We start from the raw sequence: 54,498 nt of genomic DNA on the forward strand, positions 1-54,498 counted from the left end.
GCCGGACTCGAGTTGACGGCCGAGCGTAACGAGGGGCGCCGGGGCAGCAGGCTCGCGACCGTGCTCGTGAGGCGTGCCACCATAGACCGTGATGAACAGGGGCACCGTTGAGTGAGACATCCGCTACGCCGTTCAAGGCCGGCTTCGTCAGCTTCGTCGGCCGGCCCAACGTGGGAAAGTCGACGCTGACCAACGCGCTCGTCGGCGAGAAGGTCGCGATCACGTCGTCGAAGCCGCAGACGACGCGGCGCGCCATCCGCGGCATCGTGAACCGCCCTGACGCGCAGCTCATCGTCGTCGACACGCCGGGTGTGCACCGCCCGCGCACGCTGCTCGGCGAGCGGCTCAACGCGCTCGTCGAAGAGACGCTCGGCTCCGTCGACGTGATCGGCATGTGCGTGCCCGCCGACGAGAAGATCGGGCCGGGCGACCGCTTCATCAACGAGCGGCTCGACGGCGCCCCGCGCGCGAAGAAGGTCGCGATCGTGACGAAGACGGATGTCGCAGGCAAGGCGGCTGTCGCAGAACAGCTCCTCGCCATCAGCCGCCTGCGCGACTGGGACGCCATCGTGCCGATCTCGGCGACCACCGGCCGCCAGCTCGACGACCTCCTCGGTGAGCTCGTCGGCCTGCTGCCCGACTCGCCGCCGCTGTATCCACAGGACCAGCTCACCGACGAGGAGACCGTCGACCGCATCGCCGAGTTCGTGCGAGAGGCCGTTCTCGAGGGTGCACGCGAAGAGCTGCCGCATTCCCTCGCTGTGACGATCGACGACATGATCGAGCGCGACGACAAGGACATCGTCGAGATCTACGCGAACCTGTTCGTCGAGCGCGACAGCCAGAAAGCGATCGTCATCGGCCGGGCCGGCACGCGCCTCAAGGAGATCGGTCAGACCGCCCGCGCACAGATCGAGGGGCTGCTCGGGCGGAAGGTGTTCCTCTCGATCCACGTCAAAGTGGCGAAGGACTGGCAGCAGGACCCCAAGCAGCTCGGCCGCTTGGGCTTTTAGGCCTGACGCGCCTTAGTGGTAATCTGACAGCAATGTTCCGCCAGCTCCTCCTTAGCTGCCGCGCCGAGTCCTCGATCTAGAGGCCAGACTCGTCGCGGGGTTTCCTGTCGGCTTCTTTCAGACCCAGTGCGTCTCAGACGACAGCGCAAGCGAAAGAGTTGAAGCGATGAAGAACAACCAGCAGCCCAGCACCATGCCGATCCATCGGTACCGGCCGTTCCACGAGCAGATCGCCGTCGACCTGCCCGACCGTACCTGGCCCACGAAGCGCATCACCGAGGCACCGCGCTGGTGCGCCGTCGATCTGCGCGACGGCAACCAGGCGCTCATCGACCCGATGAGCCCCGAGCGCAAGCGCATCATGTTCGATCTGCTCGTGAAGCTCGGCTACAAGGAGATCGAGGTCGGCTTCCCGAGCGCGAGCCAGACCGACTTCGACTTCGTGCGCAGCCTGATCGACGAAGGCGCGATCCCCGACGACGTCACGATCCAGGTGCTGACGCAGAGCCGCGAGCACCTGATCGAACGCACCTACGCGGCGATCAGGGGTGCGAAGCAGGCCATCGTGCACCTGTACAACTCGACGAGCATCCTGCAGCGCGACGTCGTGTTCCGCACCGACGTACAGGGTGTCATCGACATCGCACTCGAGGGCGCCCGGCTCTGCCGGAAGTTCGAGAAGACGATTCCCGAGACGGCCGTCTACTACGAGTACTCGCCCGAGAGCTACACGGGCACCGAGCTCGAGGTGGCGGCGCGCATCTGCAACGAGGTGCTCGAGGTGTTCGAGCCCACGCCCGAGCGCAAGGTGATCCTGAACCTGCCGGCCACGGTCGAGATGGCGACGCCGAACGTCTACGCCGACTCGATCGAGTGGATGTCCCGCCACCTGAACCACCGCGAGAACGTGATCCTCTCGCTCCACCCCCACAACGACCGCGGCACCGCGGTGGCCGCCGCCGAGCTGGGCTACCTGGCCGGCGCAGATCGCATCGAGGGCTGCCTGTTCGGCAACGGCGAGCGCACGGGCAACGTCGACCTGGTCACGCTCGGCGTCAACCTGTTCACGCAGGGCATCGACCCGCAGATCGACTTCAGCGACATCGACGACATCAAGCGCACCGTCGAGTTCTGCAATCAGCTGCCGGTCGGCGAGCGCGTGCCGTGGGGCGGCGATCTGGTCTTCACGGCCTTCTCGGGGTCGCATCAGGATGCGATCAAGAAGGGCTTCGAGCGCATGGCGGCGGATGCGTCGGCAGCCGGCATCGAGATCGACCAGCTCGAATGGGCGGTGCCCTACCTGCCCGTCGACCCGCGCGACCTGGGGCGTACCTACGAGGCGGTCATCCGGGTCAACTCGCAGTCCGGCAAGGGCGGCGTCGCCTACCTGCTCAAGACCGACCACGCGCTCGACCTGCCGCGCAAGCTGCAGATCGAGTTCAGCGCTGTCGTGCAGGCGAAGACGGACTCCGAGGGCGGTGAGGTCACGAGCGACGAGCTCTGGGCCGTTTTCCAGGACGAGTACCTGCCCGCTGAAGCCGATGAGGCCAAGTGGGGTCGCTTCGAGTTGCTCGGCACCAAGATCGACAGCGAGGCCACGGGGGAGTGCTTCTTCACCGCGCGTCTCCGCGACGGCGACGAGGCGGAGATCGCGAGCGGCGAGGGCAATGGGCCGATCGACGCGTTCATCAAGGTGCTGGAGCAGCGCGGCATCCGCGTCTCGCTCTACGACTACGTCGAGCACACCATGAGCGCGAGCGGTGACGCGAAGGCCGCGTCGTACGTCGACCTCGACGTGAACGGCACGCGCCTGTGGGGCGTCGGCGTCGACGCGAACACGTCGATCGCGAGCCTCAAGGCCATCGTCTCGGCGGTCAACCGCGCAATCCGCGCGACCGAGTCGGAGAACGAGTCCGAACTCGTCACCGCATAGCAGACGGGCCCGAGGTCACTCCGTCGGCTTGCCGCGGCCCACGTGCAGCACGTGCGCGGCGTCATTGTGGGGTGAGGCGTACAGATTGATCTCGGGGTGGGTGCCATCGGGGGCGGTCCACGTGGCGACGTAGCCGCTCACCCGATGCCACCCGCGTGACTCGTACAGACGCATCGCCTCGCTGTTGTGGCTCACGACCTCGAGGAACAGATCTTGCGCGAGGATCTTCGAGTACGTCTCGACGGTGGTGAGGAGCGTGCTCGCCACGCCGTGACCGCGGGCACCGGGGCGCACGAAGAGGCGGTGCACGCTGAGCGCGTTCGGGTCTTCCTCGGCCTCGGCGACGGCGATGTGGCCCACGACCTCGCCCTCGTGCTCGGCGACCCAGGCCATGCCGTCGTCGCCCTCGAGCAGCCATTCGCTCGTCACGTGGGTGGGCAGCACCGGGTACTTGTCGACCTCGTGAGTGGCCGCGAGCGCGAGCAGGAGCGCCGGCAAGTCGGCATCCGTTCGCACCCTGATCTCCACGTGATCAGCCTATTCGCTACGTGTGTCGCGTTCGTTACATACGTCGGCGACGATCTCTGCGGCCGTCCGGTCGAACGGGTACGTGGCCATCATGACCCGTTCGAGCGCCTCGTTCGCCGCACGGCGTGCGCGCACGACCAGCTCCTCCGGGTAGTCCTGCGCGAGCTGGTTCCACTCGAAGTCCTCCTCGCCGGTGAGGCGCACGACGCCCTCGGTGACCTCGACGCCGAGATCGAGCACGATGAGCTCGACCACCTCGCTCGAGATGTGCACCGGCTTCACGACCTGGGCGAAGGCTTCGAGACCGTCGGCGTCGCCCTCGTAGAAGCGCACGCACCAGTCGGCGTTCCAGGGCACGAACAGCACGGATGCTTCATCGATGCTGAACCACGCTCCGCGCTGGTCGGCGCCGCGCGGTTCGCACCGCACCGTCTCGAGCGTCGTGTGGTCGTACTCCTCGAAGCGGACGATCATGCGCTCGACGCATCCGCCTCAGTCGTCGCGTGCGGGGTGTCGACGGCCCCGCCGAACCGCCGGCTGCGGCTCGCATAGATCTCGATCGCGCGCCACAGCTCGGTGCGCGAGAAGTCGGGCCAGAGCGTATCGAGGAACACCATCTCGGCGTACGCCGACTGCCACAGCAGAAAGTTCGAGGTGCGCTGCTCGCCACTCGATCGGACGAAGAGGTCGACGTCGGGCAGATCAGGCAGGTACAGGCGCCGCTGAATGAGCTTCTCGTTCACGGCGCTCGGGCGCAGGCGCCCGGCGGCGACGTCGTCGGCGATGCCGCGCACGGCGTCGGCGATCTCGGTGCGACCGCCGTAGTTCACGCACATCGTGAGCGTCATCGCGGTGTTGTCCTTGGTGAGCTCTTCCGCGAACTGCAGCTCTTTGATCACGGAGCCCCACAGCCGCGGCTTGCGGCCCGCCCAGCGCACCCGCACGCCCCACTCATTGAGCTGGTCGCGGCGGCGGTGCAGCACGTCACGGTTGAAGCCCATCAGGAAGCGCACCTCGTCGGGCGAGCGCACCCAGTTCTCGGTCGAGAACGCATAGACGCTCAAATGCTTGACACCGATCTGCAGAGCACCCGCAACCACATCGAGCAGCACGGCCTCGCCCGCGCGGTGCCCCTCGATGCGCGGCAGCCCGCGCCGGTTCGCCCACCGGCCGTTGCCGTCCATGACGACAGCCACATGGTCGGGCACCGCCGCGGGCGGCAGCCGGGGCGGGTAGAGACCGGTCCAGTCGACGGGGCGGTACGCGACGGCGTCCTTGTGGGTGAACGGCTTCGGGCTCACAGCGGGGGAGGGACCTCTCGGGACACGTGGCTGAGCGAGCGCAGACCGCGCTCCAGATGCCACTGCAGGTAGGCGGCGACGATACCGCTCGCGCGGGCGCGAGTGTCCACGGCGGATGCCTCGGCGGCCGGCCAATCGCCCGCGAGCAGCGCCCCGAGCAGACCGAGCGTCGCACCGTCGAGGTGCGCCGTTCCGGGGGGCGCGCAGTCACTGCACACAACGCCGCCGAGCTGCGGCACCACACGGTCGTGGGGCCCGGGTTTCCCGCAGCGTGCGCAGGCGCCGAACGAGGGCGCCCAGCCGGCGACGGAGAGCGATCGCAGCAGGTACGAGTCGAGCGTGAGCCCCGGCGTGTGCTCTGAGCGGCTCAGCGATCTCAGAGCGCCGACGAGCAACAGGTACTGCTGCAGCGAACCCTCAGCGTCGGTGAGTCGGTCGGCGGTCTCGACCATTGCGCTCGCGGCGGTGTAGCTCGCGTAGTCGCCCGCGATCTCGGCCCCGTAGGCGCCGAGCGTCTCGGCCTGCTGGATCACGTCGAGGCTGCGCCCCTCGTACAGCTGTACGTCGGCGACCATGAACGGCTCGAGCCGCGCACCGAACTTGGACGCGGTGCGCCGCACCCCCTTTGCGACCGCACGGATCTTCCCGTGTCGCCGCGACAGCATCGTCACGATACGGTCGGCTTCGCCCAGCTTGTGGGTGCGGAGGATCACCGCCTCGTCACGATATACAGGCACACGGCGATTATCCCAGCGTGCGCATTCAGGCGCGCGCGGCCCACCGTGCCAGGATGAGACCTCGTGAACGGCGCGACATTCTCGATTCCGCACTGGGCAGAGTTCGCGGCGGTCGCGGTGGGCAGCGTGCAGGGCGCGGCATACGCGAGCGGATTCCGGGAGCGGCGGATCGACCTGTTCGGCGTCGCCTTCATCGGCGTGGCGACGGGCCTCGGCGGCGGATTCCTGCGCGACGTGTCCCTCGGGCAGCCCCTCGTCGCCCTGTCCAACAACTGGTACATCCCGGTGGCGATCGCCGCCGCCCTCGTCGGCATGCTGCTCGCGGCCCTGTTCACCCGTATCGACCCGGTCATCACGGCGCTCGACGCACTGACCCTCGGCCTGTTCGGCGCCATCGGCACGACGAAGGCCATCGCCCTCGGCCTGCCCGAGATCCCGGCCGCCTTCGTCGGCATGCTCGCGGCGGTGGGCGGGGGAATGCTGCGAGACATCCTGCTCAACATGCCGATCGCCGTCATGCACGTCGGCTCGCTCTATGCCGTTGCGGCCGCCGCCGGAACGCTCGCGCAGGTGGGGCTCCACGACGCCCACGTCTCCGTCTTCTGGTGCGCGGCGATCTCGACGGCCGTCACCTTCGCCGTGCGGCTCATCGCCGTCGCGTTCGGGTGGAGCCTGCCCGAGCAGCGCACCCTCACCCTGAACCGCGTCTCGGTCGGCTTCGGGCTGCTGCGACGACGCCAGAGGGCGCCGCGCGAGTACACGACCGCGACGGGAGCCATCCCCACCTACAAGGTCGTGCCGAGATCGGAGAAGAGCGACGGATGACGGAAACCAGCTACCTTGCGGCGAACCGCGCCAACTGGGACGAGCGCGTCGAAGGCCATCTGACCGGCTACGACACCGAGGGTTTCGTGGCTGACGGCTCGCGCATCTCGACCGTCGTGCGCGACGACCTGCGGCTCATGTCGCCGCATCTGCCCGGCGGTTCGGTCGCCGGGCTCTCGCTCGCCCACCTCCAGTGCCACATCGGCACGGACACGCTGAGCTTCGCGCGGCTCGGCGCGCACGTCACCGGTGTCGACTTCTCGGCGGAGGCGATCGGCGCCGCACGCACGCTCGCCGAGCGCGCGGGGCTCGAGGCGCGTTTCGTCGAGTCGACCGTCGACGAGGCATCCATCGCAGTCCGCGACACCTTCGACGTCGTCTACACGAGCATCGGCGCGCTGTGCTGGCTCCCGGATCTCGCTGCGTGGGCGCGAAGCATCCGCACGCTGCTGAAGCCCGGCGGTGTCTTCTACGTGCGCGACACGCACCCGATGCTGTACGCGCTCGACGACGAGCGCGACGATGAGGCGCTGGTCGTGCGCTACCCGTACTTCGCCGTCGAGTCGCCGCTGCGCTTCGACAGCGAGCTGAGCTACGCGGGTACCGCGAAGCTCGCGAACTCGACGAACTACGAGTGGACGCATCCGCTTTCGGAGATCATCGGCGTGCTGCTCGCCGAAGGGCTCATGATCGAGGCGTTCGGCGAACAGAACACGCTGCCGTGGAAGGGCCTCGCGCAGATGGTCGAAGCGGAAGCAGGCAGCCCCTTCGACGGCAACTGGATGCTGCCCGAAGGCCGGGAGCGGGTGCCGCTCACGTTCTCGCTCGCCGCCCGCGGGTAGTCAGCAGTCGCAGGTGATCGAGTCGAGCGGAGCCGTCAACGGGTCCTTCGCGCGCTTGATGCGCCCGTGGTCGTCTTCGACCGGGTAGCCCTCGCGGGCCCAGTACTCGAAGCCGCCGATCATTTCCTTGACCCGGTAGCCGAGCTTGGCGAACTCCAACGCGGCGCGGGTCGAGCCGTTGCACCCCGGCCCCCAGCAATAGGTCACGACGGGCGTCTCGAGCGGAATCTCGTGCGGCGCTCGAACGGCGATCTCCGCCGTCGGAAGGTGAAGCGCGCCGACGATGCGGCCCTGCTGCCATGCACTGTCGCCACGCGAGTCGACGAGCACGAATCGCACCCCGTTCTCCTGGTCGGCGTGGACGTCGGAGGAGTCGGTCTCGAACTCGAGCTTGCCGGCGAAGTGGGCCACGAGCCGATCGCTCGCAGTGGCTGCAGAAGTCATGGCCGAAAGCTAACCGAGCGGCGCCTGGCCACCAAATAGCCACTCGCCGCCAACTGGCCCGCCTGCTCGCGGGCCGCCGTGGGAATAGCGCGAGCGAGCGGTCGTTGACATTGACGTGACTGACTCAGCCCAGCCGATCAAAGTCGACATCTGGTCCGATATCGCGTGCCCGTGGTGCTACATCGGGAAGCGTAAGTTCGAGGCGGGCAGTGGCCTGTTCGCCGGCGCGGGCGAGCAGCGCGGCGTCGAGATCGAGTATCACTCGTTCGAGCTGAGCCCTGACACGCCCGTCGACTTCGAGGGCAACGAGGCGGACTTCCTCGCAACCCACAAGGGAATTCCGGCCGAGCAGGCGCAGCAGCTGCTCGACCGCGTGACCGGTATCGCGGCATCCGTCGGCCTGAACTACGACTACGACCACCTGAAGCACACGAACACGGTGCTGGCGCATGAGGCCGTGCATTTCGCGAAGTCGCAGGGCAAGCAGCTCGAGATGACGGAGCGGCTGCTCTCGGCGTATTTCCTCGAAGGCCGGTACGTGGGCGACGTCGCCGAGCTTGCGGCGCTCGGCGCTGAGATCGGGCTCGATTCGGATGCCTTGACCACGGCGCTCGAGACCCACGAGTTCCTCGCTGCCGTCCGTGAAGATCAGCAGACCGCCGTCGAGTACGGCATCAACGGCGTGCCGTTCTTCGTGATCGATGGCAAATACGGGGTGTCGGGTGCGCAAGAGGCGCAGACCTTCGCCCAGGTGCTCGAGCAGGTCTGGCGCGAGCGCGGTTCAGTTCCTGAGGCGGTCGACGCGTGAAGCTCGTTCCCCTCGGCGACGCGCAGGCGGCGGCATGCGTCGACGGCGTGTGCGAGCTGCCGGCCGCTTCTTCCGTCTATTCCGGGTCAGTGATGTCGGCCACCGTCGCGCCGAACGCCGAGACGAGCGCGTCGGCGGAGACGAACGCCGAGTAGCCGTGCTCGCCGGCCCCGAGCGCGATCTCGCGGCCGACGATCGTCTCGTCGGCGTAGACGGGCCACTCGCGTGCTGAGCCGAGCGGAGTGATAGTGCCGCGCTCATAGCCGGTCGCTCCGAGAGCGACCTCTGGCGCAGGCAGCTGCAGCTTGTTCACGCCGACGAGTGCGCGCAGCTTCGGCCAGGAGATCTTTCGGCCACCGGGCACCAGGGCGAAAAGGAAGTCACCATCGTGACGCTTGACGACCAGAGTCTTCACGATGCCCGCCGGCTCGAGCCCGAGCAGAGCGGCGGCCTCGGCCAGCGAGCCGGCCGCAGGTCTGGTGACGATGCGTACGTCGAGGCCACGGGCTGAGGCATCCGCTGCCACACGCTCGGTACCGGCGAGCCCCGGAAATCGGTCATCCACGTCGCCGCACGCCCTTTCAGCATCCATCTGAGAAACTTGGAGAGATGTCTACCGCCACCCTAAACGCCGCGCCCCTGCGTCTCGGCGATCACCAGATCGACGTGCCCGTCGTGCTGGCGCCGATGGCCGGCATCACGAACACGGCATTTCGCCGGCTGTGCCGAGAGTTCGGTGCGGGGCTCTACGTGAGCGAGATGATCACGAGCCGCGCGCTGGTCGAGCGCAACGCTGAGACCATGCGCCTGATCGGGCACCACCCGTCCGAGACGTTCCGCTCGGTGCAGCTCTACACGACTGACCCGGTGACCGTCGGCGATGCCGTCCGCATCATCGTGGCCGAGGGCCTCGCCGACCACATCGACCTGAACTTCGGCTGCCCCGTGCCCAAGGTGACCCGCAAGGGCGGCGGCAGCGCGCTCCCGTGGAAGCTCGGCCTGTTCCGCGAGATCGTCGCCAGCGCCAAGGCGGCGGCCGAGCACCTGCCGCTCACCGTGAAGATGCGTAAAGGCATCGATGATGACCACCTCACCTACCTCGACGCCGGGCGTGCCGCGCAAGACGCCGGCGTCTCGTACGTCGCCCTGCACGGACGCACTGCGGCCGACATGTACTCCGGGCACGCGGACTGGCAGGCGATCGCGAATCTCAAGGAAGCGCTCGACATTCCCGTCCTTGGCAACGGCGACGTGTGGTCCGCCGACGACGCCCTGCGGATGATGCGCGAGACGGGCGCTGACGGGGTGGTTGTCGGGCGCGGATGCCTCGGGCGCCCGTGGCTGTTCGGCGATCTCGCTGCGGCCATGCGCGGGCAGTGGCATGAGGGCGCCGGCTTCCACCCCGGGCTCGGCACCGTCGCCGCCGCGTTCCGCCGGCACGCCGAGCTGCTCGTGGAGTTCTTCGAGGACGAGGGGCGCGGCTGCCGAGACATCCGCAAGCACGTCGCCTGGTACTTCAAGGGCTACCCGGTCGGCGGCGAGCTGCGGGCCAGGCTGGCCACCTCGTCGAGCCTCGCCGAGATCGACGAACTGCTCGCCACGCTCGACTGGGCGGCACCGTATCCGGGTGAGGGCGCCGAGGGCGCCCGAGGGCGCCAGGGGAGCCCGCGAGTTCCGTCGCTGCCCGAGCACTGGCTCGACTCGCGCGATGTCGACGGTGCGATGCGTGCCGACATGTCGGCGAACGAGGTCCACAACAGTGGCGGTTGAGCCGCGCTCCGGCGAACTGCGCTCGTACGGCGAGTTCGACCGCGAACGCTGGCTGCCGGAGCAGCACTCGGGTCGCCGTAGCGACTTCGCACGCGATCGGGCCCGGCTCTTCCACTCGAGTGCGCTGCGGCGCCTCGCGGCGAAGACACAGGTCCTGAGCCCCACTGTCGGTCTCGACTTCGCGCGCAATCGCCTCACGCACTCGCTCGAGGTGGCGCAGATCGGGCGCGAGCTGGCGACGAACCTCGGACTCAACCCCGACGTGGTCGACACGGCGTGCCTGGCGCACGATCTCGGTCATCCGCCCTTCGGTCACAACGGCGAGCGTGCGCTCTCCGAGTGGAGCGCCGACATCGGCGGCTTCGAGGGGAACGCGCAGACGCTCCGTCTACTCACGCGCCTTGAGCCGAAGGTGTTCGGGCCCGACGGGCATCCGTACGGTCTCAACCTCACGCGCGCGAGCCTCGACGCGAGCTGCAAGTACCCCTGGCCGATTCAGAGCTCCGTCGCCGACGCATCCGGTCGGGAGAAGTTCGGCTTCTATGCCGACGACACGGCCGTCTTCGAGTGGCTGCGCGAGGGCGCGCCCGACCGAGTGCGGTGCATCGAAGCGCAGGTGATGGATCTGTCCGACGACATCGCGTACTCGGTGCACGACTTCGAGGACGCGATCGTGAACGGGTACATCGACGTCGACGTGCTCGGCTCGCCTGCGGCTCACGACGGTCTGATGGCGAAGGTGAAGGACTGGGTCGGCGACGAGTTCACGACAGACGAGCTCGAGGCCGCTCACCAGCGCCTCACCGCCATGGAGCAGTGGCTGCACTCCTGGAACGGCTCCCGCCTCGACCAGGCACGGCTCAAGAACCTGACGAGCCAGCTGATCGGGCGCTTCGCGCGGAACGCGACGCTGGCGACGCGCGCCGCCTACCCGCGACCCAGCCTGACCCGCTACAGCGCCCAGGTGGTCGTGCCGCCCGACGAGGCCGCGGAAATCGGCGTCATGAAAGGCCTCACCGCCGCCTTCATCATGAGCAACAACGACCGCCAGCCGGTCTATCGGCGTCAGCGGGAACTGCTCGTGGGCCTTGCTGACGCGCTGCTCGCCACCGGCCCCGCTGACCTGGACCTCGGCTTCGCCGAGGACTGGCGCGCGGCCAGCGACGACGCGGCACGCAAGCGCGTCGTCGTCGATCAGGTCGCCAGCCTCACCGATCAGGCGGCGATCTCGTGGTTCGAGCGCCTCGTGCAGCAGTGACGCGCCGCTGACGCGGCCGCACGGAACCTAGGATCGAATCATGCCCGGCCTCATTCGTCACAGCGACATCGACGAGGTCAAGGCGCGCACGAACATCGCCGATGTGATCGGCGAATACGTGTCACTCAAACCCGCCGGCGTCGGGTCGCTGAAGGGCCTCTGCCCCTTCCATGACGAGCGCACGCCGAGCTTCCATGTGCGCCCGCAAGTCGGCTTTTACCACTGTTTCGGCTGCAGCGAGTCCGGCGACGTGTTCACGTTCCTGCAGAAGATGGACCATCTGCCGTTCGCCGAGGCGGTCGAGCGCCTCGCCGCGCGCATCGGGTACGCGCTGACGTATGAGGACGGCGGCCAGGCGAGCGAAGATCGCGGCACGCGGGCGCGGATCCTTGCCGCCAACAAGGCGGCGGAAGAGTTCTTCATCGCGCGCCTAATGGCCCCAGACGCGGAACCCGCCCGCAAGTTCCTCGGTGAACGCGGCTTCGACGCTGCGGCGGCCGCACGCTTCGGCGTCGGCTATGCGCCGAAGAGCTGGGACGAGTTGACGAAGCACCTCGGCGCGAAGGGCTTCGGCACCGACGAGCTCGCGGCCGCCGGCCTCGTGTCACAGAACGAGCGCGGGGGAGCGTACGACCGATTCCGGGGCCGGGTCGTCTGGCCGATCCGCGACGTGACCGGAACCACGCTCGGCTTTGGCGCGCGGAGGCTGTTCGACGACGACAATGGCCCGAAATATCTGAACACGCCCGAGACCGCGGTCTTCCACAAGGCGCAGGTGCTCTACGGCCTCGACCTCGCCAAGCGAGACGTGAGCCGTGGCAAGCAGGTGGTCGTCGTCGAGGGCTACACCGACGTGATGGCGTGCCACCTTGCGGGCATCACCACTGCGGTCGCGACCTGCGGTACGGCGTTCGGCACCGAGCACATCAAGCTGATCCGTCGCATTCTCGGCGACGACGGCACCGGGGGCCAGGTCGTATTCACGTTCGACCCTGATGCCGCCGGGCAGAAGGCCGCGACGCGGGCGTTCGCCGAAGAGGGCCGCTTCACCGCGCAGACGTACGTCGCGGTCGGCCCTGAAGGGCTCGACCCGTGCGACCTGCGGCTCGCCCAGGGCGACGCCGCCGTGCGGCGCATGATCGACGAGAAGACGCCGATGTTCCAGTTCATGCTGCGCCAAGTGGTGAACCGATTCGACCTCGACACCGTCGAGGGGCGGGTCGCGGCGCTGCGCGCGGGCGCGCCGATCGTCGCGGGCATCCGCGATTCGGCGCTGCGTCCGGGTTACACGCGCGAGCTCGCCCGTATGGCGGGAGCCGAGCTGATCGAGGCGCAGGGCGCGGTCCGCCAGGCGGCCAGCCGGGCGAGAGCGCAGTCGGATGCTCCGCCGCCCGAGCCGTGGGCAGACGCATCCCCTCCCGCGGGTGCAGGCATCCGTCCTGTCACGCTCGCCGACCTCGGTCGCGACCCGGTGACGCAGACCGAGCGGCAGGCGCTCATGGCCGTGCTGCAGCTCCCCGAGGCGATCGGCGCCGAGCTGGTCGCCCGGGCGATGCAGGCGCGGTTCACGAACCCGACCCTCGAGCTGATGAAGACGGCGATCGCGGCGAATGTCGACGCGGTGGGCGCGCCCGACTGGTTTGCACGCATCCGTAACGACCTGCCCGAGCAGTTCCGCGCCGTCGTCGATCAGCTCGCGATGTCGCCCGTGCCCGAGCGCACGGAGGAGGGCGCGAAGGTGTGGGCGCGCGCCATCGTGGGCGCGCTCATCGAGAAGGACATGATCGGCCTCAAGGCCGAATTGCAAAGCCGATTGCAGCGCGCCGACCCGTCGGACAGCGACACGCGCGCCTCGATCAGCCGCGCGATGGCGGACCTGGAGCTGGAACGGCGTCGCCTACGCGGTGAATAGCGGTGTTTCACATGGCGACGCTGCTTAACAACCCGGAAACAGTTATGCCTTTAGGGTGAGAACACATTTCCCCACCAAGAAAGTGAGTCCAGAGGCATGAATTCCGTCTCGGCTCGTCGTGTTCGCCTGCTCGGCTCCGTCGCCGCTGTTGCGGCTGCCGCTCTTGTTCTCGCCGGTTGCTCCGGCGGCGGCAGCGGCTCCTCCGGGTCCACGGCCAAGGCCATCACGATCGGCACCACTGACACGATCACCTCCCTCGACCCCGCAGGGTCGTACGACAACGGCTCCTTCGCGGTCATGACGCAGGTCTATCCGTTCCTGCTCGACACGCCGTACGGCAGCCCCGACCCGAAGCCCTCGATCGCTGAGAGCGCGGGGTTCACGGCCCCCAACATCTATGAGGTGAAGCTCAAGCCGGGCCTCACGTTCGAGAACGGCGACAAGCTGACCTCGTCCGACGTGAAGTTCAGCTTCGATCGTCAGCTCAAGATCAACGACCCCAACGGCCCGGCGTCACTGCTCGGCAACCTGGCGTCGGTATCGACACCCGACGCGACCACGGTCGACTTCCACCTCAAGGTCCCGAACGACCAGACGTTCGCCCAGGTGCTGACCAGCCCGGCCGGCCCCATCGTCGACGAGCAGGTCTTCAGCGCCGACAAGGTGACCCCCGACAACACCATCGTCAAGGGCGAGGCGTTCGCCGGGCAGTACTACATCGCGTCGTACAAGGTGAATCAGCTCATCCAGTACAAGGCGTTCAAGGGCTACAAGGGCCTTCTCGCGCCCGCGAAGACGCCCACGATCAACGTGAAGTACTACGCCAGCTCCGACAACCTGAAGCTCGACATCCAGTCGGGTGCGATCGACGTCGCCTACCGGTCGCTGTCGGCCACCGACATCTCGAGCCTCAAGAACGACAAGAAGGTTCAGGTCATCGACGGCCCCGGCGGTGAGATCCGCTACATCGTGTTCAACTTCAACACGATGCCCTACGGCGCGAAGACCTCCGACGCCTCCCCGGCCAAGGCGCTCGCCGTCCGACAGGCGGCCGCCGACCTCGTCGACCGCCAGGCGATCTCGCAGCAGGTGTACAAGGGCACCTACACGCCGCTGTACAGCTACGTGCCAGACGGTCTGACCGGAGCCACCCCCGCACTCAAGTCGATGTACGGCGACGGCAACGGCGGACCGAGCCTCTCCAAGGCGAAGGCGGTCCTCGCCGCAGCAGGCGTCAAGACGCCGATCGCGCTGAACATCCAGTACACCGGTGACCACTACGGTCCGTCGTCGGGCGATGAGTACGGTCTGATCAAGAGCCAGCTCGAAAGCGGCGGCCTGTTCAAGGTGAGCCTGCAGCAGACCGAATACGTGCAGTACTCGAAGGACCGCGTCAACGACCTGTACCCGGCATACCAGCTCGGCTGGTTCCCCGACTACTCGGACGCTGACGACTACCTGACGCCGTTCTTCTCGGCAAACAACTTCCTGGCCAACCACTACTCGAACCCCACGGTTCAGGGGCTGCTCACCAAGGAGGTCGGTGACACGAACAAGGCCGATCGCACCCAGGTGATCGAGCAGGTCCAGCAGGACGTCGCGAAGGACCTGTCGACGTTGCCACTGCTGCAGGGCTCATCGGTGGCCGTCGTCGGCAGCGACGTCCACGGCACCACGCTCGACGCGTCGTACAAGTTCCGCTACGCGACCCTGTACAAGTAACAACCACAACTGCGGGGGCGGCCGAACGGCCGCCCCCTTGCAGTGCCGCCAGAAGGAACCTCAGGAATGAAGGACCATCAGCAATGACGACCTCCCCCGAGACAATTCCGTCGCCGACAGCGCCGGCGCCTGCGCAGCCCGCAGGCGCAGCGCTGCGCTCGGGCGGCGGCCTGGTGCGCTACCTCGTCGTGCGCTTCCTGCTCATCTTCCCGACGATCTTCATCCTGGTGACCGTCGTCTTCTTCCTGATGCGGTCGACCGGCGATCCGATCACCGCCGCTCAGGGCGGGCGTTTGCCGCCAGCAGAGCTCCAGGCGCGAATCCACGCCGCCGGCTACGACCGGCCGCTCATCGTGCAGTACTTCCAGTACCTCGGCCAGATCGCGCACGGCGACTTCGGCACGACGTTCAGCGACCACCAGAAGGTCACCACTGTTCTGCTGAGCTACGGCGGCGCGACCCTCGAGCTCGCGTTCTACGCCCTGATCGTCGCCTTCATCGTCGGCGTTCCGCTCGGCATGCTCGCCGCTTACATCCGCGACCGATGGGGCGACGCGGTCCTGCGGGTGCTCTCGATCGTGTTCTACGCGACCCCCGTCTTCTTCTCCGGGCTGCTGCTCCAGCTCGTCTTCTCGATCGGCCTCAATTGGTTGCCGGTCGCGGGGCGAGCAGATACGACGACAGAGCTCGAGATCCAAGAGTTGCCCCACCCGACCGGCATCTACCTGATCGATGCGTTCCGCACGGGCGATCCCGCGGCCGTTCCTGACGTGCTGAAACATGCCGTCCTTCCGGGCGTCACCCTCGGACTGCTGACCGCCGGTGTCTTCCTCCGGCTCGTGCGAACCAATGTCATCGGCACGTTCAACACGCAGTACGTCGACGCGGCGCGCTCGCGCGGCGTACGAGAGTCGCGGCTTGTCACCCACCACGCCTACAAGCCCGCGCTGATCCCGATCATCACCGTCATGGGGCTGCAGATCGCGATGCTCCTCGGCGGTGCCGTGCTCACTGAGACGACCTTCGAGTGGAAGGGTCTCGGTTTCGAGCTCAACCATTACCTTGAGGCGCGCGACTTCGTAGCGGTGCAGGGCATCGTCGCGCTGCTCGCCGTCATCGTCGCGGTGGTCAACTTCATCGTCGACATCATCGCCGCCCTCATCGACCCGAGAGTGAGGTACTGAGATGAAGCGATCGTTCCTCAGTCGCGTCCCGATCGTCGCGCAGTTGCGCCAGAGCGTCGGCGTACAGCGGTTCATGCTGCTGACCGGCGTCATCATCACCGGTGTCTATGTCCTCGTCGCGATCTTCGCGCCGCTCATCGCGCCCTACGGCTACGGCCAGCTCAAAGGCTCGAAGGGCAATTTCGGATCGCAGCAGCCGCCGAGCGCCGCGCATCTGTGGGGTACCACCGTCGGCGGCTACGACGTATTCAGCCGCACGATCTACGGCGCTCGCACCGCGCTCGTCGCGATCGTCATCGCGATCATCCTGTCGCTCATCATCGGGGTCCTGCTCGGGCTGTTCTCGGGGTACTTCGGCGGCCCCGTCGACCGCGTGCTCGTCGTCGTCTGCGACGCGATCTACGCGTTCCCGACGCTGCTTCTCGCCATCGTGATCTCAATCGCGATCTCGGGCGGCTCATCGAACTTCTGGTCAGGGGTGTTCTCAGCGGCATTCTCGATAACGGTCGTCTACATACCCCAGTACTTCCGCATCGTGCGCGCCGAGGTCGTCCGCATCAAGGTCGAGGCGTTCGTCGAGTCCGCGCGCGTGATCGGGTCGAGCGACATGCGCATCATCTTCCGCCACGTGCTGCGGAACTCGATCCGCACGCTGCCGCTCATCATGACGCTCAATGCGACCGACGCGTTCGAGACGCTTGCGGGCCTCGGCTTCCTCGGCTTCGGTATCGAACCGTCGAGCGCGGCGGAATGGGGCTACGACCTGCAGAAGGCGCTCTCTGACGTGACGAGCGGCATCTGGTGGACGGCGCTCTTCCCGGGCCTCGCCATCGTGCTGCTCGCGGTCGGTATCTCGCTGATGGGCGAGAGCCTCAATGACCTGGCTGATCCCCGGCTGCGCCGCCGTGGTGCCGCCGCCGAAATCACCGAAGCCGAGACTGCGGAGGTAGCGCTGTGAGTGACGTCGTCGACATCACCGACCTGACCGTCCGCTTCGCGACCGACGCCGGTTCGGTGCCGGCTGTGCGCGGGGTCACACTTTCGGTTGCGCCGCGCGAGATCCTCGCGATCGTCGGGGAGTCCGGGTCGGGCAAGTCTGTCACGGCGAAGACCATCCTCGGCATGCTGCCGGAGACCGCGACGACCGGCGGCGCAGTAGTACTGCGCGGTCGCGACTCGGCGAGTGCATCGCAGGGCGTCGACGTGACGCGGCTCGACAAGGCGGGGCTCAGAGCCGTCCGCGGCCGTGACGCCGCGATGGTCTTCCAGGAGCCGTCCACGGCGCTCAATCCCGTCTACCCCATCTGGTGGCAGATCGCCGAGGGCCTGCGCGCCCACGGCAAGGTCACCAGGAAGGAGGCGCGTCAGCGTTCGATCGACATCCTGCGTCGCGTCGGCATCCCTGAGCCCGAGAAGCGCATCGACTACTTCCCGCACGAGTTCTCCGGCGGTCAGAAGCAGCGCATCGTCATCGCGATGGCGCTCATCCTCAATCCGAACCTGATCATCGCCGACGAGCCCACCACTGCGCTCGACGTGACCGTGCAGGCCGAGATCCTCGAGCTGCTGCGCTGGTGCCGCGACGAGTACGGCTCCTCGATCGTGCTGATCACCCACAACATGGGCGTCGTCGCCGACCTCGCCGACCGCGTGGCCGTGATGTACCAGGGCGAGATCGTCGAGCAGGCCGAGGTGCGCGCGCTGTTCGAGCATCCGTCGCACGCCTATACCCAGACCCTGCTGGCCGCGGTTCCGCGAGTCGGGGCGGGGCACTCGGGCCTGGTCACGACGGAGCGAGCGACGGATGCGTCGCCCGAGGCGTCCGAGGGCGCCCCCGTGGTCCGGGCCCGCGGGCTCGAGATCACGTACCCCGGGCGTCTCGGCCGGGCAGGTTTCCGCGCCGTGCGCGGCGTGGACTTCGACATCGCGCAGGGTGAGGTCCTGGGCCTCGTCGGCGAGTCGGGCAGCGGCAAGACGACGATCGGCCGCGCCATCGCCGGTCTCACGAAGGTCACCGGCGGATCGCTGAACGTGCTCGGGCACGAGATGGTCGGCATTCATGAGCGCGAGTTCCGGCCGCTGCGGCAGGACATCGGCTTCGTGTTCCAGGACCCGGCGTCGAGCTTCAACCCTCTGCTCACGATCGGCGATGCGATCGCCGAGCCGATGCTGGTGCATCGCACGGTGTCGTCGGCATCCGCCGCCCGCACTCGCGCCGGCGAATTGCTCGCGGCAGTCCAGCTGCCTGCGGACTACGCCGACCGCTTCCCTCACGAGTTGTCGGGTGGCCAGCGCCAGCGCGTCTCGCTCGCACGTGCGCTCGCACTGCGGCCCAAGCTCGTCGTCTTCGACGAGCCGACGTCGGCGCTGGATGTCTCGGTGCAGGCACGCGTGCTCGAGCTGATCAGCGCGCTGCAAGCCGATTTCGGCTTCGCGGGCCTGTTCATCAGCCACGACCTCGCTGTCGTCGACCTCATCGCGACCCGCATCGCGGTGATGCATACGGGCGAGATCGTGGAGCACGGCGACAACGCATCCGTTCTCGGTTCACCGCGCGACCCGTACACCCAGCGTCTGCTCGCATCGCTGCCCGTGCCGGACCCGGTCGAGCAGGCCGCGCGGCGCGCCGAGCTCAAGGCGCTGACCGCCGGCACGACGTCGTAGCTCAGTAGGCTCGACGGGATGAACGAGAGTCCCGACACCGACCAGAGCCCCATCGTCGTCCACGACCTGGTGGCCGAATACCGGAACTCGGGGCGAGTCGGCGTGCACGCACTGAGGGGCGTCTCGTTCACCGTCGGCCGTGGCGAGATCCTGGGCGTGCTCGGTGAGTCGGGCAGCGGCAAGACGACTCTTGCGCGCATCCTCGCGGGGGAGCTGGTGCGGAAGGGGCCCGGGGGCTTCGACGTGCGCATCTCCGGCGGCGAGGCTCTCGTGAACGGCATCGCGCTGCGCACCCTGTCCAAGACGAAGCTCAACCGGCTCACGTTTCACACCGCCTACCTGCCGCAGGACGCGAACGATCGGCTCGATCGCACCTCGACGGTGTCGGAGCTGATCGCCGAGCCGATCTTCGCGCGTGACAAGCGCTTCGACCCGGATGCGGCGCAGTCGCGTGCTCTCTCGGTGCTCGACGCGGTCGAGCTGCCGCTGTCGGTGCTCGACAGATATCCCTACGAGCTTTCGGACGGCCAGCGGCAGCGTGTCGCGATCGCTCGATCGCTCGTCCTCGGCCCCAACGTGCTCGTCGCCGACGAGCCGACCGCAGGCATCGACGTGACGGTGCGGGACACCGTCGTCCGCGTGATCGGCAAGCTGCGGGAAGACCCGAGCTTCGCTGCGCTGATCGTGACGCACGACCTGGCGGTGCTACGCCAGCTCGGCGCGACGATCGCGGTCCTGCACGACGGCGTCATCGTCGGTTACGGCGACATCGACACGGTGTTCGCAGAGCCGAACCACTCGTACGTCGCACGTCTGGGCCGTGCACTCGGTTGGAAGTAGCGGGTGAACCGCAGATGCTCCCCGGCTTGGACTCGAACCAAGAACCTATCGGTTAACAGCCGATTGCTCTGCCAATTGAGCTACCGAGGAATGGTGCCCGGCGTGCCGGGCAACGACATCTAGCTTAACGGGTCAAAAGGGCGCGTTCCAAATCGGCTGAGCGCTGATTCGGTCCCGCGGCCGGGGCTCAGGCCTCGAGGTCGTCGACGCCCGGCTGCCACGCCTTCTCGGGCACGCCCCAGCCGCGCTTCTTGCTGATCTTCACCCACTCGCGGTCGAACGGTCGCGGTAGCCGGTCGAGGTACAGGATGCCGTCGAGATGGTCGTACTCGTGCTGGAAGATGCGGGCGAGCCAGCCCTCGGCGTGCACCTCGAAGGCCTCGCCGTCGAGGTCGGTCGCCTGCAGAATCGCCTCGGGGGAGCGGCGCAGCGGGAACCGCTCGCCCGGGAAGGACAGACACCCTTCGATCTCCTCCTCGTCGTCCGCCTCGCCGGTGGGCGTCGGCGTGATCCACAGCACGGGGTTGATGGCGACGCCGCGGTGCTCGATGTCGTCGTCGTCCGTCCAGCCGTAGACGAAGAGTCGCTTGCCCACGCCGACCTGCGGTGCTGCGAGCCCCACGCCCGGCGCGGCGTCCATCGTCTCGTACATGTCAGCAACGAGCTGTCGCAGCTCATCGTCGAAGACGGTGACGGGCTCAGCGGGCGCGTGCAGCACCGGCTCACCCTGAATACGAATCGGGAGTACGGCCATTCGCCCAGGATATCGGCGCGGCGTCCGGTACCTTTCTCTGGTGCTCGCCACTGCTCCGGGGCTCTCTCCGCTCAGTCTGGACCCCAGACAGTTCGTCGGTATTCCCCTCGCGCTCATCGGGGCGATCTTCCTGTCGCTCGGCGCGCAGCTGCAGCACCGCGGGGTCAACAAGGTCGACAGCGCGAGCGACACGGACGCCTCGAAGGGCGGCCTGAGCATGCACCAGCTCCGGCAGCTGCTCGCGCGTCCCAGCTGGGTGACAGGCACCCTGATGCTCGGAATGGCCATCGTGCTGCAACTGACGAGCCTCGCCTTCGCCCCCCTCATCGTGGTGCAGCCGCTGGGGGCGGTCGCGCTCGTCGTGACCGCGGTCCTCAACGCGCGGGTCACCAAGTCGGCGCTCAACCGGCTTTCGGTTCTCGCCATCGTGCTGTGCGTCGTCGGTGTCGGCGCGTTCGTGCTCGTCGCCGCATTCCAGGCGCGCGAAGTGCCCGTCACGGAGCGTGAGCTGATCGAGATCCTGATCATCCTCGCGTGCGCTCTGGTGCTCGCGGCCGTGTTCTTCCTCATCTTCCGCGCCAAGATGCGTGCGCTGATCTACATCGTCGGCGCAGGCATCCTCTATGGTTTCGTCGCAACGCTCGCCAAGGTCGTGATCGCGCGAGTCGAGCAGAGCGAGTTCGACCTGCTCACCGCTGTCTGCATCGTCGCCCTGCTCGCCGCAGTGGGCCTCGGCGCGTACTTCGTGCAGAACGCATACGCCTCAGGGCCGCCCGATCTCGTCATCGCGGGCCTGACTGTGATCGATCCGCTCGTGGCCGTGACGATCGGTATCGCGATCCTCAATGAGGCGGTGCAGGTGCAGGTGTGGGCGGCCGTCGTGTGGGTGATCACCGGAATCGTCGCCGTCGCCGGCGTGCTGCTTCTCGCGCGGCACCATCCGCAGGCTCAGGGCAACCCCTGAGGCGCTGTGAAAATGCCATGCCTAGACTGGTGCGCCATACACCCCGCCCCTGTTGATATCAACCGACACCCCTGCGAAGAGGAATCCGCAACGTGACAGAGTCGAGCGACGCGAGCACCAAGCCGCTGACGATCGTATTGGGCTGCGACACCTTCGCGCCTGACGTCAACGGGGCTGCACGCTTCGCAGAGCGCCTCGCGGCCGGCCTCGTCGCCCGCGGCCACACGGTGCACGTCATCGCGCCGTCGCGCACGATCTTCAAGACCGGCTCGTGGGACGAGCGGCACGAGGGCGCACGTCTGCACATGCACCGGCTGTTCAGTCTGCGCTGGTACCCGCACCCGTGGCTGCGCTTCATGATGCCGTGGACGATGGCGCGCAACGCCGGCCGGATCCTCGATGAGGTCAAGCCCGATGCCGTGCACTTCCAGTCGCACTTCGTCGTCGGTCGTGGCCTCTCGATCGCGGCGCGCAAGCGAGGCATCCGCGTCATCGCGACGAACCACACGATGCCCGAGAACATGATCGAGCACACGACCGTCCCCAAGCCGCTGCAACCGGTGCTGCTGAAGTGGTCATGGCGCGACGCGACGCAGATCCTGAAGCAGGCGGATGCCGTGACCACGCCGACCCGCCGCGCAGCCGACTATCTCGAGTCGGCCACGGGTATCCGTGACGTGTACGCGATCGGCAATGGCGTGCGGGTGAGTGACTACACGCCCGACTTCGAGCATCGCGGCAACCGCATCGTGTTCGTCGGCCGCGTCACCAGCGAGAAGCGCATCGAGGTGCTCCTGCACGCCGTGTCGATGCTGCCGAAGACCCTCGACTGGTCGCTCGAGATCGTCGGCGACGGCGAGCTGCGACACAGTCTCGAACGCCTCGCCGCGCAACTAGGCGTGGCCGATCGCGTGACGCTCTCCGGTCTGGTCAGCGACGAGGACCTCAAGAAGGCGTACTCGCGCGCCGACGTGCTCGCGATGCCGTCGACGGCTGAGCTGCAGTCGATCGTGACGATGGAGGCGATGGCGTCGGGCCTGCCGGTCGTCGCGGCCGACGCGATGGCACTGCCGCACCTCGTTCATGACGGCGAGAACGGATTCCTGTTCCGCCCCGACGACGCACGCGATCTCGCCGCGAAGCTCCAGCGCATTCTCACGCTTCCCGATGACGAGTTCCGCCGCATGAAGAAGGCGTCGCTGCGGCTCATTCAGGGCCACGACATCGAGTGGACGTTGACGGCGTTCGAGTGTCTGTATCGTGGGAGGCCGGTGGTGGACCCGACGGCCCGGCTCGATTCGGAGGCGGAGGACCGCGAGGACCACGTCGCCGAGGGGCGGTAGCTCAGCCGGTTAGAGCAGGGGACTCATAATCCCTGGGTCGCGGGTTCAAGTCCCGCCCGCCCTACACCCCTGCAATCACTGGGAACGGCGGTCGCTCTGTGGCCGCCGTTTCGTCGTCCGTCTCTGCGCGTGCCCACACTTTGCCCACCTTTCGACCGACGGCGGCGTGAAGTTGAGTAGCCACGGCGCCGAGATCGTCGTCGAGTGGAGCGCTGTAGGTGTCAGCGTCATCGCTGCCGAAGCGTGCCCGAGCATGCGCTGGGCCGCCTTCACGTTGGCGCCGGCGCCCATGTTGTGGGCGATCAGCACGATCGAGGAGCCGTACTCGTCGCGGCACCAGCGCAGCAGCTCGAGGATCTCGGCCTGCACGGTCACGTCGAGCGCAGTGGTGGGCTCGTCGGCGATGATCAGGTTCGGATTGAGGATGAGCGCCATCGCGATGACGATGCGCTGCTTCTGACCGCCGGAGAACTCGTGCGGGAAGTAGTCGATGCGCTTCTCAGGCTCAGGGATGCCGACGCGACGCAGGATGTCGATCTCGCGCTCGCCCGCGCATCGGTGTAGTGAAGTCCCGAAAGGGAAGCAATCGGGGCACGAGCAGAGAAGAGACGAACATGGGTACGTATCTGGTGCTGATCTACGACGACGAGAAGCGCTTCGCCGACACCCCGCGCGAGGTGATGGCTGACATGCACGCGCGGCACGTCGCGTTCATCGCGAACAACAAGGGGGCGATCGTCGGCGGCGCGCAGCTGGCGACGAGCGACACAACGACGACCATCCGCCAGGCCGAGGGCGGCGTGACCGTCACCGACGGCACATTCCTCGAGACGAAGGAGGTGCTCGGCGGCTACTACGTGATCGAGGCGCCCGACTACGACCAGGCGCTGGCGCTCGCCAAACAGGTGCCGAGCGTCTACGGCGCGATCGAGCTGTGGCCGCAGCGCGTGCCCAGCGACGACCTGCGGATCGAGGCGTAGCAGATGGCGAAGTACATGGCGCTGATCTTTGGCCCGGAAAGCGTCTGGCAGGACAGTGACGAAGAGACCCTGCAGGCGATGTATGCCGAGTACACCCGCTTCGGCGAGGAATACGGGCAGTACCTGCGCGGCAGCGCCGAGCTCAAGCCGAACGCGACGGCGAAGCTGATCAAGAAGACTGGCGACGACGCATACGCCGTAACCGACGGTGCGTTCGGTGAGACCAAGGAGGCGCTCGGCGGCTACTACGTGATCGAGGCCGACGACGAGGTCACCGCGATCGAAATCGCCAAGCACGTGCCCGCCATCGGCGGCTTCATCGAATTGCGCCCGATCGCCGACGAGTGAGCAGATGACGGATGCCGCACGCGCGGTCGCCGCGGCACACGAGGCCGAGTGGACCTTCGTGCTCGCGGCGGCCGCGCGCGTTGCGGGCGACCTCGACGTCGCCGAGGACTGCGTGCAGGACGCCTATGCGCAGGCGCTCGTGCACTGGGAGCGCTCGGGGGTGCCCGCGAAGCCGGGGGCGTGGCTCACGACGGTCGCGACCCGGCGCGCCCTCGAGCTGCGTCGCCGGGCGCAGACGGTGACTCGGAAGCTGCCGCTGCTCGTGCCAGACCCGGTGGAGGAACTGCCAGGTGCCGACGTGGACGAGGCTGGATTCCCCGACGAGCGCCTGCGGCTCGTGTTCACCTGCTGTCACCCTGCGCTCGCCGCAGAGTCGCGCATCGCCCTGACGCTGCGCTTCGTGTGCGGGCTTCGGACACGCGAGGTCGCCCGGGCGCTGCTCGTCAGCGAGACGACGATGCAGGCCCGCATCACCCGCGCGAAGAAGAAGATCGCGGCGACTGGGATTCCGTACCGGGTGCCCTCGCCCGGCGAGCTGCCGGAGCGCGTGGCATCCGTTCTCGACGTCGTCCACCTCGTCTACACGAGCGGGCACACGGCCGCATCGGGCGCCGAGCTCACCCACCCCGAGCTGGCCGAGCGCGGCATCGGCCTCGCCCGCATGCTGCACGCGCTGCTGCCCGCAGAGGGCGAGGCGGCCAGCCTGCTCGCGCTGCTGCTGCTCAGCGAGGCGCGGCGCACGGCCAGAACGGATGCCGCCGGCGCGCTCGTGCTGCTCGAGGACCAGGACCGCGCGCTGTGGGACCGCGCGCAGATTGCTGAGGGCCAGACGCTCGTCGAGGGCGCGCTGCGGCGACCGCCGGTGGGCCGCTACGGGCTATTGGCCGCGATCGCGGCGCTGCACGACGAGGCCGAGAACTGGGAGGCGACGGACTGGCCGCAGATCCTCGCCCTCTATGACCTGCTGTTCGCACGGTGGCCGTCGCCCGTCGTCGCGCTCAACCGCGCGGTCGCGCTGAGCTTCGCTAAGGGGCCGGCCGCCGCGCTCGCTGCGGTCGACGAGTTGGCCGAGGTGCCCGCGCTCGCCGCATACCCCTATCTCACGGCGACGCGCGCCGACCTGCTGCGCAGGCTGGGCCAGGCCGACGCCGCCGCCGACGCGTACCGCGAGGCGCTTCTGCTCACCGCGAACGAGGTCGAGGCCGCGTTCCTCCAGCGGCGGCTCAGCGAGCTGACTTAGGTCAGCCGCCGCTAACCCCGTTACAGCCGCGAAACGCCGACACAAAGTGGTCGCCGATAGCGAGGCCACCAAGGCGCGTGCCCTGGCCAGTGACGAGAACGGGGCGTGCAGGTTTTTCTTCGCCCGCGGGTGCCTGAGGATGCATCCGCGTTGCTCACGGCTCGCTGGTCGAGTGCGGACCTCTGCGCCAGCGTGCAGGCGACTATTGCCACGCCTCATCCCATTCGTACAGGGGCGCCGAGGTCTGGTACTCACGCAGTTCAACGATGACGCCGCCGACGCTGCGAGAAATCGTCGCACCATCGAAAGTGGTGCGCTGGCCGTCCCAGGTGCACTCAAATGTCCATTGAGCGGCCTCGCGACCGCTGGCAACAAAGTGGTCGGTGACGGCCCAGTTGTGCACGGTTCCGCCAGCGCGGAACCACGTCGTGGCCCACTGGCGCACTCTGTCGCGTCCCCGGTAGATCGGCCCGTAGCACTCCGTGATCACGCAGTCTGAGTCCACCGCCATCGCAATGCGATCGACATCGTTCGAGGCCCACGCCTCGATATAGTCCAGAAGCGCCGTCACGCAAATACGCTACTGCGCGACCAACGCTGACCGATCCGTACTCGTTCGTGTCGTGCGGCCGACCTCGTCGGAGCGGCATGCCAGGTTGGATCATGACGTCGCCGTCTGAGACTCTGTTCCGTACCGAGATTTCTGGCCGCTCGATCGCGTGCGCACGCCACGAGGTTATCGGCGATGCGGCCGTCATCTTCAGCGAGCCGCGCCCGGCACGGTGAGCGAGCCTCAGAGGGCGTCGTTGAGCACGGCGTCAATCCACTCGTGTCGCGAGACTCCCTGCACTTCGTCCACAGTGAACCAGGCGGTCTCGATCAGCTCCTCCTCTTCGAAGCTGAGCGGGCTGTTCGGGAGGCGGCACTCGAAGGCAGCCGTGACATAGGCCACACGGTCGCCGTTGGGATAAGTCGCCTCCAAGGCTGCGCCGCCGTACGCTCCGATAGCGTAGGCGGATTGGCCGGCGCAGATGCGGCGGTTCAGGATCGCCACTCCAGCAAGAGCGAATTCCCATGCACGGGGTCGGATTCGACGCGATCGGTCTCGGTGAAGCCAACCTTGTCGAGCACGCGCAACGAGGCCCGATTCCAGTCGCGAACCGTTGACGCCAAGTGGTGGTGGCCGATCGCGGCTGCGAACGCGATGACCGCCCGGGCTGCTTCGGTGGCGAATCCTTGGTTCCAAAACGCTTGTAGGAACTCAAACGCCAGCTCGGGCTCCGGGCGGCCGAGCGAGTTGGGGACTAGGCCGCAGTAGCCGATGGTGGTGGCCGACTCTTTGGCGACAACGGCAAGGAGCCCTGGAGCCGGCTCCCCGTCATAGCGCCGGATCCAGTCTTCCTGATCGGCTACGGACGGTCGGCCGTCGTTGCCGAGACGGCGGTGCGCCGGCACGCGAGGGTCACGTTGCTTCCAGAGCTCGTGGAGTAACGGGGCATCCGCAAGCTGCCAGTCGCGAAGCAGCAGGCGCCCAGTGGCGAGGCGCGCGTGCGGCCGTTGTGCGTCATCGTGAGCCATGAGACAAGCATCCCGCTGACACCCCCCCAGGCGAATGACGCGCACGTGCCGGGCGGCGCGCGTTCATGCCTCGGAGTATTCCCACTGCGGCGGGAGGTTCTTCATGCGGAAGATAGGGGAGGCCGCGAAGACGGCGGCGCTGCAGGCCATGATGCCGGCACCGATCCATAGGGCGATGTCGTACCCGGTGAAGATTGCGAGGGCTCCCGCGATCAGGGTCCCAAGTGGGATGACCCCGACTGCGACGGTGCGGCGTGCGGCCGTGACGCGGCCGAGTAGGTGCGGTGGTGTCATGCGGGCGTAGATCCCGGAGCTGCTGATGGCCGCGACGACGATGACGAAACTGATGCAGAACTCTGCGACAGCCACCGAGACCGGTTTCGGCGCCGGCAGGAAAGGTGCCAGAGGGGTCGGCGCGAATGCGAGCGGGATGGCGGCGTAGCAAAGGATCTGGGCGCGGATCTCGCCCAGCCACCGACGTATCCTCATTCCCGCGAGCGCGCCGACGATGCCTCCGATTCCTCCGACGGAGAGCACAAGCCCGTATTCAGCGGGGGAGAAGTGCAGAGTGCGGAGGATGAATAGCGGCTGGATCGCGGCGATGAAGCCCGACCCGAAGTTCACGGTTGCTGCCGCGAACATGAACGTGCGCTGCAGAGGCGCGCCGATGACGTAACTCAGGCCCTCGCGCAGCGACGACCAGAACGGCGTGCGTTCGACACGCTGTGCCTGCGACCCGGCTCGGATCGATCCCGCCGACAGCGACGACACAGCATGAACGACGGCGGTGACGATGTACGCGACGGGTCCGGCGGTGACCGCGATCAGCTGGCCGGCGAGGCCGGGACCGAAGACCCTCACGGATGCGTCGACTGACTGGAGCTGCGCAGACGCCGCCGGAACGCGCGTGCGCCCGACGAGGCTCGGCAGCACCGTGGTGTGCGCCACGTCGTACGTCACGTTCGCGGCGCTCGTGACCGCGGCAACACCCATCAGCTGCGCCACGGTCAGCCCGTGCGCGAAGTACGCGACGGGTACCGTCGCCACCGCGACGAAACGAGAGAGGTCGGCGATCAGCAGCAGCCGCTTGGGGTGAACGCGATCCGCCCAGACGCCGATCGGCACGCCCAGCACGAGGTAGGCCCCGTTGCCGAGCGCGGCGATCACCGCGACTTCGAAGGTTGAGGCGTGCAGGAACACCACCGCAGTCACGCTCAACGCGACCGTCGCGAACGCCGAGCCGATGTCACCCAGCAGGTTCGAGACCCACAGGTGCACGTAATCGTGCACCGCGAACAGACGCGGTGATCCCCCCGAAACCGACATGAGGGTCTCAGGCTACCCAGTCGACGCCACGCAGGCGCCGACTCGCTTCGGCGCTGCCATGGGCTCGCTCCCGGTGGCGAATGAGCGAGTTACGTGAGGGAACCGCGATTCGAGGACGCGCTTCTTGCTTACTGGCTACCCCCGGCGGAGGTATCGAGCAGGCCGCCGAGTGGCGACCGCTGAGGCACGATCGTTCGCCGGGCGATGCGCCACCCGGCCGCAGTACGGCGGAGGACGTCGTGGTGGGTGACGCTGCGCATGTGGCCATCGCCTGTCAACATGAACCCCTTCGAGTCGACCTCGACTTCATCGCCGCCATCGCGAACGACGAAGACATTGGTGACGTGATGCGCGATCGGGTTCTCGGCTCCGAGGCGAATGGCTCCTGCCCGAAGTGCGTCGACTCCTTCGATCACAGGGAGCCCTGCCGCGCTCATGTCATAGACCGCGTCGGGGGTGAAGACCGCGTCGAGCGTGTCCAGTTCCCCTCGGTCGATGATGTGGCTCTGCCGGGCGATCACCTCGGCGATGTCTAGGCGGTCTTGCGTTTCCATGGTTTGTCCCTTCGCTTGATGAGACCAATGGTACTGAGTACCGAATAGAACACAAGCCCGTAAGGGACCCTGTTACCATCGTTACGTGACAGACGGAGCGCCACTGATCGAGCGGAAGCAGCGTCGAGCGCGCCAGCGGATCATCGAGGCCGCTGACGAGCTCTTTGCGAGCCGCGGATTCGACGGGGTATCCGTCAGCGACATCGCTGAGCGCGCAGAGGTCGGGCGCACTTCGTTCTTCCGCTACTTCGGCGACAAGCAAGAGGTGGTGTTCGCACGCGAGCAGGAAGTCCTGGCCCTGGTCGCAGCAGAAGACGTCCCGGAGCCCGGCTCCGATCCCGGCAGCCTCGGCGACGCGCTGCGTGCGCTGGAGCCGGTGATCCTGCGCATCACCGCCCAGATGACCGCGAACGCCGACGGGTTCCGACGGCACATGGAACTCGTCGAAGCGCGCACCGAGCTGCGAGATCGAGACGCCGCCAAACTTCAAGTCATCGCAAGCCAGCTGGGCGATCTGCTGACCGCTCGCGGCTGGGACCGCTTCGTGTCCGCATTCTCCGCCCGGATCGCCGTCGCGTGCTTCGCGACCGCTAGACACACAATGACCGATCCCGAAGGTCTGGTCGAGGCCACTCGGCGCGCGCTCGAGCAGGCCCTGACACTCGGCACAGCCCGCAACTGAAGGTAGACGCCCTACCCGCCCGCACCGCCGACCGACGGATTCTTGATCCGGCACTGTTCCGCGGGCGGCAGAGCGCTTTCAGTCCGCGTAGATCCGCACGAGCGGCAGGAAGATCTCGTCGACGATCGAGCGGATACGTTCGGAGCGGAGCGGTTTGAGATCCATGATGAGGTCGTGACGCACCAGGTCGAAGGGGGTGGCCAGCACCGCTGACGGGATGCGCTCCAGATCGAGCTCGCCGCGAGCGGCAGCCTGGCGGTAGATGGCTCGCGCCTGGGGGAGAAGCTGTTCGCCCATGATCTGCTCCCGGATCTGTGCGGGTGATTTGCCGGTTGAGGCGAGAAACCCCGAGAACGCCGCGGCGACCGTGATCGCGAAGAATCCCGCGAGCGAGTCGCTGAGCGCGGTCAGGTAGTGGAGCAGGTCGTCGCGGAGATCTCCGGTGTCGGGCACCCTGACCGGATGCCTCGCCCGGTGCCTGTCCAGCACCGCAAGCACGAGCTGGTCCTTGTTCGCCCAGCGGCGGTAGAGGACGGGCTCGCTCGTGCGGGCGCGCGTCGAGACGGATCCCATGGTCAGGCGGGCGTAGCCGAACTCGACCAGCTCGTCCCAGCCTGCGTCCAGGATGGCGGATTCGAGCGCCGCCCCGTAGCGGCGGCTCGGCGCCGAGGCGGAGTCGATCTGGGATGCGGTCATCCACTCACCTTAGAAAGCATTGTCTTTCTCGACAACCTCGATTATCGTATTAGACAGATATTCCTTTCTTACATGGAGATGTGGTGAGCGAACTGTTGAGTGGCTCTTCCGCCGACGTCGACCGCACCACGGTGCTGATCGTGGGTGCCGGCCCGACCGGTTTGACGCTGGCCGTCGAGCTGGCGCGCAGCGGCGTCCCCTTCCGGCTGATCGACGCGGAGCCCGGTCCTCACCCCGGCTCTCGCGGCAAGGGCGTGCAGCCGCGCACCCTCGAGATCTTCGAGGACCTCGGCATCGCCGAGCGCGTGATCGCGAACGGTCAGCTGGCCATTTCAATGAACTCGACCGGCCCCGACGGTCAGGTGAAGCATGGTGGCACGATCCCCGCGTCGCTGGCGAATCGGCCGGACATCCCGTACGCCGCGAGCCTGATCACACCCCAGTGGCGCGTCGAGGAAGCTCTTCGGTTCCGGCTCGAAGAACTCGGGGGCGCCGTCGAATACGGCACCACGCTGGTCGGCTTGGACCAGACCGGGGACGAGGTCGCGGCCGAGATCATGAGGAAAGGCACGACGTTCACCGTCACCGCGCGCTGGCTGGTCGGCGCCGACGGCGGACACAGCGTCGTCCGCAAACAGATCGGTGTCCCGTTTGCCGGTGAGACCCGCGAGGACGTTCGTATGGTCTTGGCGGACCTGCGGGTGTCAGGACTCAGCCGCGACGCGTGGGAGACCTGGCGTCACCCGACCGGCCTTATGAGCCTGTGCCCGCTCCCATCGACCGATCTATTCCAGTACGCGGCCAGCCTCGCCCCCGGCGCGGAACCCCGGCTCGACCTCGCCGATCTCCAGGCGACCCTCGAGCAAAGAACGGGCCGCACAGACATCCGCCTTCACGACCCTGAGTGGACCTCGGTGTGGCGCGCCAACGTCCGTCTCGCCGAGCATTATCGCGTCGGGAACGTGTTCCTCGCCGGCGACGCGGCGCACATCCACTCGCCGGCCGGTGGTCAAGGTATGAATACCGGAGTCCAGGACGCCCACAACCTCGCCTGGAAGCTCGCCGCTATTACGAACGACGGCGCCCCGCTCGGCCTTCTCGATTCCTACGAAGCCGAGCGTCGACCGATCGCCACGCACGTCCTCGCCCTCTCGAACGCCCGTCTGGCCACAACCATCCAGACGAACGCGATGCCCGTCGACCGGGACGCGAGCACAATCCAGCTCGATCTCGGCTACCGGGGGTCTGCGCTGGCACGCGACGACCGCGACGCCCAAGGGGACCTTCGCGCTGGAGACCGCGCTCCGGACGCGACCGGTCTGACAACGGTCGACGGCGAGCATCGTCTGTTCGACCTGATCAACGGCGGCCGGTTCACCCTTCTCAGCTTCGGCCCGGCACCGGCTGTTGAATTTCCGCGGATCACGCCGCGCATGCTCCAGCTCGTCACGGATCCGGCGAGAGCGGGCGAGATCGCCGACACCGAAGGCACTCTCAGGGCTGCATACGGAGCATCCGATCGAACCCTTGTCCTGATCCGCCCCGACGGTTACATCGGCATGATCTCCGATGCAGGCGACTCGGCCGCCGTCATCACGTACCTCGCCGCGGTCGCCGCGCAATAGCCCGGCGGGTGAGGCAAGGCCAGCGGACCTCCTTCGAAGCCCGGCGCCTCGTCGTTGGTGCGTCGTGGCTGAGCGGCTCCTAGCCGATCGTCTGGGAGGATCGCACGCGTGAGGACACTACTTACCGCCAGCGCACTCTCTCTCGCGTTCTCACTGTTCCTCACACCGCTATTCGTTCGCCTGTTTCGAAGGCTCGAACTCGGCCAGTACATTCGCGACGACGGCCCGAAGTCCCATCACGCCAAGCGCGGCACGCCCACCATGGGCGGCATCATCATCACTCTGGCCGCGGTGTTCGGCTATTTCGTCTCCGCGCTGCTGTTCGGCAGCGGGATCTCAGTCCCCGCTCTGCTCGTATTGCTGATGCTCACCGGCATGGGCGTGGTCGGCTTCATCGACGACTTTCTCAAAGTGCGCCGGCAGAACTCAGCCGGTCTGAGCGGATGGGGGAAGGTCACCGGTCAGTTGATCGTGGCGACAGTTTTCGGTGTGCTCGCGCTCCAATTCCCGAACGCAGGAGGTTACACGCCGGCATCAATGGCGGTCTCCGCGATCCGGGACGTGTCGACGCTCGACATCGCGAAGATCGCAACGGGCGTTCCCCTCGTGGGAATCGTGATCTACCTCATCTGGGTCAACTTCCTTGCGGCGGCCACCACCAACGGCGTGAACCTTGCAGACGGACTCGATGGTCTGGCCACAGGAGCTTCGATCCTCGCGATCGGCGCCTACGTCTTCATCGGCTTCTGGCAGTTCAACGAGTCGTGCTTCAACCCCGCGATCGAGCAGGCCAACCTCGCCAAGTGCTACCCGACCGACGACCCGCTGTCGCTCGCGATCGTTGCCGCCGCAATCTGCGGCGCCCTCATCGGATTCCTGTGGTGGAACACGAACCCGGCCAAGATCATCATGGGCGACACCGGCGCGCTCGGCCTCGGCGGTGCGCTCTGTGCTCTCGCAATCGAAAGCCACACCGAACTCTTGCTCGTGCTCATCGGCGGTCTCTTCGTCATCGAGACCAGTTCGGTCATCATCCAGCGCACATACTTCAAGGCCACTCACGGCAAGCGTCTCTTCCGGATGACGCCGATCCACCACACCTTCGAGCTGATGGGCTGGGCCGAAGTGACGATCGTCGTTCGCTTCTGGATCATCGCCGGCCTGTTCGTCGCAGTTGGTGTCGGCGCGTTCTATCTTCAATGGCTCGGATGAGCGACAGGCGCCGCACTGTCGCGGTAGCCAATCGGCACTCGCGTTTCCGCTGGGACCGCGAGGGCGCTTTAGTTGCCGTCGCCGATCGCGTGCACCCACTCTTCGAAGCGCTGACGCAGCACCGGTGCGCTGAGTTCTGGGCGCCCAACGCCGCGATAGTTGGTCGTCCAAGTTTCAACTGACGAATCGGCGTGCGCTGCGGCAACCAGATCCCAGACGCCGACATCGCTGACTACGGTGCCGGCATGTTCCTCGTACACGCGCAGAAAGTGATCGGCGGCGTCCGCGGAGCCGAGGAGGGCGAGATCCTGCCGGCACCATGCAACATCGACGCCGCGTGGTGCGGCCCGGGCACCGGACCAATCGACGACTCCGCTCAGCACATCGCCGTTCCACAGCGCGTTCCCGGACCAATAGTCATAGTGCGTCAACACGCGCTCGAGTGCTTGAAGCTTCCGCGATGCCTCATGAGCGTGGCGTGCTAGCGAGGATGCCCCTTCCGGCGGCCGTACTTCGGCGTCGCGAAGCCCCGCTGGGTCGATGGCATGAATGCGTGCGAGCATCATCGCCATCTGGGCGGCGATGCGGTGTAGTGACACCGTCGGATCGGGAGTAGAGCCGGCTACCACAGACGTCACGATGAGGGGATGCCCGGCGGCAATTCCGTGTCCAAGCACCCGCGGTACCTGCTCGCCAAGAGATCGTAGGCGCGGAAGGACGCTGACCTCGTGGTGGACCGCAGCGTCGCCCGGTGGGAAGACGCGAACGACCGCGTCGTCCGAACCGTCGCGAACGAGCAGAGTTCTCGCGTGTGCGCCACCCGAAAGCTCGCGGCGAAATTCGAGCGGACGCCCCATCAGAGCCGATGCCTCGTCCACTATCGAAGGCACGTCTATGCCGGTCACCTGAGCATCCCATCATGGCCGGAGGGGCAAAGCCCGCGGGGCGTTGCTGGCCCGATGAATCTGCGCGAGCTGAGCGAAGGCAGCGCGCCGCCGGATGTGCACGCCGTGAGTGTTCCTTGGCACCCATGCTAGCCGACCGTCTAGACCCGGCGCCGTGCGGGAAGTAGTCTGTGTTGCAATGAGACAGCGGAGCGAGCGGGGTGTCGTCTTCGTGGCAGTCGCTCTGCTGTTGGCGCTCGGGTCAACGCTCACTGCCTGCGCCGATGAGAGCACTGACGCAGGCGCCTCGGCCTCCGGCGTGCCCTCGGCTACAGCGTCGAGCCCGAGCACGGCCCCAACGCCCACGGCGCCGACATTTCCGGTCGCGAGCCCCGGTGGGAAGGTCGACGCGGCCTCACAGCATCGAGCGGACAGTTGGTTGGCCGGCGCGGCCGTGCCACCCGGCGCCGTGCGCTCCAGCGCACGGCCCGACGGCGTCGCAGACACTACAGGCACGGACATGTGGTGCGCGCCCATGGCGAACGCCGTCGGGTACTGGACGGTGCCGGGCATGTCTGCCGACGAGACGATGATCTGGCTGGAGTCGCATGCAAGCCAGGGCATGAAGGTCACTGGCGGGAGCGGCAATCAGGCATCTGGCAGCGAAACAGACACCGGTGGGACGATCGTGGACGAGCCCAGCCCGATGTCCCTCGAGGCGTTGATCTTCACGGTCACGCCGATCGGCTCCGGGTCGGGCATCCGTGCCGATGCCTTCACCAAGGCGACCACCTCGGTCTGCGCCACCCCGCCGCCCGGCACGATGCTCGGCATCGGCGGCTGACGTTGATGTCTATGGGGCCAGCCTGACGGCCTCCGCTGACGCACGCACGCACGCTGACCCGCGCTCCGTGCACCGGCTAATATCGCGTGAATGGCTGAGCCGTGGGACCTCGAGCAAGCTCGTCTGCAGGAGCGCGCGGAGGACGTCCGCCGGAGCCTCGGGCTAGACGAGGCCCTCGGCCAGCTAGGGACCGCGACTCTGGTGGGCAGTGCGGCACTGGGCGTCATGGTCGCTCGCGACGTCGATGTGACAGTGTCGGTCACCGCGTTAGGCCCGGACGAGTTGCTCGCGATCAGCAGGCTCGCTGCCTCCCTGGCCATTCACAGTGCCGTGCGTGAAGTGAGGTTCCGCAATGACACCGGCGCTTGGAATATCGACGCGAACTATCCGGACGGCGTCTACCTCGGTATCGAATGCGCCGACGAGCGTGGCGAACTGTGGACGTTCGACATCTGGTTCGTTGATCAACCCGAGCGCCAGCCAGACCTGAGGCACTTGCGAGAGATCGCACCGCGCATCACCCCTGAGCGGCAGGCGGCAATTCTCGCTATCAAGTGGGCGACCATGGGCCGCAGACCTGACGGGTCGCGGCTTCCGAGCTATGAGATCTACGCGGCCCTGGCGCCGTTACCGAGCGCAGACGCCCGCGTCACTCGTTCCCAACCGCTTCGCTGACGGTTGCGAGAAACTCATCGACGACAGCGGCCGCGGCCGCGGGCTGCTCGAGAAACAGGAAGTGCCCTGCCTCGGCAACGAGTCGAAGCGCGGCACCCGACACGCCTGCGGCGATCTCGTCACTCGATTCCACGGGAATCAGTCGGTCTTCGGCGCCGTGGATCACGAACGTGGGGCAGGAGATACGCGCAAGCAGGTCTCGTGAATCGGCTCGGGCGACCACCGCGGCCTGTTGGAGCATGAAGTCCTGGGCGCCGACGGTCGCGGCCATGTTGCGCCAGGTGCGCAGCAGCTCGGCATCTGCCTCGTGCCGCTCGGCAACCACGCCACGGAACGCAGCGTCGACAAGTTCGTCGAAGCGGCCCCGCGCGACGAGCTGCGACTGCCGCAGCCGAGCCGCGAGCTGCTCGGACGAATCCGCCCGTGCGGAGGTGCTGACCAGCGCGAGCCCCGCCACACGCCCCGGTGCTTGCCTGATCACCTCGAGCGCGACGTAGCCGCCCATGCTCGTGCCGAGCAGTGCGAACCGCTGCGGGGCATCGCGGAGGAGACGTGCGGCCATGCCGGCGATCGTGTCATCGCGGCGGGTGTCGGCGATAGTGACGGCCCCATACGACCACGCCGTGTCTACGACCGGTGCGTAGACCTGGGGGGAGCACAGCAGCGGCGGCACAAGAATCGTTTGCACGACACCTACGATGCCGTGGGCCACCGACATCGGCGCGACGTGGCCGGCGATGCCGCGCGAGCGGTCACCGATAACCCACCGCGCGACGACGGCCGCTGCTAGCGTGGCCGTATGCTGATCGCGCTTGCCGGCCTTCCGGGAAGCGGGAAGAGTGCGATCGCCCGCGAACTTGCCCGCATGCTCCCCGCCACGCATCTTGCTGTCGACGATCTCGAAGACGCCATGCTGCGCGCGGGCCTGCGCAATAGTTACGAGGTCGGCTTGGCCGCGTATCTCGCTGCTGAGGCGGCAGCCGAGGCGAATCTGCAGGTCGGCGGCAGCGTCGTCATCGATGCCGTCAACGACCACCCGTACGCGCGCGGCCAGTGGGTTCAGCTCGCCCAGCGCTGCGCCTCGTCGTTCGCATTCATCGAAGTCCAGTGCAGCGACGAAACGCTGCACCGTACCCGGCTCGCGCACCGCGAACGCAACTATCGTGCTCTACCCGAGCCGACGTGGGAATCTCTCCTCCCGCGGCGTGAGGCCCTGCGCGCGTGGGACGGCGAGCGGATCACGATCGACACCGCGAACGCCAACCCGGTCGAGCTCGCGGCCGGCGTCGTGAACTGGCTGCAGCCGCACTGAGCCCGGCCGGGCCGAGCATGGCCCCGCGCGTTCCGTGTCGGTGATGTGTTCGACAATGGAACGGTGCACATCGTCCTCGACCTTCATGACGGGGTGGTGACCGCGACACGAATCGAGGGCGACGGCGCCACCGGCGACGCGGCTCAGCTCGACCTGACCGCGCTGGTCGAGTTCGTCGCGGAGCGCGAGGCGGCCGAGCGGCCGCGCTGGGTCTGGGCGAATACGCGTCAGTGGTACCCCCGGCTGCTCGCGGCGGGCGTTCGCGTCGAGCGCTGCGTCGACCTGACCCTGTGTCATCGGATTCTTCGCCGCTCGGCCCTGACGGCAGAGTCCGCGCTCGCGCGCGGCCCGGAATCCGCATGGGACGTGGCGTCGTCGGCCCTTATCGAGCCCGTACCCGCGCAGTCGCCTGCCCTCTTCGACGTCGAGGTGCCGGCTACGACGGCAGGCCTCGATCCGGTCCGCGAGTTCGAGGCGCAGCTGGCGGCAGTCTCGAGCGCTGAGCAGCCCGGCCGTATCCGTCTCCTACTCGCCGCGGAGTCCGCCGGTGCTCTCATTGCCGAGGAGATCCGCTTCACGGGTCTGCCCTGGCGCGCCGACGTGCACGATCGCGTCCTTACTCAGGCACTCGGGCCTCGGCCGGCGCCCGAGCGGCATCCGGCCAAGCTCGACGAGCTGGCAACGCGCATCCGTGAGCTTCTCGACGCCCCGGCACTCAACCCCGACTCACAGCCTGAGCTGCTCGCGGCCCTGCGCCGCGTCGGGCTCGACGTCGCCTCCACCAGGAAGTGGGAGCTGCGCGAGTTGCAGCACCCCGTCATCGCGCCGCTGCTCGAGTACAAGAACCTCTACCGGCTCTATACGGCGAACGGCTGGGCGTGGCTCGACGCATGGGTGCACGAGGGCCGGTTCCGCCCCGACTACGTCGTGGGCGGCGTGGTCACAGGTCGGTGGGCGACCAGCGGCGGGGGAGCGCTGCAGCTGCCGAAGAACGTCCGGCAGGCGGTCGTCGCCGACCCGGGCTGGAAGCTGGTCGTCGCCGATGCGGCTCAGCTCGAGCCGCGGGTTCTGACCGGCCTTGCGCACGATCGGGCGATGGCGGATGCCGGGCGCGGCCGTGATCTGTACGACTCGATCGTGGCGGCACAGGTCGTTCCGAGCAGGCCCCACGCGAAGGTTGCGATGCTCGGGGCGATGTACGGCGCGACGACGGGGGACTCGGCTCGGCTGATGCCGAGGCTGAGGCGCGCCTTTCCCCAGGCGATCGCGCTGGTCGACCACGCTGCGGAGGAGGGCGAGAGAGGGGACCGGGTGATGAGCCGGCTCGGTCGCACCTCGCCGCCTCCGAGCGCGGGCTGGCGCGCAGTGCAGCAGCGGGCGAGTGAGCCCGGCGCTACGTCGTCCGACGAGAGGCGAGCGCGGTCGCAGGCCCGGGACTGGGGCCGGTTCACGCGCAACTTCGTGGTGCAGGCGTCGGCTGCGGAATGGGCACTGTGCTGGATGGCCGAGACGCGGTTGCGCCTCGCGGCCCTCAACGGCCGATCTCTCAGCGGCGCGCCCCATCTCGTGTACTTCTTGCACGATGAGGTGATGATTCACACGCCTGAGCAATTTGCGCCTCAGGTCGAGCGTGTTCTGCACGACGCCGCACGAGCGGCCGGCGAGCTGCTGTTCGGAACATTCCCCGTGGACTTTCCGTTGACCGTGGCGACCGTCGACACGTACGCGGATGCGAAGTGATCGACCCCACCACTCTTAGGATCGAGCCCATGACCGACACCGCTTCGACGACGACCACGCAGCCGACGCCCGAGGAGCGCCTCGCGAATTTCCACCGTCGGCGCGAAGAATCGGTGAAGCAGCCGCAGGGCAGCCTCGCCCTCGTCAACACGCAGTGGATCACCGGCGCCGTCGACGCCGCGCAGACCGTGTGGGGCGTCCCCGGCACCTACTATCCGTTACCGGCCGGCGAGAAAGGCATCCGTCTCGTAGCGGCAGCCGCCGACGGCATCTCGGTCGACGGCGAGGTCGTCGACGGCGAGGTCACGTTGTTCGCTCGCGATGCCGAGAAGGCAAGCGCGATCCGCTTCGATGACCACACCACGGGCACGGTCATCGTGAACGAGCCTGGCGACCAGTACGGCCTGCGCGTGTGGGATTCCCAGGCCGACGACCTCCTCGCCTTCGGCTCGATCGATGCATACGCCTACAACCCCGAGTGGGTCATCAACGCGACCTTCACGCCCGTCGAGGGACTCTCGGTCGGCTTCGAGCATCTGAAGGACGAAGGCGAGCGCGACACCGCGATCCCGGGGGAGATCACGTTCCGGAAGGACGGCGTCGACTACAACCTCGCCGCGTTCAAGTCGGGGCGTGCACTCCAGCTCGTCTTCGGCGACAGCACGAACGGCGACGAATCCTATTCGGTCGGCCGTTTCCTCTTCGTCGCGCCGAGCCCCGACGGCACCATCACCCTCGACTTCAACCTCGCCGTTCTGCCTCCGTGCGCCTTCAGCTACCAGTTCAACTGCCCGATGCCGCCGAAGCAGAACCGCTTCGACGTGCCGATCCGCGCGGGCGAGAAGCAGGTGCTGAAGGCCGACGGCAGCCCGCTGCACGAGTTCTAGGCGTTCACGCGCCCTCAGCGGCGTGTACTCGCGCTGGGCGCCCGCGCTTCGGGACATCGGTGCTCAATGGCAACGGCCCAGCGACGCCTGCGGCTACGGCGCTGGCAAGGCGTCCCTCACAGTGATCGAGCCAGCGCAGCTCGCCGTCGACCTGGAAGATCTGCGCATCGACGAGCAGCAGCAGGGCGAGGTCTTCGGGGGAGCGGGGCTCGTCGATCGCCTCTCTTCTGCGCGAGAGTTCGCGCAGAAGCTCGAGAGCCGCGGCTCGCTGGACGTGGATCACCTGCTCGAGATTCACCCCGGGCAGCGTCGCTGCGATAGCGAGCTTGATCGCGAGCTCGCCACGCGCGGCGGTCTGTCGCTCGACGGGCGCAGCGAGCCACGAGGCGGCAGCGGCATGCCCTGCATCGGTGATCTCGTAATACGCTCTCCCTTCGCGGTCCGAGTCGCTTTTGGCCACGAGGCCGTCGCGTTCGAGCCGCTCGAGAGTCTGGTAGATCTGCCCGACGTTCAGGGGCCACGTGCCACCGGTGCGGCGATCGAATTCGCCGCGGAGCTGGTAGCCGTAGCACGGACCCTGATCCAAGATGGCGAGCAAGCTCTGTCGGACTGACATGCAGTATGTATATACCGAGTATTCCCGCGCGCCGCTCCGACACGCGGCCTGGCTAATTACACGCTTGGCATTCAGGGCCGTGCTATGGCACGATATCTGAGTCGACATCGACATTCGTTCTTCGGTCGGAGGGGAAGCCGTACCGGAACGGAGGAATGCGATGACGGCACTAACTGCACACGCTCGAGGGGTGCTTTTCGTGCACTCCTCACCTCGCGCGCTCTGCCCGCACCTCGAGTGGGCGGTCGGGCGCGTGCTTGGCCGCGCCGTGAACTTCGACTGGACCGAGCAGCCGGCGTCGCGCGGAACGATGCGCGCTGAGCTCTATTGGGAGGGCGACGCCGGAACCGGCGCCGCGCTGGCCACCGCTCTACGCGGGTGGGAAGACGTGCGCTATGAGGTCACTCAGGACCCGACCGCGTCGACCGACGGGGCGCGCTACCTGCACACGCCGTCTCTCGGCATCCACTGTGCGCAGACCGACACCGCCGGCAACGTCGTCATCTCGGAAGTCCGCATGCGCTACGCGATGGAAATCGCGGGAAGCGATGCCCTCGCTCTGCACCGCGAACTGCACCTGGCGCTCGGCCAGGCCTGGGACGACGAGCTCGAGGTCTTCCGTCACGCGAGCGACGGCAGCCCGGTCGTGTGGCTGCACAGCTTCGCCGGCTGAGTCCAACCGGCCGCAGGCGGCCGCTCAGACCGTCTTGAACGCGACGACCGCGTTATGGCCGCCGAACCCGAACGAGTTGCTCACGGCCGCGAGGTCGCCCGCAGGCAGCTGGCGCGGCGACGTCACGACGTCGAGGTCGATTTCGGGGTCCTGGTTCTCGAGGTTGATCGTCGGCGGCGCGAGGCGCTCGTGCAGCGCCAGCACGGTGAAGATCGCCTCGAGCGCGCCCGTGCCGCCGAGCAGGTGACCGGTCGAGGCCTTGGTGGCGCTCACCGGAACCTCGGACAGGTGGTCGCCGAAGATTGCCCGCAGTGCGTGGTACTCGGCGATGTCGCCGACACCCGTGGACGTCGCGTGGGCGTTGACGTGAGCGATATCGGATGTCTGCAGCCCGGCCTGTTCGAGGGCGAGCTTCGTGGCGCGCGTGGCGCCGAGACCCTCGGGGTCCGGGGCCGTGATGTGGTACGAGTCGCTCGTGATGCCGGCGCCGGCGACCTCGGCGTAGATCTTCGCGCCGCGAGCCTTGGCGTGTTCCTCGGTCTCGAGCACGAGCGCCGCAGCGCCCTCGCCCATGACGAAGCCGTCGCGGTCCCGGTCGTACGGGCGCGAAGCCCGCGCGGGGTCGTCGTTGCGCTTCGACAGCGCCTGCATGTTCGCGAACGCGGCGACCGTGATCGGGTGGATGCAGGACTCCGACCCGCCTGTGATAACGATGTCGGCCAGACCCTGCTGCAGATGGTCGTAGGCGTTCGCGAGCGATTCGGTGCTCGACGCGCACGCTGAGACGACCGTACGTGCCCCTGCGCGCGCGTTGAGGCTCATCGAGATCGCGGCAGCGGGGCCGTTCGGCATGATCATGGGGACGGTCATCGGCAGTACGCGACGCGGGCCGCGCTCACGCAGCGTGTCCCAGGCGTTGAGCAGCGTCCACACGCCGCCGATGCCAGTGGCCCAGTCGACCAGCAGGCGGTCGGGGTCGAAGTCGACCACGCCGGCATCCGCCCACGCCTCACGCGCCGCGATCAACGCGAACTGGCTCGCAGGATCGTGACGCCTGACCTCCACCCGCTCCATGACCTCCTCGGGGCGCACGAGCGCCTCGGCAGCGAACGTCACGGGAATCTCGTACTGCGCGACCCACTCGTGCTGGAACGAACGGGTGCCGGATTCACCTGCGAGCAGGGCCTTCCAGCTCTCCGGAGCAGTGCCGGCCAACGGCGTAGTCGCGCCGATACCTGTGACGACGATCTTCTTCGGTCCCACGATGTTCCTCACTGTGTCGCTGGTGTTCCTGACGCACGGCCCGCTGCGCGCAAACACGCACGCGGCCGCGCCTGACCGGCTGTCAGACGCCGACCGCGTGCGGGAGGGTGTTGCTAAGCCTGCGCCTTGACGATGTAGTCGACTGCGTCACCGACGGTCTTGAGGTTCTTCACCTCGTCGTCGGGGATCTTCACGTCGAACTTGTCCTCGGCGTTGACCACGATGGTCATCATCGAGATCGAGTCGATGTCGAGGTCGTCAGTGAAGGACTTGTCCAGCTGAACGGAGTCGGTGGCGATGCCGGTCTCGTCATTGATCAGCTCGGCCAGGCCGGCGAGGACTTCTTCGGTGGACAGTGCCATGTTGGGTTCTCCTAGATGTGTCGTGTGACCGGCCCCAAGTCTAGTAAACGGCCGGACGCGGGTCGGGTACGCGGCGGTTACCGTGCCGTTTGCGTGAGTTCGAGTGCGGCGGCGACATCGTCGGGGGTGCTGATCCCGACCGACGGCACACCTTTGAGGCCGCGCTTGGCGAGGCCGACGAGGGCACCCGCGGGCGCGAGCTCGACAATGCCGGTGACGCCGGCGGCGGCGAACGCCTCCATGTCGAGGTCCCAGCGCACAGGGCTCGCGACCTGCGCGACGAGCAGTTCGACGAACCGCGCGCCGGAGGAGATCGTGGAGCCGTCGTTGTTGGTCCACAGCGTGATGCCGGGGTCGGCGGGGCTGAAAGCGGATGCCGCGTCCCGAAGCACCTCGCGCGCGGGCGCCATGAAGCGGGTGTGGAATGCGCCGGCGACCTTGAGCGGAATGACGCGGGTTCCACGCAGGGGCTCGTCACTGAGCTTCGCCAGGGCGTCGAGCTCACCGGCGACGACGATCTGACCCCCGCCGTTGTAGTTGGCCGGTTCGAGGCCGAGCTCCGTGGCATGCTCGACGACGGCGTCCTGGCTGCCTCCGAGTACGGCGCTCATGCCGGTCGGCGTCGCAGCCGCGGCATCCGCCATCGCAAGCGCACGGGTGCGCACGAAGCTGAGCGCGTCCGTCTCGCTGAGAACGCCTGCGATCGCCGCGGCGGTGATCTCACCGACGGAGTGCCCCGCGACGGCGCCGATCTCCGCTCCCGCTGCCCGCAGCGCTCGGGCCGTGAGAAGGCCGGCCGCCACGATCAACGGCTGGGCGACCGCGGTGTCACGGATCGTCTCCGCGTCGCTCACTGTTCCGTGCGCGACGAGGTCGACTCCGATGGTCTCAGACCACGCTCCGACCAGGTCGCGGGCGTCGGGGTCCGCGAGCCACGGCTCGAGGAACCCGGGGGTCTGAGAGCCCTGGCCGGGCGCGACGAAGACGATCACGTTGTCAATCATGCCGAACCGCGTACGCGCCGGGCTGGCGCGACGCGACAAAGAAACGTGTGGATGCTTTGGCGATGCCCTACAGGCGAGCGCGGCGCCTGCCGCGGGCATCCGGCTCAGCGATCGCGCCGATGATCAGCGCGGACTGAAGGATCAACGCCTCGCGCGTGCCCGTCGCGTCCCACCCGATGACGTCGCCGACCCGCTTCAACCGGTAGCGCACGGTGTTCGGGTGGACGAACAGTTCCCGAGCCGTCGCCTCGAGGCTTCGTCCGTTGTCGAGATAGGCCCAGAGTGTGTTGAGCAGCTCGGGGGAGTGAGCCTTGAGCGGTTGGTAGATCCGATTCACGAGCGTGGCGCGGGCGAGCGGATCGCCGGCGAACGCGCGCTCGGGGAGCAGATCGTCGGCGTGCACGGGGCGCGGGCAGTTTCGCCACGCCTTCGCGACGGCGAAGCCGGCCAGCGCCGCCTTCGCGCTCTTCGACGCGTCGACGATGCTTGCCACATCATGCCCGAGCACGAGGAATCCGGGCCCGAAGTTCGGCTCGAGCTGCGTGGCGATCTCGAGGAAGCCGACCGGCGGGGGCGCCGCCTGCTCCTCATCGTCGCTGGGGTGCGGCGTGCCCGCACGGCCGATGACGACGACGAGTCGACTGCCCTGCACGCCGATCAGCACGTCGGCACGCATATGGCGTGCGGCGCGTCGGATCTGATCGACGTCGAGCATGCGCGGGGCCGTGCCGACGAGTACTGAAACCTCGCCGTGTCCGTGCCATCCGAGCGCCGCGATACGGCTCGGCAGCTCGTCGTCATACTCGCCGGTCAGGATCGAGTCCACGACGAGGGCCTCGAGGCGGGCGTCCCACAGGCCGCGCGCTTCCGCGGCCCTGGCGTAGACATCCGCTGACGCGAACGCGATCTCGCGCGAGTACAGCAGGATCGCGTCGTGCAGCAGCTCACCGCCGGCCTTCGCGCGGTCCTCGACGACAGACACCACGACCCGGATCAGCTGCAGCGTCTGCTGCAAGCTGATCGATCGCAGCAGCTCGCGCGGGGCCGACCCGAAAACGTCCGAGGCGACCCACGGCGTCGCCGTCGGGTCCTCGAACCAGTCGATGAACGACGTGATGCCCGCCTGGGCGACGAGCCCGACTGCGCTGCGTCGCCCCGGCGGCATCTCGCTGAACCAGGGAAGCGTGTCTTCGAGACGCTTCACCGTCGCGGTCGACAGCTCACCGGAGATCTTGCGAAGCCAGGTGAGTGTCTCCTCCTTGGTGCGGCGCACCACCCTATGCGTCACCACCGGCGTTGCCGGACGTGCCCGCGTTGACGTTGAACAACTCGTACCGCTGGATCGCCTGGATCGGAGCGGACGGGTCGATCTTGCCGTCAGCGGCGAGCTGCTCGAGCGTGCGGACCACGACCGAGTGGCTGTCGATGTAGAAGTAGCGTCGTGCCGCCGCACGCGTGTCCGCGAAGCCGAACTCGTCGGCGCCGAGGGTCGCGAAGCGGTTCGGAACGAACTGCCGGATCTGATCGGGCACCGCGTGCGTGAAGTCGGTGACGGCGACGATCGGGCCTTCCGCTCCCCGAAGCTTCTCGGTGACGTACGGCAGGTGGGCGGGCTCCTCGGGGTGGAGGAAGTTGTGCTCCTCCGCCTTGAGACCGTCGCGGCGCAGCTCGTTCCAGCTGGTCACCGACCACACGTCGGCCGACACGCCCCACTCGTCGGCGAGGATCTGCTGGGCCTCGACCGCCCACGGCATCGCCACGCCCGACGCCAGGATCTGCGCCTTGATACCGCGGTCGGCCGGGCCTTCCTTCAGCTTGTAGATGCCGCGCACGACGCCATCGACGTCGAGGTTCTCGGGCTCCGCCGGCTGGACGATGGGCTCGTTGTACACGGTGAGGTAGTACATGACGTCGGGTTCCGGGTGCGTGCCGCCGTACATCCGCTCCAGGCCCGCGCGGACGATGTGCCCGATCTCGTAGCCGTAGGCGGGGTCATAGCTGACCACGGCCGGGTTCGTCGACGCGATGATCGGCGAGTGACCGTCCATGTGCTGCGTGCCCTCGCCCGTCAGCGTGGTGCGCCCCGCGGTCGCACCGATCACGAAGCCGCGCGCCAGCTGGTCTCCGGCCGCCCAGAAGGCGTCGGCCGTGCGCTGAAAGCCGAACATCGAGTAGAAGATGTAGACCGGGACGAGCGGCTCACCGTGCGTCGCGTACGACGTGCCGAAGGCGGTGAAGGCGGCGGTGGCACCGGCCTCGTTGATGCCCACGTGGTACAGCTGGCCCTGCTGGCTCTCCTTGTAGGACAGCAGCAGCTCGCGGTCGACCGACGTGTAGTGCTGGCCGTGCGGGTTGTAGATCTTCGCGTTCGGGAAGAACGCGTCCATGCCGAAGGTGCGCGCTTCGTCGGGAATGATCGGGACGATGCGCGGTCCCCAGTTCTTGTCACGCAGCAGGTCCTTCAGCAGACGCACGAAGGCCATCGTGGTCGCGATCTCCTGCTGGCCGGAGCCGCGCTTCGAGATCGCGTACGCCTTGTCGTCGGGCAGCTCGAGCTGCGTGTACTTCGACCGGCGCTCGGGCAGGAACCCGCCGAGCGCACGACGACGCTCCAGCATGTACTGGATCGCCTCGTCGTCGGGGCCCGGGTTGTAGTACGGCGGAAGCCAGTGGTCGCCCTCGTTCAGCTGCTCGTCGGTGAGCGGGATCTGCATGGTGTCGCGGAAGAGCTTCAGGTCCTCCAGCGTCAGCTTCTTCATCTGGTGGGTCGCATTGCGCCCCTCGAAGTGCGGCCCCAGGCCGTAGCCCTTGATGGTGTGCGCGAGGATGACCGTCGGCTGGCCCTTGTGCTCGACCGCCGCCTTGTACGCCGCGTAGATCTTGCGGTAGTCGTGACCGCCGCGCTTGAGCGCCCAGACCTGGTCGTCGCTGTAGTCCTTGACGAGCTCGAGCGCCTTGGGGTCGCGACCGAAGAAGTTCTCACGCACGTAGCCGCCGTTCTCGGCCTTGTACGTCTGGAAGTCGCCGTCGGGGGTGACGTTCATCAGGTTGAGGAGCGCGCCGTCGGTGTCACGGTCGAGCAGGTCGTCCCACTCGCGGCCCCAGATCAGCTTGATGACGTTCCAGCCCGCGCCGCGGAAGTAGCTCTCGAGCTCCTGGATGATCTTGCCGTTGCCGCGCACGGGCCCGTCGAGGCGCTGCAGGTTGCAGTTGACGACGAACGTGAGGTTGTCGAGACCCTCGTTGGCCGCCACCTGCAGCTGGCCGCGCGACTCGATCTCGTCCATCTCGCCATCGCCGAGGAACGCCCACACGTGCGAGTCGGCGGTGTCCTTGATGCCGCGGTTCGCGAGATAGCGGTTGAAGGATGCCTGGTAGATCGCGTTGATCGGGCCAAGACCCATCGACACGGTCGGGAACTGCCAGAACTCGCGGAGCATGCGCGGGTGCGGGTAGGAGGGAAGGCCGTGCGGGGCGCGCGACTTCTCCTGCCGGAATCCGTCGAGCTGCTGCTCGCTGAGCCGCCCTTCGAGGAACCCGCGCGCGTACGCGCCGGGGCTCGAGTGGCCCTGCAGGTAGATCTGATCGCCGCCGGACTCGTGGTCCTGGCCGCGGAAGAAGTGGTTGAAGCCCACCTCCCACAGCGAGGCGTACGACGCGTAGCTCGAGATGTGACCGCCGACGGCCACGCCCGGGCGCTGCGCGCGGTGCACCATGATGGCGGCGTTCCAGCGCAGCCAACGCCGATAGCGACGCTCGATCTCCTCATCGCCGGGGAAATCGGGCTCGTCCTGCGCCGAGATGGTGTTGACGTAGTCAGTCGTGGGCACCTGGGGGACACCGAGGTGCAGCTCTTTGGAGCGCCCTAGCAGGCTGACCATGATCTCGCGGGCACGCTCGGGCCCAGCGCTCTTCACCAGATCGTCGAGGGACTCACGCCATTCCGTGGTCTCCTCCGGGTCCGAATCGGTGCTCGTCACCGAATACGGGTCCTGGTGGTTAACAGTCACTTCGACCTCTTTCTTGTGCCGGTCAGTACCTGTGGGGAGCGCAGGGTTGTCGGTTCGCGACATCGCGCCGAGGATCAGCCTAGTCTCGCCCAGGGCCTGCTCGCCGCGCTGTGACCGCGTGACGAGTAGCCCGTCGGTGGCACGCCCGGAATAGTCTTTAGCCCATGGCATTGGAGAGCGACACCGAGGCCCCCGACTTCGAACTGCCCAATCAGTTCGGCCAGCCGATCCGCTTGAGCGACTATCGCGGCAAGAGCGCCGTCGCGCTCGTCTTCTTCCCGTTGGCGTTCTCCCGCACCTGCACCGGCGAGATGTGTGAGCTGCGCGACAACCACGCACTCTTCGGCGACGCCGACGTCGAGTTGATCGGTGTCTCCGTCGACTCGAAGTGGACGCACCGGGCGTGGGCCGAACAGGAGGGCTTCGAGTTCAGCCTGCTGGCCGACTTCTGGCCGCACGGCGCCGTCGCTGAGAAGTACGAGGTGTTTCTGCCCGAGCAGGGGTATGCGAATCGCGCGACGTTCCTCATCGACGAGCAGGGCATCATCCGCACCAGCTTCGAGACCGCCCCGGGCGAGGCGCGCCCCCTGTCGTTCTATCGCTCGGCGCTCGACGAGCTGGCGACGCTCCGCTCGCGGTAGCCGGGCCCGCTCACTCGAACCTGGCGAGCGCGTCCTCGAGGAAGGCGTCGCGTCGCGCGACGAGCGTCTGCCGGTCGAGGTCGGGGCGCTCCGTCCCCGTGATCCTTGCACCGGCGAACGACCCGAGATCTGGCGGCGTGCAGAGCGCCGCGACCACGTCCCAGTAGGCGACCGATTCGGCCTCCCGGGCCGCCTCCGCCTCCCAGCCGTGCAGAACATGATCGGATGCCTCGAGCCCATAGCCCAGGGCGGCATCGAGCCGAAGTGACCCGAGGTCGATGCCCGCCGGCCCAAGCCCGGCCGAGTCCCAATCGGTCACCGCCACGATGCGGTCGTCGCGCCACATCGTGCTGCCCACCCACAGATCGCCGTGGACGAGGCCGATGCGATCATCGGGTTCGTACCCCGCGATACGCTCAGCGGCGCGTTCGAGCAGCGGATGCGTGCCCGAAGCTCGCATGGCCGCGAAATCTGCGCCCTGCATCGGCCGGGAGATGTGCGGAAGCTGCGCCTCGCCCGGATCGGCGCGGAAGATCACGGCCGCCATGGCGCCGAGGGATTCGAGCCGCGCGGGATCGGCTTCGACCGGCTGCGCACGGGTGCCGTCGATCCACTCCGTCAGCAGCAGCGATACCTCGTCGTCGATGCGCGAGCCGAGCACGTTGGGCACGGGAACTCCCTGGCGATCCGCGATGGGCATCACGCTCTCCGCCACCGCCTCACCGCCGGCCTCCGTTGCATCATCGATGCGCAGCACGACCCGGCCGGTTCCGTCGTCGCCGACCCAGCGCAGCAGAAACGGTGAGCCGCCGGCCCGCAGACCCGTGATCTCGGCGATCGCGTCACCGCCGGCGATCTGCAGCGCCCACATGAGCTGTTCGGCGTTGGGCAGTGCGGGCGCGGTACCGGCGTGAGACATGCCGTCCACGCTACGCAAGGATTGAGTGATGAGCTACGAGGCGACCGAGCGCAGCACCGACTATGCAGGCACCCGCGTCGAGCTCGCGTCGAATGCCCGCTTCGAAGCTCTGGTCGCCGCCTTCGAGCAGGCCGTGCCGGAGCTGACGGATGCCGCAGCGCTAGCCAGAGTCGCAGAAGAGGGGGACTGGGCGAGCTTCGCACGCGGTCTGGCCTGGGAGGCGCCGAGCGGGTTCGTCCGCGTCTTCAGCTCCCGGCCGGGGGAGCTGTTCCGGCTGGCCGGGAGCGGCACGCCGAGCGCGGTATGGCTCATCGTGAACCATCCGATCGCGGCGCGGCTGTACCGCCACGATCCGGCGACCATGCTGTATTCGCCACTGCGCATCGAGGCTCATGCCGCATCGCCGGCGGGGACGGTTCTGGCGTTCGACGTGCCGAGCGCACGGCTACGCGGCTTCGGAATCAACAAGATCACCCAGGCCGGTGCCGAATTGGACCGTGCGCTGGGTGATCTCGTCGAAGACCTCGGGCTGCCGAGGCCGGCGGCGCTGCGTCGCTGAATGCAGCGCCGATGAGGGCGGCTTAGAGGGCCGCCTGCTCCGCGAGGGAGAAGCGGATGTTGCCCTCCGTGCTGACGTCAGCGTCGAGGACCTTGTCGTCGAGCGCCGTTGCGGCGTTCGGCTCGAGGAACACGCGGGCGCCGTCGGCCTCGACGATCGTGTCGGTCTCGGCGGGGCCCGGGGTCACCTCGACGGCGTACTCGGTCGACTCAGGGGTGGAGGTGCTGATCCGCAGACCACCCTCAGCAGTGGTGCCCCCGCGGGAGGCGAGGGTCTTCACGACAGTGGTCGCGTTCTCGGTCATGGTGAGCATGGTGCTTCCTTCCGCTAGCGATCAGGAACCAGCCACGAAACCCCACCACAGCCGATGCTTCAACCCATCTCGCCGCACGTTGCGGAGATTGCCAGGTCGCTGTGTGCCTGACACCTAAGGTGGGTACCGAGGGCCTTTAGCTCAGTTGGTAGAGCACTTGGTTTACACCCAAGATGTCGTCGGTTCGAGCCCGGCAGGGCCCACCACTTGCCACCTAGTCCACGCTGAACTGCGTCAAGAGGCTCGGGCCGGTCTTGAGGGCTGCGATCACCTCGCCGGTCTCCGGGTCGACGAGGAGTTCGGCGGGACCGCCGCCGTGCTCAATAGTGGCGATCTCCTCTGCTGTCTGCTTTCCGACCAGAGCGTGCAGTCGCGCGAGATAGTCGGGAGCGCTCGTGCCGGGCTCGCCGACGGACTCGGCCGACCCAGTCGGGGTGTCCGCGTTCGTAGGTGAGCCGGCAACGAGCACCAGTGCTGCGGCCAGAGTCGCGAAGACTGCGCCGGCTGCGCGATTGAGGGGATTCGGATTCGTTCGTGGGCGCACTTGACCTCACTGCTCCTTTAGGACGACGGCGATTCGACGATGCCAGCCTGGGTCAGGCAACGGACGCAAGGAGCGGTTTGAGGGCGAACAGAGTAGGACTCGCGGGCATGTTGGGGAATTCGCGCCGTGAGTCTGTGCAGTGCACGAGCACATGCAGAATCGTCTCAACACCATCGTTCGCCCCGCACTCAGCCGAAAGAGCACTGCGCCGTCATGGAGTCCGCTACCGCACCAGAACCCATCGACTACTACTCGTCGGGCACGAGGTGTTCAGCGCTGCTGTGGCACCCGGTGACATCGCCGAGCGGCCCTGCTGCGCCGGCTGTCGTACTCTGCCACGGCTTCCGCGGCATCAAGGAGTGGGGACTGCCGGCGTTCGCCGAGCTCTTCGCTCGGGCAGGTTTCGTCGCACTCGCGATCGACTATCGCGGCTTCGGTGAATCCGACGGCGAACAGGGGCGCCTCGTGCCGCGCGAGCAGGTCGCAGACATCCGTGCCGCGCTGTCGTGGCTCGAGGCGCAGGACTTCGTCGATTCCGCGCAGCTCGTGCTGTACGGAACGAGCTTCGGCGGCGGGAACGTCGTGCAGGCGGCGGCCGAGGACGAGCGAGTCAGCGCAGTCGTGTGCCAGGTCGGTCTGGGTGATGTGCGACGTCGATGGGCCCAGGTCTGGGAACAGCTCGAGCCGATCGTCGTCGAGGATCGCAAGCAGCGCGCGGTCACTGGTGTGTCTCGGCGGATCGATCCGGGCGGCATGCTCGACAACGCCCAGTCGAACGCCGCCATCGCTGCGGCCGAGGCGCGCTGGCCGCGCATCAGCGTCAGCTTCCCGCTCGAGGCGGTCGAGGCCGTCTTTGAGTTCGCGCCCGAGCGGGTGGTCGATGCCATTTCACCGCGGCCGATCCTGTTCCTCGGCGCCCGGAACGATCTCGCCGTCCCGCTCGCCGAGACGGAGTCGCTGTTCGCCGCGGCACGCGAGCCGAAGCGCATGCACGTCTACGACATCACGCACTACGACATCTACGAGCACCCGCACCTCGATCGCGCGGTGGGGGACTCGCTCTCCTTCCTCGCCGAACACGGAATCGGCCCGGCAACGCCCGCACGATGAGCACCGATCCCAGCGACGAAGCCCGATTCGAGCGGATGCTTCGAGCCCGCCGGGCCGAGCTCGACGACGATTCCGCGGCGGTCGACGCACGCCTCGAGGCTCTCGGTGCCATGCGCGACGCGAACACCGATGACGAACACGACCCCGACGGCGCACCGGTGTCGGCCGAGTGGTCGCGGCTCACCGGCATCCGTCTCGAAGCCGACCGCGAGCGCGCCGCCACCGACGCCGCCCTGGCCCGCATCGCGGCCGGCACTTTCGGGACCTGCGAGAGCTGCGGCCGGCCGATCGCGACCGCACGACTCGAGGCGCGGCCGACCGCGACGCTGTGCATCGAATGCGCCGCCCTTATACGCCGCCCTTAGTCGAATCTCAGAATGTCGTGCGCAGACTCGGCGCGTGCGACGAATGGCAATCAAGGTCCCCGAGATCACCGCTCTGTTCTGGGTGACGAAGCTGCTGACGACGGCGCTCGGCGAAGCCGCGAGCGACTGGTTGGTCACAGCGATAAACCCGGTCGTCGCCGTCGCACTGACCTTCGTCGTGTTCGCCGCCGCGATCATCGCGCAGCTGCTGGCACGTCGCTATCACCCGTGGCTGTATTGGCTCGCCGTGACCATGGTCGCCGTCTTCGGCACGATGGCGGCCGACGTGCTGCACGTCGCGCTCGGAGTGCCGTACTACGCGAGCACCGTCGGCTTCGCGGTGATCCTCGCCATCGTCCTCGTCTGGTGGCGCGCAGCCCAGCACACGCTCGACATCCACAGCATCACGACGACGCCGCGCGAGCTGTTCTACTGGGCGACGGTGAGCGCGACCTTCGCGCTCGGCACCGCGGCCGGCGACATGTTCGCGACGTACTTCCACCTCGGATACCTCGGCTCCGCGATCCTGTTCTTCGTCGTGATCCTCGTGCCGTGGGCCGGCTTCCGCTTCCTGCACTGGAACGAGGTCGGCAGCTTCTGGTTCGCGTACATCCTGACCAGGCCGCTCGGAGCCTCATTCGCCGACTGGTTCGGAATGCCGCGCTCGAACGCCGGGCTCGGCTTCGGCCACGGCCCTGTGGCCCTGGTCCTCTTCGTCGCCGTCGCCGTGCTCGTCGCCGTCATCCAGGCCCGATACCCGGGCCGCCGCGCTGCCCACGCCGCATCGCTCACCGGGGCGGCAGATACCGCTCCTTGAGCTGCACGACCCGCGCGCACGCCGACTCCACCTGCGCGGCGAAGGCCGGCGTCGTGCGTGCGGTCGAGAGAACGCCGGCGATCATCTCCGGCGCCTCCTCCGGCGCAGCAGAGACAAGCACCAGGTCGACGCCGGCTCCGATCGCGAGGATCGCCCGCTCCGCCGGCGACCATGCGGCCAGCTGCTGCGCCGCCGAAACGTCATCCGTCATGATCACGCCACCGAAGCCGAGCTGGGCCCGCAGCAGCGTGGTCACGACCGACTGCGCGAAGACGGCGGGCACGCCGGGGGCGAGCTGCGAATAGATGGCACTCGAGACCATGACGACCGGCAGGCCGTCCGCAATGAGGGATCGGTCCACGGCGACCGACGGGCTCGCCGCCGTCGTCGTGGTGTCGGTCACGCCGGCCGAGAAGTCGGTGTTCGCCGTCACAGCGCCGAGCCCCGGGAAATGTTTGGCGACCGGCACGACGCCGCCCGCTCGCATCCCGCTCTCGAAGGCCTCAGCATGCGGCAGCACCGACGCTGCGCCGTAGCCGTATTCGCGCTGCAGCTGCCCGATGGGCGGGTTCGCCGCGGCCTGCTGCGCGGACACGATCACGTCCGAGACCGGCGCGAGATCCATGTCGACGCCCGCTGCGCGCAGCTCAGCCGCCCAGGCGCGGGCGGCTGAGGCAAGAGCAGCCGGACTCATGCTCGCCTGTGTCTCGGCGCTCGGAATGTCACTGAAGCCGGGCCCGCGCAGGACCTGCACCTCGCCGCCCTCCTGATCGGTCGCGATCAGCAGCGGCTGCGTCGAACGATCGGATGCCTGGAACTCGCGCGTGACCTGCGAAGTCACGGCGGCACCCGCCGTGGAGCGCCCCGAGAGGAACACGCCGCCTACTCCGAGATCGGCGACATCGCCGATCGTCGCGCTCGCGGCCGTCGTCGCGGGGGAGCCCACCATGAACAGCTGCCCCACGCACTGCGCGAGACTGAGCCCCGGGGCCGGACTCGCCGTCGGGGACGCCGTTACGGTTGCGGTCTGAGTCGGCGAGACGGATGTCGAGGTCGGCGTGGGGCTCGGCGGGAAGGTCGGCGTCGGCGTGCGAGTCTCGGCCGTCGCCCGAGTCGGCGCCGAATTCGGCACGGCCGAGGGGTGCACGGTGGTCGCGCTGGGCGAAGAACACCCCCCGAGCGCCACGGCCACGGCCGCGGCGAGCAGCACGAGCCGCCCTGGCCTCACGGCTGAGATGCTACGCCGTTCAGCGGGCGAGGAGACGTTGCAATCGTGCCTTCGCCCGGTTCTCCTGCACGATCCACGCGAGGTCGGCGTCGCTGGCGGCGCGCGCTTCCAGCTGCCGCCACAGTTCGAGCCCGCGCTCAGGCGAGCCGGCGATGGCGACGCTCCAGCAGTACCCGAGCCCCTGCCGCAGCGTGCGCACATCTTCGCGTCGGCGCTGCTCGAACGGCACGTTGAGGAGGTGGTCAGTGGCCCGAACGCACGCGTCGAGCGCGGCCTCGGCGAGCTCGGGGTTGCGCAGCAGGCGCGGCTCGCAGATGCCCGCGACGGCGGCGCGCGCCACCCGGGCAGTGCCGCCGAGGAATCCGTCGACCAGCGTGAGGAGCAGCACGGGCGCGTGGTCTCCCACCCGCTGCAACGCCATCGCCACGCCCTCGCGAACTCGCCAGTTGTCGTCGGCGGCGAGCTCGGTGAGGCGCCCGGCCACCTGGGCGTCGTCGGGCCGTTCGAGGTACACGCGCCCGAGCGCCGCCGCAGCGCACGTGCGCCGGAATTCGTCGGGTGAGCCGGTCAGCTGCCAGATGATCTCTTCGGGCGCGACGTCGGCGAAGGCTTCCACGATCGTGAGATTCGCGCGCGGTCCGGGGAGCCC

Annotated in this window: 59 protein-coding genes, 3 tRNA genes and 1 pseudogene (2 of these 63 cut by a window edge); 35 read left to right on the forward strand and 28 right to left on the reverse strand. The window is 67.8% G+C overall.

Annotated features, from left to right (window positions below; translation table 11 throughout):
* From ACFOYW_RS13490 to leuA, 3 genes are all read left to right on the forward strand, one after another.
* Positions 1–111: the 3' portion of a hemolysin family protein gene (locus tag ACFOYW_RS13490; protein ID WP_390229837.1), read on the forward strand. Its footprint begins 1,134 nt before the window's first position; only the last 111 of its 1,245 coding nucleotides appear in the window; its start codon lies off the left edge, out of view; the stop codon is at positions 109–111.
* Entirely contained in the window at positions 108–1,013 is a 906-nt protein-coding gene (gene era, locus ACFOYW_RS13495; RefSeq protein ID WP_390229840.1) for a GTPase Era, read from the forward strand. The genes ACFOYW_RS13490 and era overlap by 4 nt, the downstream gene beginning before the upstream one ends.
* A 166-nt stretch (positions 1,014–1,179) precedes the next feature.
* Positions 1,180–2,946 carry a 2-isopropylmalate synthase gene (gene leuA / locus ACFOYW_RS13500; RefSeq protein WP_390229842.1) on the forward strand — a complete coding sequence of 589 codons (1,767 nt, stop codon included), beginning with the start codon at positions 1,180–1,182 and terminating at the stop codon, positions 2,944–2,946.
* A gap of 15 nt (positions 2,947–2,961) precedes the next feature.
* Here leuA and ACFOYW_RS13505 read toward each other — a convergent pair whose 3' ends face one another.
* From ACFOYW_RS13505 to recO, 4 genes are read right to left on the reverse strand one after another with little or no spacing between them, the layout of a single operon-like run.
* Positions 2,962–3,474: a GNAT family N-acetyltransferase gene (locus ACFOYW_RS13505; RefSeq protein WP_390229844.1), complete on the reverse strand. Its 513-nt coding sequence runs from the start codon at positions 3,472–3,474 to the stop codon at positions 2,962–2,964.
* Positions 3,475–3,483: 9 nt separating this feature from the next.
* Positions 3,484–3,948 carry a hypothetical protein gene (locus tag ACFOYW_RS13510; RefSeq protein ID WP_390229846.1) on the reverse strand — a complete coding sequence of 155 codons (465 nt, stop codon included), beginning with the start codon at positions 3,946–3,948 and terminating at the stop codon, positions 3,484–3,486.
* Positions 3,945–4,775: an isoprenyl transferase gene (locus ACFOYW_RS13515; protein WP_390229849.1), complete on the reverse strand. Its 831-nt coding sequence runs from the start codon at positions 4,773–4,775 to the stop codon at positions 3,945–3,947. Before ACFOYW_RS13515 ends, ACFOYW_RS13510 begins: the two co-directional genes overlap by 4 nt.
* Positions 4,772–5,512 (reverse strand): DNA repair protein RecO, encoded by a 741-nt coding sequence (gene recO / locus ACFOYW_RS13520; RefSeq protein ID WP_390229852.1) that lies wholly within the window; start codon positions 5,510–5,512, stop codon positions 4,772–4,774. Before recO ends, ACFOYW_RS13515 begins: the two co-directional genes overlap by 4 nt.
* Before the next feature lie 63 nt (positions 5,513–5,575).
* Here recO and ACFOYW_RS13525 point away from each other — a divergent pair, with 63 nt between their 5' ends.
* Both ACFOYW_RS13525 and ACFOYW_RS13530 read left to right on the forward strand, forming a co-directional pair.
* Positions 5,576–6,337, forward strand: coding sequence for a trimeric intracellular cation channel family protein (locus ACFOYW_RS13525; RefSeq protein WP_390229855.1), 762 nt, complete (start codon positions 5,576–5,578; stop codon positions 6,335–6,337).
* A complete protein-coding gene (locus ACFOYW_RS13530) occupies positions 6,334–7,179 on the forward strand; it encodes a class I SAM-dependent methyltransferase (protein WP_390229858.1) in 846 nt (281 codons plus the stop codon). Before ACFOYW_RS13525 ends, ACFOYW_RS13530 begins: the two co-directional genes overlap by 4 nt.
* Here the strand turns inward: ACFOYW_RS13530 and ACFOYW_RS13535 are convergent, their stop codons facing one another.
* Entirely contained in the window at positions 7,180–7,623 is a 444-nt protein-coding gene (locus ACFOYW_RS13535) for a rhodanese-like domain-containing protein (RefSeq protein WP_390229861.1), read from the reverse strand. It abuts the gene before it with no gap.
* 115 nt (positions 7,624–7,738) lie between these two features.
* Between ACFOYW_RS13535 and ACFOYW_RS13540 the strand changes: the two genes are divergently transcribed.
* The gene (locus ACFOYW_RS13540) at positions 7,739–8,431 is read left to right on the forward strand and encodes a DsbA family oxidoreductase (protein ID WP_390229863.1); all 693 of its coding nucleotides are present in this window, start codon (positions 7,739–7,741) and stop codon (positions 8,429–8,431) included.
* 76 nt (positions 8,432–8,507) lie between these two features.
* Here ACFOYW_RS13540 and ACFOYW_RS13545 read toward each other — a convergent pair whose 3' ends face one another.
* Positions 8,508–8,996 carry an aminoacyl-tRNA deacylase gene (locus ACFOYW_RS13545; protein ID WP_390229866.1) on the reverse strand — a complete coding sequence of 163 codons (489 nt, stop codon included), beginning with the start codon at positions 8,994–8,996 and terminating at the stop codon, positions 8,508–8,510.
* A 44-nt stretch (positions 8,997–9,040) separates the two neighbouring features.
* Here ACFOYW_RS13545 and dusB point away from each other — a divergent pair, with 44 nt between their 5' ends.
* The 8 genes from dusB to ACFOYW_RS13585 all read left to right on the forward strand — a co-directional run bounded on the left by dusB (position 9,041) and on the right by ACFOYW_RS13585 (position 19,781).
* Positions 9,041–10,201, forward strand: a complete 1,161-nt coding sequence (gene dusB, locus ACFOYW_RS13550) for a tRNA dihydrouridine synthase DusB (RefSeq protein ID WP_390229869.1) — start codon at positions 9,041–9,043, stop codon at positions 10,199–10,201.
* Positions 10,191–11,459: a deoxyguanosinetriphosphate triphosphohydrolase gene (locus tag ACFOYW_RS13555; protein ID WP_390229872.1), complete on the forward strand. Its 1,269-nt coding sequence runs from the start codon at positions 10,191–10,193 to the stop codon at positions 11,457–11,459. Before dusB ends, ACFOYW_RS13555 begins: the two co-directional genes overlap by 11 nt.
* A gap of 40 nt (positions 11,460–11,499) precedes the next feature.
* A complete protein-coding gene (gene dnaG, locus ACFOYW_RS13560) occupies positions 11,500–13,371 on the forward strand; it encodes a DNA primase (protein WP_390229875.1) in 1,872 nt (623 codons plus the stop codon).
* Between the two features lie 96 nt (positions 13,372–13,467).
* The gene (locus ACFOYW_RS13565) at positions 13,468–15,093 is read left to right on the forward strand and encodes an ABC transporter substrate-binding protein (protein WP_390229877.1); all 1,626 of its coding nucleotides are present in this window, start codon (positions 13,468–13,470) and stop codon (positions 15,091–15,093) included.
* An 83-nt stretch (positions 15,094–15,176) separates the two neighbouring features.
* On the forward strand, positions 15,177–16,277 hold the full coding sequence (locus ACFOYW_RS13570; RefSeq protein ID WP_390229880.1) for an ABC transporter permease: 1,101 nt from the start codon (positions 15,177–15,179) through the stop codon (positions 16,275–16,277).
* Position 16,278: 1 nt separating this feature from the next.
* Positions 16,279–17,235 carry an ABC transporter permease gene (locus tag ACFOYW_RS13575; RefSeq protein ID WP_390229883.1) on the forward strand — a complete coding sequence of 319 codons (957 nt, stop codon included), beginning with the start codon at positions 16,279–16,281 and terminating at the stop codon, positions 17,233–17,235.
* Entirely contained in the window at positions 17,232–18,941 is a 1,710-nt protein-coding gene (locus ACFOYW_RS13580; protein ID WP_390229886.1) for a dipeptide ABC transporter ATP-binding protein, read from the forward strand. The genes ACFOYW_RS13575 and ACFOYW_RS13580 overlap by 4 nt, the downstream gene beginning before the upstream one ends.
* Before the next feature lie 18 nt (positions 18,942–18,959).
* Positions 18,960–19,781 carry an ATP-binding cassette domain-containing protein gene (locus tag ACFOYW_RS13585; RefSeq protein ID WP_390229888.1) on the forward strand — a complete coding sequence of 274 codons (822 nt, stop codon included), beginning with the start codon at positions 18,960–18,962 and terminating at the stop codon, positions 19,779–19,781.
* A 17-nt stretch (positions 19,782–19,798) separates the two neighbouring features.
* Here the strand turns inward: ACFOYW_RS13585 and ACFOYW_RS13590 are convergent.
* Positions 19,799–19,871: transfer RNA gene (locus ACFOYW_RS13590), tRNA-Asn, on the reverse strand.
* Positions 19,872–19,968: 97 nt separating this feature from the next.
* The gene (def, locus tag ACFOYW_RS13595; RefSeq protein WP_390229891.1) at positions 19,969–20,535 is read right to left on the reverse strand and encodes a peptide deformylase; all 567 of its coding nucleotides are present in this window, start codon (positions 20,533–20,535) and stop codon (positions 19,969–19,971) included.
* A gap of 40 nt (positions 20,536–20,575) precedes the next feature.
* Here def and ACFOYW_RS13600 point away from each other — a divergent pair, with 40 nt between their 5' ends.
* From ACFOYW_RS13600 to ACFOYW_RS13610, 3 genes are all read left to right on the forward strand, one after another.
* Positions 20,576–21,499, forward strand: coding sequence for a DMT family transporter (locus ACFOYW_RS13600; RefSeq protein ID WP_390229894.1), 924 nt, complete (start codon positions 20,576–20,578; stop codon positions 21,497–21,499).
* Positions 21,500–21,591: 92 nt separating this feature from the next.
* On the forward strand, positions 21,592–22,842 hold the full coding sequence (locus ACFOYW_RS13605) for a glycosyltransferase (RefSeq protein WP_390229897.1): 1,251 nt from the start codon (positions 21,592–21,594) through the stop codon (positions 22,840–22,842).
* A tRNA-Ile gene (locus tag ACFOYW_RS13610) sits at positions 22,833–22,906 on the forward strand. The genes ACFOYW_RS13605 and ACFOYW_RS13610 overlap by 10 nt, the downstream gene beginning before the upstream one ends.
* Before the next feature lie 206 nt (positions 22,907–23,112).
* On the opposite strand, the pseudogene ACFOYW_RS13615 reads toward ACFOYW_RS13610, so the two are convergent.
* Positions 23,113–23,394: pseudogene (locus ACFOYW_RS13615) on the reverse strand (ATP-binding cassette domain-containing protein); the annotation flags it as partial.
* Between the two features lie 62 nt (positions 23,395–23,456).
* Between ACFOYW_RS13615 and ACFOYW_RS13620 the strand changes: the two are divergent.
* From ACFOYW_RS13620 to ACFOYW_RS13630, 3 genes are read left to right on the forward strand one after another with little or no spacing between them, the layout of a single operon-like run.
* Positions 23,457–23,822: a YciI family protein gene (locus tag ACFOYW_RS13620; RefSeq protein ID WP_390229899.1), complete on the forward strand. Its 366-nt coding sequence runs from the start codon at positions 23,457–23,459 to the stop codon at positions 23,820–23,822.
* 3 nt (positions 23,823–23,825) lie between these two features.
* Complete coding sequence (locus tag ACFOYW_RS13625; RefSeq protein ID WP_390229901.1) at positions 23,826–24,170, forward strand: YciI family protein; 345 nt, start codon at positions 23,826–23,828, stop codon at positions 24,168–24,170.
* 4 nt (positions 24,171–24,174) lie between these two features.
* Positions 24,175–25,410: an RNA polymerase sigma factor gene (locus ACFOYW_RS13630; protein ID WP_390229904.1), complete on the forward strand. Its 1,236-nt coding sequence runs from the start codon at positions 24,175–24,177 to the stop codon at positions 25,408–25,410.
* Positions 25,411–25,612: 202 nt separating this feature from the next.
* On the opposite strand, the gene ACFOYW_RS13635 is transcribed toward ACFOYW_RS13630, so the two are convergent.
* The 5 genes from ACFOYW_RS13635 to ACFOYW_RS13655 all read right to left on the reverse strand — a co-directional run bounded on the left by ACFOYW_RS13635 (position 25,613) and on the right by ACFOYW_RS13655 (position 28,868).
* Positions 25,613–25,981, reverse strand: coding sequence for a nuclear transport factor 2 family protein (locus tag ACFOYW_RS13635; protein WP_390229907.1), 369 nt, complete (start codon positions 25,979–25,981; stop codon positions 25,613–25,615).
* A gap of 222 nt (positions 25,982–26,203) precedes the next feature.
* The gene (locus ACFOYW_RS13640) at positions 26,204–26,464 is read right to left on the reverse strand and encodes a hypothetical protein (RefSeq protein ID WP_390229909.1); all 261 of its coding nucleotides are present in this window, start codon (positions 26,462–26,464) and stop codon (positions 26,204–26,206) included.
* Entirely contained in the window at positions 26,452–26,988 is a 537-nt protein-coding gene (locus ACFOYW_RS13645) for a GNAT family N-acetyltransferase (protein WP_390229912.1), read from the reverse strand. The genes ACFOYW_RS13640 and ACFOYW_RS13645 overlap by 13 nt, the downstream gene beginning before the upstream one ends.
* A 63-nt stretch (positions 26,989–27,051) precedes the next feature.
* A complete protein-coding gene (locus ACFOYW_RS13650; RefSeq protein WP_390229915.1) occupies positions 27,052–28,314 on the reverse strand; it encodes an MFS transporter in 1,263 nt (420 codons plus the stop codon).
* A gap of 128 nt (positions 28,315–28,442) precedes the next feature.
* Positions 28,443–28,868, reverse strand: coding sequence for a nuclear transport factor 2 family protein (locus ACFOYW_RS13655; protein ID WP_390229918.1), 426 nt, complete (start codon positions 28,866–28,868; stop codon positions 28,443–28,445).
* Positions 28,869–28,953: 85 nt separating this feature from the next.
* Here ACFOYW_RS13655 and ACFOYW_RS13660 point away from each other — a divergent pair, with 85 nt between their 5' ends.
* Positions 28,954–29,550, forward strand: coding sequence for a TetR/AcrR family transcriptional regulator (locus ACFOYW_RS13660; protein WP_390229920.1), 597 nt, complete (start codon positions 28,954–28,956; stop codon positions 29,548–29,550).
* A gap of 78 nt (positions 29,551–29,628) precedes the next feature.
* Here the strand turns inward: ACFOYW_RS13660 and ACFOYW_RS13665 are convergent, their stop codons facing one another.
* On the reverse strand, positions 29,629–30,246 hold the full coding sequence (locus tag ACFOYW_RS13665; RefSeq protein WP_390229923.1) for a TetR/AcrR family transcriptional regulator: 618 nt from the start codon (positions 30,244–30,246) through the stop codon (positions 29,629–29,631).
* Positions 30,247–30,329: 83 nt separating this feature from the next.
* Here ACFOYW_RS13665 and ACFOYW_RS13670 point away from each other — a divergent pair, with 83 nt between their 5' ends.
* Positions 30,330–31,871: an FAD-dependent oxidoreductase gene (locus ACFOYW_RS13670; protein WP_390229926.1), complete on the forward strand. Its 1,542-nt coding sequence runs from the start codon at positions 30,330–30,332 to the stop codon at positions 31,869–31,871.
* Between the two features lie 108 nt (positions 31,872–31,979).
* Positions 31,980–33,083: a phospho-N-acetylmuramoyl-pentapeptide-transferase gene (gene mraY / locus ACFOYW_RS13675; RefSeq protein ID WP_390229929.1), complete on the forward strand. Its 1,104-nt coding sequence runs from the start codon at positions 31,980–31,982 to the stop codon at positions 33,081–33,083.
* Positions 33,084–33,151: 68 nt separating this feature from the next.
* On the opposite strand, the gene ACFOYW_RS13680 is transcribed toward mraY, so the two are convergent.
* Positions 33,152–33,988, reverse strand: a complete 837-nt coding sequence (locus ACFOYW_RS13680) for a phosphotransferase family protein (RefSeq protein WP_390229931.1) — start codon at positions 33,986–33,988, stop codon at positions 33,152–33,154.
* Positions 33,989–34,502: 514 nt separating this feature from the next.
* Between ACFOYW_RS13680 and ACFOYW_RS13685 the strand changes: the two genes are divergently transcribed.
* Complete coding sequence (locus ACFOYW_RS13685; protein ID WP_390229934.1) at positions 34,503–34,811, forward strand: hypothetical protein; 309 nt, start codon at positions 34,503–34,505, stop codon at positions 34,809–34,811.
* A gap of 90 nt (positions 34,812–34,901) precedes the next feature.
* Positions 34,902–35,486: a hypothetical protein gene (locus ACFOYW_RS13690; RefSeq protein WP_390229937.1), complete on the forward strand. Its 585-nt coding sequence runs from the start codon at positions 34,902–34,904 to the stop codon at positions 35,484–35,486.
* Here the strand turns inward: ACFOYW_RS13690 and ACFOYW_RS13695 are convergent.
* A complete protein-coding gene (locus ACFOYW_RS13695; RefSeq protein WP_390229940.1) occupies positions 35,461–36,174 on the reverse strand; it encodes an alpha/beta fold hydrolase in 714 nt (237 codons plus the stop codon). The genes ACFOYW_RS13690 and ACFOYW_RS13695 overlap by 26 nt on opposite strands.
* 111 nt (positions 36,175–36,285) lie before the next feature.
* On the opposite strand from ACFOYW_RS13695, the gene ACFOYW_RS13700 reads away from it, so the two are divergent.
* The 3 genes from ACFOYW_RS13700 to ACFOYW_RS13710 all read left to right on the forward strand — a co-directional run bounded on the left by ACFOYW_RS13700 (position 36,286) and on the right by ACFOYW_RS13710 (position 39,425).
* Positions 36,286–36,798: an AAA family ATPase gene (locus tag ACFOYW_RS13700; RefSeq protein WP_390229943.1), complete on the forward strand. Its 513-nt coding sequence runs from the start codon at positions 36,286–36,288 to the stop codon at positions 36,796–36,798.
* Between the two features lie 63 nt (positions 36,799–36,861).
* Positions 36,862–38,538, forward strand: a complete 1,677-nt coding sequence (locus ACFOYW_RS13705) for a bifunctional 3'-5' exonuclease/DNA polymerase (protein ID WP_390229946.1) — start codon at positions 36,862–36,864, stop codon at positions 38,536–38,538.
* 29 nt (positions 38,539–38,567) lie between these two features.
* Positions 38,568–39,425, forward strand: a complete 858-nt coding sequence (locus ACFOYW_RS13710; protein WP_390229949.1) for a DUF1684 domain-containing protein — start codon at positions 38,568–38,570, stop codon at positions 39,423–39,425.
* Positions 39,426–39,429: 4 nt separating this feature from the next.
* Here ACFOYW_RS13710 and ACFOYW_RS13715 read toward each other — a convergent pair whose 3' ends face one another.
* Complete coding sequence (locus tag ACFOYW_RS13715) at positions 39,430–40,041, reverse strand: PadR family transcriptional regulator (protein ID WP_390229952.1); 612 nt, start codon at positions 40,039–40,041, stop codon at positions 39,430–39,432.
* Positions 40,042–40,201: 160 nt separating this feature from the next.
* On the opposite strand from ACFOYW_RS13715, the gene ACFOYW_RS13720 reads away from it, so the two are divergent.
* Positions 40,202–40,714: a DUF3145 domain-containing protein gene (locus tag ACFOYW_RS13720; protein WP_390229955.1), complete on the forward strand. Its 513-nt coding sequence runs from the start codon at positions 40,202–40,204 to the stop codon at positions 40,712–40,714.
* Between the two features lie 24 nt (positions 40,715–40,738).
* Here the strand turns inward: ACFOYW_RS13720 and ACFOYW_RS13725 are convergent, their stop codons facing one another.
* The 5 genes from ACFOYW_RS13725 to aceE form a co-directional block, all read right to left on the reverse strand.
* Positions 40,739–41,980 carry a beta-ketoacyl-[acyl-carrier-protein] synthase family protein gene (locus tag ACFOYW_RS13725; protein ID WP_390231380.1) on the reverse strand — a complete coding sequence of 414 codons (1,242 nt, stop codon included), beginning with the start codon at positions 41,978–41,980 and terminating at the stop codon, positions 40,739–40,741.
* 110 nt (positions 41,981–42,090) lie between these two features.
* Positions 42,091–42,339: an acyl carrier protein gene (locus ACFOYW_RS13730; RefSeq protein WP_022880924.1), complete on the reverse strand. Its 249-nt coding sequence runs from the start codon at positions 42,337–42,339 to the stop codon at positions 42,091–42,093.
* A 77-nt stretch (positions 42,340–42,416) separates the two neighbouring features.
* Positions 42,417–43,331, reverse strand: a complete 915-nt coding sequence (locus tag ACFOYW_RS13735) for an ACP S-malonyltransferase (protein ID WP_390231382.1) — start codon at positions 43,329–43,331, stop codon at positions 42,417–42,419.
* A gap of 79 nt (positions 43,332–43,410) precedes the next feature.
* Positions 43,411–44,616 carry a PucR family transcriptional regulator gene (locus ACFOYW_RS13740; protein WP_390229958.1) on the reverse strand — a complete coding sequence of 402 codons (1,206 nt, stop codon included), beginning with the start codon at positions 44,614–44,616 and terminating at the stop codon, positions 43,411–43,413.
* Positions 44,617–44,620: 4 nt separating this feature from the next.
* Positions 44,621–47,353, reverse strand: coding sequence for a pyruvate dehydrogenase (acetyl-transferring), homodimeric type (aceE, locus tag ACFOYW_RS13745; protein ID WP_390231385.1), 2,733 nt, complete (start codon positions 47,351–47,353; stop codon positions 44,621–44,623).
* A gap of 164 nt (positions 47,354–47,517) precedes the next feature.
* Between aceE and ACFOYW_RS13750 the strand changes: the two genes are divergently transcribed.
* Positions 47,518–47,994, forward strand: a complete 477-nt coding sequence (locus ACFOYW_RS13750) for a peroxiredoxin (protein WP_390229961.1) — start codon at positions 47,518–47,520, stop codon at positions 47,992–47,994.
* A 10-nt stretch (positions 47,995–48,004) separates the two neighbouring features.
* On the opposite strand, the gene ACFOYW_RS13755 is transcribed toward ACFOYW_RS13750, so the two are convergent.
* On the reverse strand, positions 48,005–48,913 hold the full coding sequence (locus ACFOYW_RS13755; protein WP_390229964.1) for an aminoglycoside phosphotransferase family protein: 909 nt from the start codon (positions 48,911–48,913) through the stop codon (positions 48,005–48,007).
* Positions 48,914–48,941: 28 nt separating this feature from the next.
* Here ACFOYW_RS13755 and ACFOYW_RS13760 point away from each other — a divergent pair, with 28 nt between their 5' ends.
* Entirely contained in the window at positions 48,942–49,472 is a 531-nt protein-coding gene (locus tag ACFOYW_RS13760; protein WP_390229967.1) for a hypothetical protein, read from the forward strand.
* Positions 49,473–49,494: 22 nt separating this feature from the next.
* Here the strand turns inward: ACFOYW_RS13760 and ACFOYW_RS13765 are convergent, their stop codons facing one another.
* Positions 49,495–49,785, reverse strand: coding sequence for a Fe-S cluster assembly protein HesB (locus ACFOYW_RS13765; RefSeq protein WP_390229970.1), 291 nt, complete (start codon positions 49,783–49,785; stop codon positions 49,495–49,497).
* Between the two features lie 130 nt (positions 49,786–49,915).
* On the opposite strand from ACFOYW_RS13765, the gene ACFOYW_RS13770 reads away from it, so the two are divergent.
* Positions 49,916–49,991 (forward strand) — tRNA-Val (locus ACFOYW_RS13770).
* Positions 49,992–49,999: 8 nt separating this feature from the next.
* Here the strand turns inward: ACFOYW_RS13770 and ACFOYW_RS13775 are convergent.
* The gene (locus ACFOYW_RS13775; protein ID WP_390229972.1) at positions 50,000–50,329 is read right to left on the reverse strand and encodes a hypothetical protein; all 330 of its coding nucleotides are present in this window, start codon (positions 50,327–50,329) and stop codon (positions 50,000–50,002) included.
* Between the two features lie 213 nt (positions 50,330–50,542).
* Here ACFOYW_RS13775 and ACFOYW_RS13780 point away from each other — a divergent pair, with 213 nt between their 5' ends.
* Genes ACFOYW_RS13780 through ACFOYW_RS13790 form a run of 3 tightly spaced genes read left to right on the forward strand, consistent with a single transcriptional unit; the run spans position 50,543 to position 52,621 of the window.
* Positions 50,543–51,439, forward strand: a complete 897-nt coding sequence (locus ACFOYW_RS13780) for an alpha/beta hydrolase (RefSeq protein ID WP_390229975.1) — start codon at positions 50,543–50,545, stop codon at positions 51,437–51,439.
* Positions 51,436–51,804: a TraR/DksA family transcriptional regulator gene (locus ACFOYW_RS13785; RefSeq protein ID WP_390229977.1), complete on the forward strand. Its 369-nt coding sequence runs from the start codon at positions 51,436–51,438 to the stop codon at positions 51,802–51,804. The genes ACFOYW_RS13780 and ACFOYW_RS13785 overlap by 4 nt, the downstream gene beginning before the upstream one ends.
* Before the next feature lie 43 nt (positions 51,805–51,847).
* A complete protein-coding gene (locus ACFOYW_RS13790; protein ID WP_390231388.1) occupies positions 51,848–52,621 on the forward strand; it encodes a COG4705 family protein in 774 nt (257 codons plus the stop codon).
* On the opposite strand, the gene ACFOYW_RS13795 is transcribed toward ACFOYW_RS13790, so the two are convergent.
* Positions 52,593–53,849 carry a glycoside hydrolase family 3 N-terminal domain-containing protein gene (locus ACFOYW_RS13795; RefSeq protein ID WP_390229980.1) on the reverse strand — a complete coding sequence of 419 codons (1,257 nt, stop codon included), beginning with the start codon at positions 53,847–53,849 and terminating at the stop codon, positions 52,593–52,595. The two genes, ACFOYW_RS13790 and ACFOYW_RS13795, sit on opposite strands and share 29 nt — an antisense overlap.
* A gap of 19 nt (positions 53,850–53,868) precedes the next feature.
* Positions 53,869–54,498, reverse strand: the 3' portion of a protein-coding gene (locus ACFOYW_RS13800; protein WP_390229983.1) for a HEAT repeat domain-containing protein. The gene runs 87 nt beyond the window's last position; 630 of the gene's 717 nt are visible here — the last part of the coding sequence; the start codon falls outside the window, past its right edge — the gene reads right to left on this strand; it ends in the stop codon at positions 53,869–53,871.

It is taken from the genome of Gryllotalpicola reticulitermitis, assembly GCF_042651345.1.
Taxonomy (GTDB): domain Bacteria; phylum Actinomycetota; class Actinomycetes; order Actinomycetales; family Microbacteriaceae; genus Gryllotalpicola; species Gryllotalpicola reticulitermitis.

What these genes read in the sequence shown, in the direction of transcription:
- ACFOYW_RS13785 (WP_390229977.1), top strand. Translation starts at nt 51,436, where the DNA reads ATGAGCACCGATCCCAGCGACGAAGCCCGATTCGAGCGGATGCTTCGA.
- ACFOYW_RS13760 (WP_390229967.1), top strand. Translation starts at nt 48,942, where the DNA reads ATGAGCTACGAGGCGACCGAGCGCAGCACCGACTATGCAGGCACCCGC.
- dnaG (WP_390229875.1), top strand. Translation starts at nt 11,500, where the DNA reads ATGCCCGGCCTCATTCGTCACAGCGACATCGACGAGGTCAAGGCGCGC.
- ACFOYW_RS13510 (WP_390229846.1), bottom strand. Translation starts at nt 3,948, where the DNA reads ATGATCGTCCGCTTCGAGGAGTACGACCACACGACGCTCGAGACGGTG.
- ACFOYW_RS13690 (WP_390229937.1), top strand. Translation starts at nt 34,902, where the DNA reads ATGGCTGAGCCGTGGGACCTCGAGCAAGCTCGTCTGCAGGAGCGCGCG.
- ACFOYW_RS13715 (WP_390229952.1), bottom strand. Translation starts at nt 40,041, where the DNA reads ATGTCAGTCCGACAGAGCTTGCTCGCCATCTTGGATCAGGGTCCGTGC.
- ACFOYW_RS13570 (WP_390229880.1), top strand. Translation starts at nt 15,177, where the DNA reads ATGACGACCTCCCCCGAGACAATTCCGTCGCCGACAGCGCCGGCGCCT.
- ACFOYW_RS13720 (WP_390229955.1), top strand. Translation starts at nt 40,202, where the DNA reads ATGACGGCACTAACTGCACACGCTCGAGGGGTGCTTTTCGTGCACTCC.
- ACFOYW_RS13620 (WP_390229899.1), top strand. Translation starts at nt 23,457, where the DNA reads ATGGGTACGTATCTGGTGCTGATCTACGACGACGAGAAGCGCTTCGCC.
- ACFOYW_RS13585 (WP_390229888.1), top strand. Translation starts at nt 18,960, where the DNA reads ATGAACGAGAGTCCCGACACCGACCAGAGCCCCATCGTCGTCCACGAC.
- ACFOYW_RS13630 (WP_390229904.1), top strand. Translation starts at nt 24,175, where the DNA reads ATGACGGATGCCGCACGCGCGGTCGCCGCGGCACACGAGGCCGAGTGG.
- ACFOYW_RS13530 (WP_390229858.1), top strand. Translation starts at nt 6,334, where the DNA reads ATGACGGAAACCAGCTACCTTGCGGCGAACCGCGCCAACTGGGACGAG.
- ACFOYW_RS13700 (WP_390229943.1), top strand. Translation starts at nt 36,286, where the DNA reads ATGCTGATCGCGCTTGCCGGCCTTCCGGGAAGCGGGAAGAGTGCGATC.
- ACFOYW_RS13790 (WP_390231388.1), top strand. Translation starts at nt 51,848, where the DNA reads ATGGCAATCAAGGTCCCCGAGATCACCGCTCTGTTCTGGGTGACGAAG.
- dusB (WP_390229869.1), top strand. Translation starts at nt 9,041, where the DNA reads ATGTCTACCGCCACCCTAAACGCCGCGCCCCTGCGTCTCGGCGATCAC.
- ACFOYW_RS13780 (WP_390229975.1), top strand. Translation starts at nt 50,543, where the DNA reads ATGGAGTCCGCTACCGCACCAGAACCCATCGACTACTACTCGTCGGGC.
- def (WP_390229891.1), bottom strand. Translation starts at nt 20,535, where the DNA reads ATGGCCGTACTCCCGATTCGTATTCAGGGTGAGCCGGTGCTGCACGCG.
- ACFOYW_RS13710 (WP_390229949.1), top strand. Translation starts at nt 38,568, where the DNA reads ATGACCGACACCGCTTCGACGACGACCACGCAGCCGACGCCCGAGGAG.
- leuA (WP_390229842.1), top strand. Translation starts at nt 1,180, where the DNA reads ATGAAGAACAACCAGCAGCCCAGCACCATGCCGATCCATCGGTACCGG.
- ACFOYW_RS13665 (WP_390229923.1), bottom strand. Translation starts at nt 30,246, where the DNA reads ATGACCGCATCCCAGATCGACTCCGCCTCGGCGCCGAGCCGCCGCTAC.
- ACFOYW_RS13755 (WP_390229964.1), bottom strand. Translation starts at nt 48,913, where the DNA reads ATGTCTCACGCCGGTACCGCGCCCGCACTGCCCAACGCCGAACAGCTC.
- ACFOYW_RS13645 (WP_390229912.1), bottom strand. Translation starts at nt 26,988, where the DNA reads ATGGCTCACGATGACGCACAACGGCCGCACGCGCGCCTCGCCACTGGG.
- ACFOYW_RS13655 (WP_390229918.1), bottom strand. Translation starts at nt 28,868, where the DNA reads ATGGAAACGCAAGACCGCCTAGACATCGCCGAGGTGATCGCCCGGCAG.
- ACFOYW_RS13535 (WP_390229861.1), bottom strand. Translation starts at nt 7,623, where the DNA reads ATGACTTCTGCAGCCACTGCGAGCGATCGGCTCGTGGCCCACTTCGCC.
- ACFOYW_RS13685 (WP_390229934.1), top strand. Translation starts at nt 34,503, where the DNA reads ATGGCGAACGCCGTCGGGTACTGGACGGTGCCGGGCATGTCTGCCGAC.
- ACFOYW_RS13650 (WP_390229915.1), bottom strand. Translation starts at nt 28,314, where the DNA reads ATGTCGGTTTCGGGGGGATCACCGCGTCTGTTCGCGGTGCACGATTAC.
- ACFOYW_RS13730 (WP_022880924.1), bottom strand. Translation starts at nt 42,339, where the DNA reads ATGGCACTGTCCACCGAAGAAGTCCTCGCCGGCCTGGCCGAGCTGATC.
- ACFOYW_RS13625 (WP_390229901.1), top strand. Translation starts at nt 23,826, where the DNA reads ATGGCGAAGTACATGGCGCTGATCTTTGGCCCGGAAAGCGTCTGGCAG.
- ACFOYW_RS13575 (WP_390229883.1), top strand. Translation starts at nt 16,279, where the DNA reads ATGAAGCGATCGTTCCTCAGTCGCGTCCCGATCGTCGCGCAGTTGCGC.
- ACFOYW_RS13750 (WP_390229961.1), top strand. Translation starts at nt 47,518, where the DNA reads ATGGCATTGGAGAGCGACACCGAGGCCCCCGACTTCGAACTGCCCAAT.
- ACFOYW_RS13565 (WP_390229877.1), top strand. Translation starts at nt 13,468, where the DNA reads ATGAATTCCGTCTCGGCTCGTCGTGTTCGCCTGCTCGGCTCCGTCGCC.
- ACFOYW_RS13765 (WP_390229970.1), bottom strand. Translation starts at nt 49,785, where the DNA reads ATGCTCACCATGACCGAGAACGCGACCACTGTCGTGAAGACCCTCGCC.